This is a genomic window from Streptomyces mayonensis, from assembly GCF_018982965.1.
GTDB lineage: Bacteria > Actinomycetota > Actinomycetes > Streptomycetales > Streptomycetaceae > Streptomyces > Streptomyces mayonensis.
Genome location: NZ_JACBYP010000066.1, coordinates 1 through 44,413, shown reverse-complemented (window position 1 = coordinate 44,413; position 44,413 = coordinate 1). Strand labels below are relative to the sequence as shown.

41 protein-coding genes, 1 tRNA gene and 1 pseudogene are annotated in these 44,413 nt (G+C 73.1%); 29 read left to right on the top strand and 14 right to left on the bottom strand.

The window, feature by feature from the left end; all coding sequences use genetic code 11:
- Window positions 1–76 precede the first annotated feature (76 nt).
- The 10 genes from HZS56_RS23370 to HZS56_RS23325 all read left to right on the top strand — a co-directional run bounded on the left by HZS56_RS23370 (window position 77) and on the right by HZS56_RS23325 (window position 7,797).
- Entirely contained in the window at window positions 77–511 is a 435-nt protein-coding gene (locus HZS56_RS23370) for a roadblock/LC7 domain-containing protein (RefSeq protein WP_216722730.1), read from the top strand.
- A 2-nt stretch (window positions 512–513) separates the two neighbouring features.
- Window positions 514–888 (top strand): DUF742 domain-containing protein, encoded by a 375-nt coding sequence (locus HZS56_RS23365; protein WP_216722729.1) that lies wholly within the window; start codon window positions 514–516, stop codon window positions 886–888.
- The gene (locus tag HZS56_RS23360) at window positions 866–1,492 is read left to right on the top strand and encodes a GTP-binding protein (protein WP_216722728.1); all 627 of its coding nucleotides are present in this window, start codon (window positions 866–868) and stop codon (window positions 1,490–1,492) included. Before HZS56_RS23365 ends, HZS56_RS23360 begins: the two co-directional genes overlap by 23 nt.
- Complete coding sequence (locus HZS56_RS23355; protein ID WP_216722727.1) at window positions 1,489–2,064, top strand: GAF domain-containing protein; 576 nt, start codon at window positions 1,489–1,491, stop codon at window positions 2,062–2,064. Before HZS56_RS23360 ends, HZS56_RS23355 begins: the two co-directional genes overlap by 4 nt.
- Window positions 2,065–2,252: 188 nt before the next feature.
- Entirely contained in the window at window positions 2,253–3,281 is a 1,029-nt protein-coding gene (gene tdh, locus HZS56_RS23350; RefSeq protein ID WP_216722736.1) for an L-threonine 3-dehydrogenase, read from the top strand.
- Window positions 3,282–3,396: 115 nt separating this feature from the next.
- Complete coding sequence (locus HZS56_RS23345) at window positions 3,397–4,590, top strand: glycine C-acetyltransferase (protein WP_216722726.1); 1,194 nt, start codon at window positions 3,397–3,399, stop codon at window positions 4,588–4,590.
- Between the two features lie 31 nt (window positions 4,591–4,621).
- Window positions 4,622–5,524 carry a LysR family transcriptional regulator gene (locus tag HZS56_RS23340; protein WP_216722725.1) on the top strand — a complete coding sequence of 301 codons (903 nt, stop codon included), beginning with the start codon at window positions 4,622–4,624 and terminating at the stop codon, window positions 5,522–5,524.
- A gap of 96 nt (window positions 5,525–5,620) precedes the next feature.
- The gene (locus HZS56_RS23335; protein ID WP_216722724.1) at window positions 5,621–5,980 is read left to right on the top strand and encodes an MmcQ/YjbR family DNA-binding protein; all 360 of its coding nucleotides are present in this window, start codon (window positions 5,621–5,623) and stop codon (window positions 5,978–5,980) included.
- A gap of 213 nt (window positions 5,981–6,193) precedes the next feature.
- Window positions 6,194–7,591: an MFS transporter gene (locus HZS56_RS23330; RefSeq protein WP_216722735.1), complete on the top strand. Its 1,398-nt coding sequence runs from the start codon at window positions 6,194–6,196 to the stop codon at window positions 7,589–7,591.
- Between the two features lie 132 nt (window positions 7,592–7,723).
- Window positions 7,724–7,797: transfer RNA gene (locus HZS56_RS23325), tRNA-Pro, on the top strand.
- A 666-nt stretch (window positions 7,798–8,463) separates the two neighbouring features.
- Here the strand turns inward: HZS56_RS23325 and HZS56_RS23320 are convergent.
- Window positions 8,464–8,583 (bottom strand): annotated as a pseudogene (locus HZS56_RS23320) (IS701 family transposase); the annotation flags it as partial.
- A gap of 163 nt (window positions 8,584–8,746) precedes the next feature.
- Between HZS56_RS23320 and HZS56_RS23315 the strand changes: the two are divergent.
- The 3 genes from HZS56_RS23315 to HZS56_RS23305 all read left to right on the top strand — a co-directional run bounded on the left by HZS56_RS23315 (window position 8,747) and on the right by HZS56_RS23305 (window position 11,065).
- The gene (locus HZS56_RS23315; RefSeq protein WP_216722723.1) at window positions 8,747–9,250 is read left to right on the top strand and encodes an NUDIX hydrolase; all 504 of its coding nucleotides are present in this window, start codon (window positions 8,747–8,749) and stop codon (window positions 9,248–9,250) included.
- Window positions 9,251–9,849: 599 nt separating this feature from the next.
- Window positions 9,850–10,005 carry a hypothetical protein gene (locus HZS56_RS23310; RefSeq protein WP_216722722.1) on the top strand — a complete coding sequence of 52 codons (156 nt, stop codon included), beginning with the start codon at window positions 9,850–9,852 and terminating at the stop codon, window positions 10,003–10,005.
- Window positions 9,992–11,065: a LacI family DNA-binding transcriptional regulator gene (locus HZS56_RS23305; protein WP_216722721.1), complete on the top strand. Its 1,074-nt coding sequence runs from the start codon at window positions 9,992–9,994 to the stop codon at window positions 11,063–11,065. Before HZS56_RS23310 ends, HZS56_RS23305 begins: the two co-directional genes overlap by 14 nt.
- A gap of 252 nt (window positions 11,066–11,317) precedes the next feature.
- On the opposite strand, the gene HZS56_RS23300 is transcribed toward HZS56_RS23305, so the two are convergent.
- On the bottom strand, window positions 11,318–12,526 hold the full coding sequence (locus HZS56_RS23300; protein ID WP_308408139.1) for an HAD-IA family hydrolase: 1,209 nt from the start codon (window positions 12,524–12,526) through the stop codon (window positions 11,318–11,320).
- A gap of 121 nt (window positions 12,527–12,647) precedes the next feature.
- On the opposite strand from HZS56_RS23300, the gene HZS56_RS23295 reads away from it, so the two are divergent.
- The 9 genes from HZS56_RS23295 (at window position 12,648) to mnhG (ending at window position 24,017) form a co-directional block, all read left to right on the top strand.
- Window positions 12,648–13,991, top strand: coding sequence for an FGGY-family carbohydrate kinase (locus HZS56_RS23295; RefSeq protein ID WP_216722720.1), 1,344 nt, complete (start codon window positions 12,648–12,650; stop codon window positions 13,989–13,991).
- 38 nt (window positions 13,992–14,029) lie between these two features.
- The gene (locus HZS56_RS23290) at window positions 14,030–14,914 is read left to right on the top strand and encodes a hypothetical protein (protein WP_216722719.1); all 885 of its coding nucleotides are present in this window, start codon (window positions 14,030–14,032) and stop codon (window positions 14,912–14,914) included.
- Between the two features lie 665 nt (window positions 14,915–15,579).
- Entirely contained in the window at window positions 15,580–17,004 is a 1,425-nt protein-coding gene (locus HZS56_RS23285; RefSeq protein WP_216722718.1) for a sugar porter family MFS transporter, read from the top strand.
- Window positions 17,005–17,356: 352 nt separating this feature from the next.
- Complete coding sequence (locus HZS56_RS23280) at window positions 17,357–20,290, top strand: Na+/H+ antiporter subunit A (RefSeq protein ID WP_216722717.1); 2,934 nt, start codon at window positions 17,357–17,359, stop codon at window positions 20,288–20,290.
- On the top strand, window positions 20,287–21,057 hold the full coding sequence (locus HZS56_RS23275; protein WP_216722716.1) for a Na(+)/H(+) antiporter subunit C: 771 nt from the start codon (window positions 20,287–20,289) through the stop codon (window positions 21,055–21,057). Before HZS56_RS23280 ends, HZS56_RS23275 begins: the two co-directional genes overlap by 4 nt.
- Entirely contained in the window at window positions 21,054–22,739 is a 1,686-nt protein-coding gene (locus HZS56_RS23270) for a Na+/H+ antiporter subunit D (protein ID WP_216722715.1), read from the top strand. The genes HZS56_RS23275 and HZS56_RS23270 overlap by 4 nt, the downstream gene beginning before the upstream one ends.
- Window positions 22,736–23,335 (top strand): Na+/H+ antiporter subunit E, encoded by a 600-nt coding sequence (locus HZS56_RS23265; RefSeq protein WP_216722714.1) that lies wholly within the window; start codon window positions 22,736–22,738, stop codon window positions 23,333–23,335. The genes HZS56_RS23270 and HZS56_RS23265 overlap by 4 nt, the downstream gene beginning before the upstream one ends.
- 26 nt (window positions 23,336–23,361) lie before the next feature.
- Complete coding sequence (locus tag HZS56_RS23260) at window positions 23,362–23,649, top strand: MrpF/PhaF family protein (protein WP_216722733.1); 288 nt, start codon at window positions 23,362–23,364, stop codon at window positions 23,647–23,649.
- On the top strand, window positions 23,646–24,017 hold the full coding sequence (mnhG, locus tag HZS56_RS23255; protein ID WP_216722713.1) for a monovalent cation/H(+) antiporter subunit G: 372 nt from the start codon (window positions 23,646–23,648) through the stop codon (window positions 24,015–24,017). Before HZS56_RS23260 ends, mnhG begins: the two co-directional genes overlap by 4 nt.
- 66 nt (window positions 24,018–24,083) lie before the next feature.
- Here mnhG and HZS56_RS23250 read toward each other — a convergent pair whose 3' ends face one another.
- The 8 genes from HZS56_RS23250 to HZS56_RS23215 all read right to left on the bottom strand — a co-directional run bounded on the left by HZS56_RS23250 (window position 24,084) and on the right by HZS56_RS23215 (window position 30,657).
- Window positions 24,084–24,611 carry an NUDIX hydrolase family protein gene (locus tag HZS56_RS23250; RefSeq protein WP_216722732.1) on the bottom strand — a complete coding sequence of 176 codons (528 nt, stop codon included), beginning with the start codon at window positions 24,609–24,611 and terminating at the stop codon, window positions 24,084–24,086.
- A gap of 80 nt (window positions 24,612–24,691) precedes the next feature.
- The gene (locus HZS56_RS23245; protein ID WP_216722712.1) at window positions 24,692–25,840 is read right to left on the bottom strand and encodes an amidohydrolase family protein; all 1,149 of its coding nucleotides are present in this window, start codon (window positions 25,838–25,840) and stop codon (window positions 24,692–24,694) included.
- Between the two features lies 1 nt (window position 25,841).
- Window positions 25,842–27,242: a type I glutamate--ammonia ligase gene (locus HZS56_RS23240; protein WP_216722711.1), complete on the bottom strand. Its 1,401-nt coding sequence runs from the start codon at window positions 27,240–27,242 to the stop codon at window positions 25,842–25,844.
- Window positions 27,243–27,394: 152 nt separating this feature from the next.
- On the bottom strand, window positions 27,395–28,249 hold the full coding sequence (locus tag HZS56_RS23235) for a hypothetical protein (RefSeq protein WP_216722710.1): 855 nt from the start codon (window positions 28,247–28,249) through the stop codon (window positions 27,395–27,397).
- 227 nt (window positions 28,250–28,476) lie between these two features.
- Window positions 28,477–29,139: an HhH-GDP family DNA glycosylase gene (locus HZS56_RS23230; protein ID WP_216722709.1), complete on the bottom strand. Its 663-nt coding sequence runs from the start codon at window positions 29,137–29,139 to the stop codon at window positions 28,477–28,479.
- A 2-nt stretch (window positions 29,140–29,141) separates the two neighbouring features.
- On the bottom strand, window positions 29,142–29,474 hold the full coding sequence (locus HZS56_RS23225) for a DUF3140 domain-containing protein (protein ID WP_216722708.1): 333 nt from the start codon (window positions 29,472–29,474) through the stop codon (window positions 29,142–29,144).
- Window positions 29,420–29,755, bottom strand: coding sequence for a WhiB family transcriptional regulator (locus HZS56_RS23220; RefSeq protein WP_374201198.1), 336 nt, complete (start codon window positions 29,753–29,755; stop codon window positions 29,420–29,422). Before HZS56_RS23220 ends, HZS56_RS23225 begins: the two co-directional genes overlap by 55 nt.
- 92 nt (window positions 29,756–29,847) lie before the next feature.
- Window positions 29,848–30,657, bottom strand: coding sequence for an alpha/beta hydrolase (locus HZS56_RS23215; protein ID WP_216722707.1), 810 nt, complete (start codon window positions 30,655–30,657; stop codon window positions 29,848–29,850).
- A 225-nt stretch (window positions 30,658–30,882) separates the two neighbouring features.
- Between HZS56_RS23215 and HZS56_RS23210 the strand changes: the two genes are divergently transcribed.
- Window positions 30,883–32,067 (top strand): thiolase family protein, encoded by a 1,185-nt coding sequence (locus HZS56_RS23210; protein WP_216722706.1) that lies wholly within the window; start codon window positions 30,883–30,885, stop codon window positions 32,065–32,067.
- A 148-nt stretch (window positions 32,068–32,215) separates the two neighbouring features.
- Window positions 32,216–32,989 carry a sulfite exporter TauE/SafE family protein gene (locus HZS56_RS23205; RefSeq protein ID WP_216722705.1) on the top strand — a complete coding sequence of 258 codons (774 nt, stop codon included), beginning with the start codon at window positions 32,216–32,218 and terminating at the stop codon, window positions 32,987–32,989.
- Here the strand turns inward: HZS56_RS23205 and HZS56_RS23200 are convergent.
- The 3 genes from HZS56_RS23200 to HZS56_RS23190 form a co-directional block, all read right to left on the bottom strand.
- Window positions 32,916–35,036: an MDR family MFS transporter gene (locus tag HZS56_RS23200; RefSeq protein WP_216722704.1), complete on the bottom strand. Its 2,121-nt coding sequence runs from the start codon at window positions 35,034–35,036 to the stop codon at window positions 32,916–32,918. The two genes, HZS56_RS23205 and HZS56_RS23200, sit on opposite strands and share 74 nt — an antisense overlap.
- 115 nt (window positions 35,037–35,151) lie before the next feature.
- On the bottom strand, window positions 35,152–35,925 hold the full coding sequence (gene cobF, locus HZS56_RS23195) for a precorrin-6A synthase (deacetylating) (protein ID WP_216722703.1): 774 nt from the start codon (window positions 35,923–35,925) through the stop codon (window positions 35,152–35,154).
- A gap of 61 nt (window positions 35,926–35,986) precedes the next feature.
- Window positions 35,987–36,550 (bottom strand): DUF309 domain-containing protein, encoded by a 564-nt coding sequence (locus HZS56_RS23190; RefSeq protein WP_216722702.1) that lies wholly within the window; start codon window positions 36,548–36,550, stop codon window positions 35,987–35,989.
- Between the two features lie 251 nt (window positions 36,551–36,801).
- Here HZS56_RS23190 and HZS56_RS23185 point away from each other — a divergent pair, with 251 nt between their 5' ends.
- On the top strand, window positions 36,802–37,482 hold the full coding sequence (locus HZS56_RS23185; protein ID WP_216722701.1) for a response regulator transcription factor: 681 nt from the start codon (window positions 36,802–36,804) through the stop codon (window positions 37,480–37,482).
- A complete protein-coding gene (locus HZS56_RS23180; protein ID WP_308408137.1) occupies window positions 37,479–38,732 on the top strand; it encodes a sensor histidine kinase in 1,254 nt (417 codons plus the stop codon). The genes HZS56_RS23185 and HZS56_RS23180 overlap by 4 nt, the downstream gene beginning before the upstream one ends.
- Here the strand turns inward: HZS56_RS23180 and HZS56_RS23175 are convergent.
- Complete coding sequence (locus tag HZS56_RS23175; RefSeq protein ID WP_216722700.1) at window positions 38,698–40,263, bottom strand: aromatic amino acid ammonia-lyase; 1,566 nt, start codon at window positions 40,261–40,263, stop codon at window positions 38,698–38,700. The genes HZS56_RS23180 and HZS56_RS23175 overlap by 35 nt on opposite strands.
- 62 nt (window positions 40,264–40,325) lie before the next feature.
- Between HZS56_RS23175 and HZS56_RS23170 the strand changes: the two genes are divergently transcribed.
- The 3 genes from HZS56_RS23170 to HZS56_RS23160 form a co-directional block, all read left to right on the top strand.
- Complete coding sequence (locus tag HZS56_RS23170) at window positions 40,326–41,915, top strand: FAD-dependent oxidoreductase (RefSeq protein ID WP_216722699.1); 1,590 nt, start codon at window positions 40,326–40,328, stop codon at window positions 41,913–41,915.
- Window positions 41,912–42,982 carry an alpha-hydroxy acid oxidase gene (locus tag HZS56_RS23165; RefSeq protein WP_216722698.1) on the top strand — a complete coding sequence of 357 codons (1,071 nt, stop codon included), beginning with the start codon at window positions 41,912–41,914 and terminating at the stop codon, window positions 42,980–42,982. The genes HZS56_RS23170 and HZS56_RS23165 overlap by 4 nt, the downstream gene beginning before the upstream one ends.
- A partial coding sequence (locus HZS56_RS23160; protein WP_216722697.1) for a cytochrome P450 occupies window positions 42,976–44,413 on the top strand: 1,438 nt, incomplete at its 3' end. The genes HZS56_RS23165 and HZS56_RS23160, both read left to right, overlap by 7 nt.

Below are 44,413 nucleotides of genomic sequence, written 5' to 3'. Positions count from 1 at the left end.
TCGACCCCCAGTGCCCCACCCAGCCCCCACGAACAGCGCTCCCGCAGATTCTCGTACCCCAAGGAGTCGATCCACCATGGCGAGCGATGCGCCGACCGGCCAAGTGTCCGACCTCGACTGGCTGATGAGCGGACTCGTCCAGCGCGTGCCGCACACGAGCAGCGCCGTGCTCCTGTCCGCCGACGGACTGGTGAAATCGGTGTACGGCCTCGACGCCGACAGTGCCGACCACATGGCCGCACTGGCCTCCGGCCTCTACTCCCTCGGCCGCAGCGCCGGAGTCCGCTTCGGCGACGGCGGGGACGTACGGCAGGTCGTCGTCGAACTCGACTCGACCCTGCTCTTCGTCACCACTGCCGGATCCGGCACCTGCCTCGCCGTACTGGCCGGCCGCGAGGCCGACGCGGCCGTCCTCGGCTACGAGATGGCGATGCTGGTCAAGAGCGTGCGCCCCTACCTGGTCACCGCGCCCCGACAGCACGCCGTCGAACCACCGGCGATGAGGCCTTGAGGGTGGCCCCGGCCGGCGACGGGCCCTGGCTCGACGACGCCGCCGGACGGCTGGTGCGCCCCTTCACCGTCAGCAACGGCCGCACCCGGCCCACCGTCGCGCTCGACCTGATGTCCCAGGTCATGGCCACCGGGGCGACCCCCCTCGGCTACCTCGGACCCGAGCACACGCAGGTCCTCGACCTGTGCCGGGCGCCTCTCCCGGTCGCCGAACTCGCCGCCCACCTGCGGCTTCCGGTGGCGGTCACCAAGGTGCTGCTCTCGGACCTCGTCGACTGCGGCGCGCTGACCACCAAACCACCCGCCGCGTTCCACCACCACCCCACGGACCGGGCCCTTCTGGAGGCAGTGCTCGATGGACTACGACGACAGCTCTGACCACGCCCACGGCGAAGGCACCGACCCGTTCCCCACCGCCCTGAAGATCCTCGTGGCGGGCGGATTCGGCGTCGGCAAGACCACCTTCGTCGGCGCCGTCAGCGAGATCGCGCCGCTGAGCACGGAGGAACTGCTCACCACGGTCAGCGCCGCGACCGACAACCTCGACGGAATCGAGAACAAGCTGGAAACAACCGTGGCCATGGACTTCGGCCGCCTCACCCTCGACGCCGAGCACGTGCTCTACCTGTTCGGGACCCCCGGTCAGGAACGCTTCTGGTTCATGTGGGACGAGCTGTGCGAAGGCGCGCTCGGGGCGGTGATCCTGGCCGACACCCGCCGTCTGGAGGAGTCCTTCGCCGCCGTCGACTTCTTCGAGGAACGCGGACTCGGGTTCGTCGTCGCGATCAACGAGTTCGACGGCGCCCACCGCTACGACCCCGAGGAGGTGCGCGCGGCCATGGACCTCCACCCGGGGATCCCCGTCGTGCGCTGCGACGCCCGGATCTCCAGCTCCGGCGTCCAGACCCTGCTCACCCTCGTACGCCACCTCATCGCCCACACGCCGGCCCCCACCGGGTCCGGCGCCGGAGTCCGCCCATGAGCTACGACCCGCCGCGCCCGGCAGGACGTCTGCTGCTCACCCCCGAGGACCGGGAGGCCCCCGCCCGACTGGAACGGCTGCGCCGGCTCGGCCTGGCCGAGCGCGCCGACCCGGCCCTGGACACCTTCGCCGCCCACCTCGCGGGCCTCGTCGAGGCGCCCTACGCGATGGTCAACTTCCTGGTCGAGGGCGGCCAGTTCTTCGCCGGCCTGCGCGTGCCCGAGGCCCCGCAGACGACCCGGGGCGACGGCACAGGGCCCGAGTTCGGCCGGGCCCAGCCACGCGACCACGGCTTCTGCCCCCACGTGGCGGCCCGGCGCAAGGCCCTCGTCCTGGAGGACGTGCGCGACTACCCGCGTTTCGCGGGCAACCCGGTCGTCGACGAGTTCGGCATCCGCTCCTACCTCGGCGCCCCGCTCACCGACAGCACGGGCACGGTCCTCGGCACCGTGTGCGCCGCCGACGTCCGGCCCCGCACCTGGGGGACGGAGGGCCTGGCCACGATCAAGGCGGCCGCGGCCGACCTCGTACGGCGCATCGAGCGCAGCGCGGAGGACGGGCTCCCCCTGTGAGCCCGGACGGCCCCTGCCCGGACGGCCCCCGCACGGTGTGAAGGAAACCTGCGACCAGGGTTAAGAAAGGCTCGATGGACCCGGGGCGGTGCCGTACGGCAGATTCCTGTGCGATCACCCTCCCCACCCCGGACGCGGGCCGCTTCGGCATGCCCGTCGCCGGAACCCCACCGTCAGGAGCCGCTCAGTTGAAGGCGCTGGTCAAGGAGAAGGCGGAGCCCGGGCTCCGGCTCGCGGACGTCCCCGAGCCCGCCGTCGGACCCGGCGACGTGCTCATCAAGGTGCTGCGCACCGGAATCTGCGGCACCGACCTGCACATCCGGGCCTGGGACGGGTGGGCCCGGCAGGCCGTCCGCACCCCGCTCGTCGTCGGGCACGAGTTCGTCGGCGAGGTCGTCGGCACCGGCCGCGACGTCACCGACATCACGGCCGGCGACCTGGTCAGCGGCGAGGGCCACCTGGTCTGCGGCAAGTGCCGCAACTGCCTGGCCGGGCGGCGCCACCTGTGCCGCGCCACCGTCGGACTCGGCGTCGGCCGGGACGGGGCGTTCGCCGAGTACGTCGCCCTGCCCGCCACCAACGTCTGGGTGCACCGCGTCCCCGTCGACCTCGACGTCGCCGCGATCTTCGACCCGTTCGGCAACGCCGTGCACACCGCCCTGTCCTTCCCGCTGGTCGGCGAGGACGTCCTCATCACCGGCGCCGGTCCGATCGGCCTGATGGCCGCCGCGGTGGCCCGGCACGCGGGCGCCCGCAACGTCGTGATCACCGACGTGAGCGAGGACCGCCTGGACCTCGCCCGCAAGGTCGGCGTCAGCCTCGCCCTGAACGTCTCGGACGCGACCGTCGCCGACGGCCAGCGCGACCTCGGGCTGCGCGAGGGCTTCGACGTCGGCCTGGAGATGTCCGGCCGCCCCGAGGCCCTGCGCGACATGATCGCCAACATGACGCACGGCGGCCGGATCGCGATGCTCGGCCTGCCGACCGAGGAGTTCCCCGTCGACTGGGCCCGGATCGTCACCTCGATGATCACCGTCAAGGGCATCTACGGCCGCGAGATGTTCGAGACCTGGTACGCCATGTCGGTGCTGCTCGAAGGCGGCCTCGACCTCGCCCCGGTCGTCACCGGCCGCTACTCCCACCGCGACTTCGAGGCCGCCTTCGCCGACGCCGCGAGCGGCCGCGGCGGCAAGGTCGTCCTCGACTGGACCGCGTAAGTCCCTGCTTCCCGAACCTCCTGCTCCCCGCATCCCCTGCTTCGCCACATCCCCTGCTTCGCCAAGTCCCTTGCTGCCAAGTCCCTTGGTCCCCTGCTTCCCAGGAGCTCCTGAGATGTTCGACTCCGTGCGCGACGACCTGCGCGCCACCCTCGACGAGATCCGCGCCGCCGGCCTGCACAAGCCCGAGCGCGTGATCGGCACCCCGCAGTCCGCGACCGTCGCCGTCACCGCCGGCGGCCGCCCCGGCGAGGTCCTCAACTTCTGCGCCAACAACTACCTCGGCCTCGCCGACCACCCGGGCGTCCTCGCCGCCGCCCACGAGGCGCTGGACCGCTGGGGCTACGGCATGGCCTCCGTCCGCTTCATCTGCGGCACGCAGGAGGTGCACAAGGAGCTGGAGGCCCGGCTCTCGTCGTTCCTCGGCCAGGAGGACACGATCCTCTACTCCTCCTGCTTCGACGCCAACGGCGGCGTCTTCGAGACCCTCCTCGGCCCCGAGGACGCGGTGATCTCCGACGCCCTCAACCACGCCTCGATCATCGACGGCATCCGGCTCTCCAAGGCCAGGCGGCTGCGGTACGCCAACCGCGACACGGCCGACCTGGAGGCGCAGCTGAAGGCGGCCGGCGACGCCCGCCGCAAGCTGATCGTCACCGACGGCGTCTTCTCCATGGACGGCTACGTCGCCCCGCTCGCCGACATCTGCGACCTCGCCGACCGCTACGGCGCCATGGTCATGGTCGACGACTCGCACGCCGTCGGCTTCGTCGGCCCCGGCGGACGCGGCACCCCCGAGCTGCACGGCGTCATGGACCGCGTCGACATCGTCACCGGCACCCTCGGCAAGGCGCTCGGCGGTGCCTCCGGCGGCTACGTCGCCGCCCGCGCGGAGATCGTCGCGCTGCTCCGGCAGCGCTCCCGGCCCTACCTCTTCTCCAACACGCTCGCCCCGGTGATCGCCGCCGCCTCGCTCAAGGTGCTCGACCTGCTGGAGTCGGCCGACGACCTGCGCGTGCGGCTCGCCGAGAACACCGCCCTGTTCCGGCGCCGGATGACCGAGGAGGGCTTCGACATCCTCCCCGGCGACCACCCCATCGCGCCCGTCATGATCGGTGACGCGTCGGAGGCGGGCCGCATGGCGGAGCTGCTCCTGGAGCGCGGCGTGTACGTGATCGGCTTCTCCTACCCGGTCGTCCCGCAGGACCGGGCCCGCATCCGCGTGCAGCTGTCCGCCGCCCACTCCACCGACGACGTGCACCGCGCGGTGGACGCCTTCGTGGCGGCGCGGGCGCAGCTCGCCGCCTGAGCGACCCCGCCGACCTGAGAGAATCGGACTCGTGATCGAAGCGCGGCGGCTGCACATCCTCCGGGCGGTGGCGGACCACCGCACCGTGACGGCCGCTGCCGCCGCGCTGTACCTCACCCCCTCGGCGGTCTCCCAGCAGCTCGCCGCCCTGGAACAGGAGACCGGCCACCGCCTGGTCGAGCGCGGCGCCAAGGGCGTACGGCTGACCCCGGCCGGCGAGATCCTGCTCAGCCACACCCACGCCGTCCTGGCCCAGCTGGAGCGGGCCGAGGCCGAACTGGCCGCGTACGACTCGGGCGAGGCCGGCACGGTCACGGTCGCCTCCTTCGCGACCGGCATCAACCTGGTGGTGGCGCCCGCCCTGTCCCGGCTGGCCCTCGCGGCCCCCGGCATCCGCCTGCGCGTCCGCGACGCCGAGGGCGACGCCAGCCTCCCCATGCTCCTCGACCGGCAGGTCGACGTCGCCGTGGCCGTCGAGTACCGCGGCGCGCCGCCCGCCGACGACCCCCGCCTGACCCACCTCCCGCTGTACGCCGAGCCCTTCGACGCCGTCGTCCCGGTCGCCCACCGCCTCGCCGACGCCGACGAGGTGCCGCTCGCGGAACTGGCCAAGGACCCCTGGATCGGGCCCTACCCCGGCAACCCGTGCCACGACGTGGTCGTGCTGGCCTGCGAGAGCGCCGGGTTCCAGCCCCGCCTGGAGCACTCCTCGGACGACTTCCGCGCGGTGGTCTCGCTCGCCGCTGCCGACGCCGGCGTGGCGCTCGTCCCGCGCTCGGCGCTGCACGGCACCGACCTCACCGGTGTGGTGGTCCGCCCGGTCGACGGAGTGGCCCCCACCCGCCGCGTGTTCGCCGCCGTGCGCCGCGGGGCCGAGGCGCACCCGCTGATCCGCCCGGTCCTCGACGCACTCGGCGAGGCGGCCCGCGCGTGAGGCCCGGCGGCCGGGGGCGTCCCGCTGCCCTGCAGGCATCCCGGTGCGCCCCCGGCCGCCGGGTGACTGTCAGTGGCTGCGGCTACCGTGCCTGACATGCCGGACGCAGAAGACGTACGCCGTATCGCCCTGTCCCTGCCGGAGACGGCGGAGAAGACCGCCTGGAGCATGCCCACGTTCCGGGTCGCGGGCAAGATGTTCGCCACCCTGCCCGAGGACGAGACCTCCCTCGCGGTGCGCTGCCCGAAGGAGGAGCGCGACGAACTGGTGCTGGCCGAACCGGAGAAGTTCTGGATCGCCGGGCACGAGGCCCAGTTCGCCTGGGTGCGGGCCCGGCTCGCCGCCCTGGAGGGCGAGGAGGAACTGCGCGACATCCTCGCCGACTCCTGGCGGCAGGCGGCCCCGGCCCGGCTGCTGGAGGCACACCCCCGGCTGGGGCTGCCCGCCGGGGGGTGAAAACCCCTCGGGCGCTGTCAGTGCCGCGTGGCATGATCCGAAGACGTGCGTGACGGCCGGGACCCGGAGAGAGCCCCGCTGTCGGACGTATGGTGCGGCACGGGGCGGCAGAGCACGCTGCGGGCGCGCCGGGGAGGCCGGGGGAGCGGGCCCGGGGAACGGGTGAGCATGACCGGCGGGGAGGCCGGGGCGGCCGGGGAGGGGGAGCACGGGATGGGCGGGACAGGGGCGCGGCCCACGCGGGCGAAGGCGAGGGCCGGACGGACCGTGTGGTCGCGGGACTTCGGGCTGTTCTTCACCGCCCGTGCCGTGGCCCGGCTGGGCGACACGATGCTCCCCGTCGCCCTCGCCGCAGGACTGCTCCAGCACGGGTACGGAGCGGGCGCGGTCGGCCTCGCCATGGCCGCCACGGCCGCCGCCTTCGCCGGCCTGGTCGTCTTCGGGGGAGTCCTCGCCGACCGCTTCAGCACCCGCAGGCTGATGATCGGCGCCGACCTGGCGCGGCTCGGCACCCAGGCCCTGGCCGCCGGGCTGTTCTTCTCCGGTCACGTCGTGCTCTGGCAGATCTGCGCCATCGGGTTCGTCAACGGCGTCGCGGGCGCCGTCTTCCAGCCCGGCGTCGCCAGCACCGTGCCCCGGCTCGCCTCCGACGTCCAGGGCGCCAACGGCGCGATACGCGTCGCCGAGTCCGCCGCCCAGCTCGCCGGTCCCGCAGTCGCCGGTCTCCTGGTGGGCTTCGCCTCGCCCGGCGGGGTCTTCGCCGCCCACGCCACCACCTACGCGATCAGCGCCCTGTGCCTGCTGCTGCTCCGGCTGCCCCCGCCCGTGCCGGGCAGCCGGGCGGTCTCCGGCCGCGGGGGCCGGGCCTTCCGGGCCGACCTGGTCCAGGGGTGGCGGGAGTTCCGCGCGAGGCGGTGGCTGTGGAGTGTCATCGCCGTCTGGTGCGTGTACATGATCGCCGTCTGGGGGCCGACCGTTCCGCTGGTGGCCGCCGAGGTGGTGCAGGAGCACGGCGCCCGCGCCTACGGCCTGGTCAACTCCGCCCTGGGCGCCGGCACCGTCGTCGGAGGCCTCCTCGCGCTGCGGCTGCGGCCGCGCCGGATGCTCCGCGCCGGTGCGATCGCCCTCGTCGGCTTCGCCGCCTTCCCGGCGAGCGTCGGAGCCGGGCTCGACGTGCCCGCCATGGCGGCCGGGGCCGCCGTCGCCGGGGCCGGGATGTCCTTCTGGGGCGTGATGTGGGCCACCAGCGTTCAGACCCAGGTTCCGCCCGACGTCCTCAACCGCATCCACGCCTACGACGTGGCGGGCTCCCTAGCGATGATGCCCGTGGGCCAGGCCCTCGCCGGACCCGCCGCCGCGGCCCTCGGCGCCGACCACGTCCTGCTCGTCGCCGGTGCGACCAGCTTCGCCGTGTGCGCGGCCCTGCTCCTGATACCCGCGGTGCGCGGACTGGTCCGGGTCGACCCGGGAGCGGCACCGACGGCGGGGACTGCGACGACGGCACGGACGGTGCCGGGAACGGAGACGTCGGCTGCGGCAGACACGGCAGACACGGCAGGCCCCGCCCGGCCCGCGGCCGCGCCGGAGCCGTCCCGCACGCGCGAGCGCTGACACCGGCCGAAGGGCACCGGCCGACCGGTACCGGCCGAGCCCCGCCCGGAAAGCGGTGCGCGATCACTGGCCCGAGTGCGGTATGGTTTTCCTGCGCGTTCAACCGGGGGAAACCCCAGGTCAAACGGGCAACGGGACGTGGCGCAGCTTGGTAGCGCACTTGACTGGGGGTCAAGGGGTCGCAGGTTCAAATCCTGTCGTCCCGACTTTACGAAGTCGCAGGTCAGGGGCCGTTTCAGAGGATATCTGAAACGGCCCTTCCGATGCGGTGCTTGTGGTGATGCACGCGGAACGCCCAGTTCGCCACGGCGCCAGGAACGATGAGAGTTGGCACGCCTACGCGTCGCCTGCCTCGAGCGTGGTGGCCAGATCATCACGATGACGGGTCGTCGTGGACGGGACACACCCCTCAGTTCGTTGATCAGGGCGGGGCGGGACTTCGAATGCCCGAGCAGTGAGGCCTTTCGCGGAGCTGAGCGGGCGGTGCTGGCGTAGCATCCGGCGGCCTGACCACCACGCTGTCTGGCAAGCGGAACAAACTCAGGTGGGCTCCGTCATCTCCTCCAGCAGTTCCGGCAGTCTGCGCAGTCTGGACAGTGTCTGGTTGAGGAGTCGTACGGCCGTGTCGGCCTGCTGCCGGCTGATGGGCCGGGCGACGGACTCGGCGCTGCCTGTTCTGCGAGGTGGCTGAGGAGTCCGCTGATCTCAGCGGATCGGTTCTGAGTGGTCGCGGCAACCGTCACGGCGAGCCGATAATCGACGTGCACCCGTCCGACGTGTCTGCGGTGGATGATCAGGACGGTTGATGATGTGGGCGCCCCCGCGTCCGCAGGCGCCTCCTCGTTCTACGGAACCCGTCCCGAGCCCGGCCGAGCCCATTGCGTGATCGTCCAGCAGGTCTTGCGCGGCAAATCCGACAGCAGACCCAGAACCAACCGTCCGGCTCGCAGCCGGGGCTCGCCCCGGGCAAACCGGCTCGCAATCCGGCCCATGGTGACCTCGAAGGCCGCCCGCCACCGACCGCGGTCTGTGCTGTGACCTTCGGCCACCGTCTCTTCGTCAGTCCGCGCAGCAGACGGTGATCAACGGTGGTCGCGCCTCTCTCTGCGGCGGCCCAGCTCACTGGCGATTCGGCCGTCACGTACGGTTTGCGGCATGGCAGTTGCGAATGCGAAGGCTCCCGGGCCTCGGGTGCAGCTGGGCATCGGCATCATCCGTCGAGACGACGAGATCCTGCTCGTGCGAGAGAGTCTCGGCACCGACGGCGAGATGCTTTGGTCGCCGCCCGGTGGCGGGGGCGAGGACGGCGAGCTCCTGCACGAGGCTCTCCGGCGTGAGCTGCGAGAAGAGACCGGGCTGCTGGTCGGCGACCCGGTGCGGTCCGCATTGTTCATGAACATCGACTCCGAGCAACACCCCTCGGCCTTGGCCACTGCCTTCGAGATCGACGAGTGGGCAGGGGAGTTCACACCGCAGGACGACGACATCGAACAAGCCGAGTTCTGCGCCCTGCCCGACGCCCTGATACTGCTTGGTGAACTGGACAGCGCGACACAGCGGGAGCCCATCGTCGGCTACCTGACCGGAGCCATAGCGCCGGGGACCAGCTGGCTGTACCGCGACCGGGACGCAAAGGAGACGCTCATCGCCCGCTGGTGACGCAGGACAGCAGTCACCACATGGAGATCACGATCTACGGCTGGAGTGCCGAAGCCCTGATTCCGGTGGCCATTTGGGTATCACACGGTGTGCACGGCATGCCTGGTGCCGCACGTGGGTGCACTGTGGTTTCCAGTGGTTTGCAGGGTCTTCCTTGCCCTTGAGGGTCAAGCTTGCTCTTGAGGGTCAAGAAGTCGAAGCTCGGGACCCTGTCGTCCCGGCTTGCGGGATCCGCGGGTCAGGAGGCTTCGGAAGGTCCTCAGAACTCGCCCTCGAGCAGGCTTGGGGCTACTTGTGGGGCAGTTCTTGATCCGAGGTCCGGACGCCTGCGTCGACGGACGGGTCAGGCCTGTGTGCCGGAGGTCGCGGCGACACGGACTTCTGACCGACCTACGATCAGGCCGGACCCGCCGCCGGGATCCGCTGCTTCTTCTCCTGCGCCAGCCGTGACCAAGCGGCGCGAGGTCCAAGGGTGTCACCGATGTCATGTTTGTTGGACTTGCCGGTTCCCGACGTCTACAGTAGCGCCGGGCCGCTGACCCTCATGGTCCCGGCAGGCCCTACCGTGCTCGCCGGAGGACAAAGTGCGTGGAGGAGCCGTGATCAGGTGGATCCGGGCCGGTGCGCCGTTCGGCCGCTGCGTCGTCCTCAAGCACATCACGGGCTCGATCGTCCTGTCGGCCGGCGACAGCTTCGGCAGCAACGGTGGGAGGTGCTCGGGCTGCACGGCGGACGGTGGCAATGCTGCCCGATGAGGCACCCTTGCCGGACCATGCGTCCCGGTTGTCGTATCAGTCGCCGTCTCTCTCTTTGGAAGGCCCGCCAGCATCCATGACCACCATGCGAGATGTCGCCGCCCGCGCCGGAGTCAGCGCCAAGACGGTGTCGCGTGTGTTCAACGACGACGTGCACGTTCTCCCCGAGACGCGGATCCGGGTCGAGGCGGCACTGCGTGAGCTCAACTACGTGCCGAACTCGGTTCCGACTACTTTCCGCAAGGGGCGCGCACCGGTGGTCGGGGTCGTGGTGCCCGACCTGCTCGACCCGTTCTTCGCGGCGGTCGCCGAGTCGGTGAACCAGGTGGCGATCGAGAACGGCATGTCCACCGTTGTGACCAGTGTGGGTGACAACGTCCAGCGCGAGCGCGAGGTCGTCGACCGTCTGCTGGGCCAGTCGCTCAGCGGGCTGGTCATCGCGCCGGTGTCCACCGACAACTCGTACCTCAAGCGCTGGTGCGACCGTCTGCCGATCGTGTTCGTCGACCGGGGCCCGACAGGAGTGAGGGCCGACTCCTTCCTGGAGGACGACGAGGGCGGCACGCGGCTGGCAGTGGAGTACCTGATCGATCACGGGCACAGCAGGATCGCGTTCATCGGTGATCGCCCGGACGTGCCGACCAGCCGCAACCGCCTACTCGGCTACCGCGGGACGCTGAGCGACCGCGGTCTGCCCGAACGGGAGGGCTACGTCGTATTCGGCGCCCTGGACCGGGACAGTTCGGCCGACATCGTCGCCGGGCTTGCCGCGCTCGATGAACCGCCGACGGCGGTCGTGTCCTCGAACGCGCGCAGCAGTATGGCGCTGGTCCCCGCCCTGCGGGATCAGCGGTTCGCCGTAGTCGGATTCGGTGATTTCCCGATGGCAGACATGATCACGCCGGCGATGACGGTGATCGACCAGGACCCGACGCTGCTCGGTGAGCACGCCGCACGCCGGGTGTTCGACCGGCTCGCCCACCCGAAGCGCCGGTTCCGCCGCCGGACGGTGCTGCCGGTACGACTGGTCGAGCGCGGCCAGTGCCGCCCGCCGGACTGACTGATACCGGCCACGGCGGTGCACGCCGCGGCCACAGTCGGCGCACCGGGGGACCTCGGGGACCGACGGAGCAGGTTTTCGGTGACTCGGCTGGGCAATCCCTTGCGGGCCGGCTTCCGTGCTTGGGCTTCCCCCGGACTCGGAAGCATGCGCGCACGGGTCGGACCGTGTTCCGACCGGGGTGGAGGCGCGCCTGCCGTGTGGCAGGTCCGACCGGTGCCGGGCTGACCCTGATGGGGACGTGGGGAGAGGTCAGCCTCCCGCTGCCGCCGGCTGGTCGACCGCAGCGAGACGCAGTCCGGCTGGGGTGTGGTCGACCCGCAGCCGGTCCAGGCCGTCCACGAGGAGGTCGGCGCCCGACAAGTCACTTGGTTCGACAGTGCCGAGCACGCCGATGACACCGCATCCTGCCGCCCGGGCCGCCTCGACTCCGGCCGGAGCGTCCTCCACGACCAGGCACCGGGCTGGAGCGACGCCGAGCCGCGCCGCCGCGGAGACATAGGGCTCAGGATCGGGCTTGCCGCACCGTACGTCGTCAGCGCTGACCAGGACGGGCGGCGCGGCGATACCCGCTGCGGCCAGCCGGGCCGTGGCGATGCGTCGAGTTCCGGAGGTGACAACGGCTCGGCGCCCATCGGGCAATCGGGAGATGAAATCCCCTGCCCCGGGGACCGGTTCGATGCTCAAGACGTCGGCGGCTTCGATGTCCTCTATTCGACGCAACCCGTCATCGACCTGATCGGCCGGCAGAAGTCGCTGCACGAGCGGTCGCGCCGGGCGGCCGTGGTTGCTCTCCACCACAGCCGCGGGAAGGCTCATTTCGTCCGCGAACTGGTCCCAGCTGCGCAACACCGACGCCGTCGAGTCGGCCAGGACGCCGTCCAGATCGAAGAGCACGGCGTCGAAGGAGCGAGCGAAAACGGGGGAGTCGAGGTCCAACGGAGTGCGCCTGCCGAGGGCGCGCAGCACTCGGAATCGCTGCTGGCCGGGTGTGAGCCGGGCATTGATCGAGAGATGCGGCACGGCCGGCGAAGCGGCCGGTCCAGTGTCCGCGCGGTGCTGGTCACGGGGTTCGGACCGCTCGGCCCGGCGCCGCGCGAACAGCTTCGCGGAACCACGCAGGTTGACCATGCGCAGCTCCGCCGGAGCAACCGCGTCCAGGAGGTCCGTCCAGGCCCGGCCCCCGGTGAGTTCGGCCGTGAACGGGGCAACGAGCACCGCGCCACCCGCCGTCGCGACGACTTCCGACGCGGTGGCGCGCAGGACCGAGTAGCGAGCGGGGCGGACGGCCGGCGCGTGCGCCGGCGCCAGCCAGTGATCGCCGAAGAGGGTGCCGTGCAGCTGGTCGAGCAGGGGCACGGTCAGCGTGTCGAGATCGAGCAGCGGCAGCCGGAGCTCCTTGGCCAAGGCCCGGCCGAGGGTGGTCTTGCCGCTCCCGGCGACACCCGAAACGGCGATCACGAGCAGTCGGTCTCCTTGACAATCCGTCGTCATGCTGTTGATCCTAGCGGCGCAAGTCACCGGTGTCACGGCTCGCCATGTCACCGAAGTCATCGGGGTAGATCCGGGAGGAGGCGGGCCCATGGGAGGCCGGCTCGTGGCAGGCATCGACCTGGGCAGCACGGCATTCAAGCTGTTGGTTCTCGACGAGGAGGGGACCGAGGTCGCCCTTGAGGAGGTCCCGACGCCGTGGCGGCCCGGCCCCGGCGGTACGACCGACCTCCCGGTGGACCGGCTGGTCAACGCGGTGCACCGGCTGGTGGCCGGTGCCACTGCCCGGACGGCCGCGGTGACCGACCGGCCGATCGAAGCGGTCGCGGTGTCCGGAATGGGCGAGAGCGGTGTGCTGCTGGATCCGGAAGGTGTCGCGGTCGCGCCGGCGTTCGCCTGGTTCGACCCGCGCGGCGAGGAACAGGTCATGGGCTTCGCCGCGGAAATCCGCGAGAACTTCGCCGGACGCACTGGTCTGCCGCTCGGCGCCCAGGTGTCGGCGGCCAAGCTCGCCCACCTGCGCGACGGCGGACTGCGTCTGGCCGGACACCGATGGCTCAACCTGCCGGAGTTCGTCGCCACAGTCCTCGGCGGCCGGCAGACCGCCGAGCTGTCACTGACCTCACGCACCGGACTGCTCGATCAGGACAGCGGCGAGGCGTGGGGCGCGATGCTCGACGAATTGGGCGCGGACCGTGGTCTGCTCGCGCCACTGGAGCCGGCGGGCACCGACCTCGGTGCGGTCGGCGACCGGTTCGGCGACTGCGTGGCCGGCGCCCGGATCACCGTTGCCGGGCATGACCACCTGGTCGCCGCCGAGGCCGACGGGCCGCTCGACGCCGACCACTACCACGTCTCGATGGGCACGGCCGAGGTCCTGCTGCGGGTGATGGACGAACCCCTCGGCTACGCCGCACGGACCCGGCTGGCCGGGAGCCTGATCAACGAGGTGCGCCACGTGGTGCCGGGCAAACACGTGCTCGTGGCCGGCGTCAAGACCGGGCTGCTGCTGCGGAGGGTCCTGCAGACCTGCGGGATCACCGACCGGGCCGGCCGGGACCGGCTCGACGCCGCCGTGCTGGAGCTGCCCTACGAGGGAACGCTGCCCGCGGACGGGCTGACGGTCTCCGGCGCCCGCAACGACGACGGCGTGCTCGGCCTCGCCGTACGGACCGACGGCATCGGTCCCGCCGAGTTGTTCGGTGCGGTGCTGCGCCACAGCAACGACGAGATCAAGCAGCTGATCTCCGCGATGGACCAGGAGCTCCCGAGCGCCCGCTCGGCCACCCTGACGGGCGGCTGGGCCGGCATGGATAGCGTCCGCCGGGCCAGGGCGGTGGTCCTGCCCCGTCTGACGGTCTCGACGCGCACTCAGGAGACCGCCTTCGGAGCCGCGAGGACCGCGGTCCGCCTGCTTCCCACACCGGCCCGCTGAGCCGGCGAAACATCGATCCAGTAGCCAGGAGAAATACTGTGAACACGCTGACCACGCCCGAACGCCGCGGCCTGTCCGCGATCTCCACCCCGGGCGGCCGCATGCTGATCGTCGCCGCCGATCAGCGCAACGGGATGAAGGCAGTCATGGCCGACGCGCCGAACGGCCCGGACGGCATCAGCCGCGCCGAGCTCGCCGAGGCCAAGGCCGACCTGGTCCGACACCTCGCCAATCACGCCGAGGCGATCCTGCTCGATCCAGAGACCGCGCTGCCGGACGTCGTCGACGACGGTGTGCTGGCCCGCGACACCGCACTCGTCGTGGGGATGGACGCCTCCGGCTTCGAGACCCTCGGCGGCCTGCGGCACACCCGCTTCGTTCCCGGCGTGACGCCGCGCCGGGTCCGGGAGCTGGGCGGCGACGTCGCCAAGATGCTGTTCTACACCCGCCCTGACAGGCAGCAGGCGGACTCCGAGGTCGCGAAGCAAATCCGCGATCTCGTGAGGGAGTGCTCGCAGGAGGGCCTCCTTCTCATCGTCGAGCTGCTGACCTACCGGCTCGAGGGCGAGTCCGAGGAGGAGTACGCGGCCGCGTTCCCCACGCTGGTCGCGGACGGGGCCAAACTCGCAGTCGAGTGCGGGGCGAAGGTGCTCAAGCTGCAGTACCCGGGGTCGGCCGATGCCTGCGCGGCGGTGACCGAAGCCGCCGCCGGCGTGCCGTGGGCGGTGCTGTCGGCCGGGGTGGACCACGAGACCTTCGTGGGCCAGGTGGGCACCGCCGTTGCCAATGGGGCGAGCGGCGCGATGGCGGGCCGGTCGCTGTGGAAGGACAGCCTCTCGATCACCGCCGGCGCGCGGGAAAAGCTGCTGACCAACCGTGCGCTTCCGCGACTGCGCGAGCTCAAGGCGGTGCTCGACGGCTGACCCCCGGTAGAGCGGGCCGTGCTCGATCGTCGGCCGCTGGTGAGAGCGGGGACAGCCCGGCACCGTACGGTCCGATCCGCTCTCTCGTCAAGTGTTGACGTCACCGGTGTCATGAACTCAGGATGACACCGGAGTCACGCTCTCTCCGCTTCTGACCGCACCATTCCTCACCGTGGAGGACTCCTGTGTGTGCCCCGGATCTCCCCTCCCGTCTCCCGCGCCGCGCCGTGGGCCCGGACGCCCCCGGCCGGGGCGGAACTGAGCGGACGCCGGCGAGACGCCCGCACGGGAGTCACGGACGGCCGTGTCGCCCCCCGGCGCCCGGGCGCCGCTTGAAGCGCGGTGCACCGCGCCCCGGGCCGGTCACGGCCGCCGCCCCACGCGCACCGGCGACCCGCGAGCGCCGGACCGTACGCCTGTGAGGGTCTCCCGGGCACGGCTCACGGTGCAGCCGCGTCAGGGAGCCGGAGGCTCGATCGACCGAACACAGGAGTCCATGAGGATGGCTGGTCCGTGTTCGGTGTGTGTTTCTCGCTGAGGACTCAGCAGCCGGCTTTCCCGCCGGCGCACCAGATCATCCACCCCAGCGCACGCCGCAGTCACTGTCGACCGACGCCGTGGTCAGGCACGGCTCGTGCCGGCGTGCTGGATCGGAGACAGACCACATGGCACGTTCCACGCATCCGCACCCGACGGGCACACGGCCCGCGCGTTCGCCCGCGGTCGGCCCCACGCTCGTCGCCGCCCTGGGCGGCCTGCTCTTCGGCTACGACACCGGCATCATCTCCGCCGCGCTGCTCTACATCAGTCCCCAGTTCGACCTCGGCGACCAGGCGCAGCAGATCGTCGTCGCCTCCCTGCTGGTCGGCGCGATCGTCGGAGTCGCCGCGGGCGGCAGCCTGATGGACCGCATCGGCCGCAAACGGACACTGATCACCACTGCTGCCGTCTTCATCGTCGGCGCCGCCGTCTCGGCCGTCTCGATCTCCGTGATCGAGCTGGTCGGTGCCCGGGTGCTGCTGGGTCTGGCCATCGGCTGTTCCTCTGTCGCGGTCCCGGCCTACATCGCCGAGATCGCCCCGGCCCGGCTGCGCGGGCGGCTGGTGTCCGTCAACCAGCTGATGATCAGTACCGGCATCCTCAGCTCGTACTTCGTCGGCTACCTACTCTCCGACTCCGGTGCCTGGCGCTGGATGCTCGCCATCGCCACCGTGCCCGCCATCGGTATGCTCATCGGGCTGGTCCGGCTGGGGGAGAGCCCGCGCTGGCTGCTCACGCGGGGGCGGACCGACGAGGCGCGCCGCCTCCTCGCCCGGCACCACACACCGGCGGAGGTCGAGAGGGAACTGGCCGAGATCGCCGAGTCGATGGCCGAGGAACAGCGCTTCTCCTACCGGGACGTCCTCGGTAAACGGTTCCGCCCGGGCATCGTCCTCGGTGTCGGCGTGGCGGCGATCAACCAGTTGGTCGGCGTGAACGCCGTCACCTACTACACGCCCACCCTCCTGACCCGGGCCGGCTTCGGCGATTCCGCCGCCATCCTCTCCTCCGTCGGCATCGGCGTGGCCAACGTCTCCTTCACCTTCCTCGGGTACCTGCTGGTCGACCGGGTCGGCCGTCGTCCCCTGCTGCTGACCGGGACGGGCGTCACCGTCGCCGCCCTGGTCGCCATCGGCACCCTGTACGCCGCCACCGACCTCACCGGCGTCAGCAGGATCCTGCTCGTACTGGCGCTGATGGCCTACGAAGCCGCCTTCTCCGCCAGCCTGGGCATCGCGATGTGGCTGGTGAACAGCGAAGTCTTTCCCACGGCGGTGCGGGGCAAGGCCGGATCCTTCGGGCTTGCCACGCACTGGGTGCTCAATCTGCTGATCTCGGTCACGGTACTGACGACGATCCAGGCCATCACCCCGAGCGGCCTGTTCTTCGCCTACGCCGTCCTCGGCGCACTCGGATTCGTCTTTCTCGCCCGCCGCATGCCCGAGACCCGGGGCAAGCGGTTGGAGGAGATCGAGGCCGACCTCCAGCGTGGAACGGCTTCCCCCGTGTCCGGCCCCCAGCCGGAGGCCGACATGACCCGCACCCCCTGAGCCCGCGGTCCGGCGCCGGCCGATTCGGTGCCGGAACCGACGCGAACCGAGAGCCGGAGCCGACGGATCCCGAGGGCGCTCGGGACGGCTGCGGGCTCACGCCCTGTCGTCCCGACCGGGCCGTCCCGACTCGACAGCTGCGGGGCGAGGGGCGGTTCCGGCGTGTGAGACATGGAACCGCCCCTCGGTCCGTCCGTCGCGGCGTCCCCGGGACGTCCCGGGGCCGGTCCGGTGGCGTCGTGGGTGGTGCGGCGTGCCTCGGCGCCCAGGCGGGATGCCCGATATATCACTGTCGGGTGTCCTGTCCTCCCGCCTGCCGAGCCCTTTCCCGAGCGTCCGCCCGCGGACCCGCATGACCGCGCTCATCCTCTGCCACTTCGCACTCGCGCCGTTCGCCGCGCCGCTGGTGCGACGGTGGGGGACCCGCGCCTTCCTCGTGCTGGCCCTGCCGCCCGCCGCGGCGGCCGTCTGGGCCGGCACCCGGTGGAGCACGACGGCCGCGGGCGGCGCGGACACCACCGAGTGGCGCTGGCTGCCCGCCTACCACGTGGACTGGGCCCTGAGACTGGACGCCCTCGCCGAACTCATGGTGCTGCTCGCGGCGGGCGTCGGCACCCTCGTCCTGGTCTACTGCGCCTCCTACTTCGACGACCGCTCGCGGCAGCTCGGCCGGTTCGCCGGCAACCTCCTCGCCTTCGCCGGGGCCATGCTCGGGCTCGTCCTCGCCGACGACCTCGTCCTGCTCTACATCTTCTGGGAACTGACGACCGTCTTCTCCTACCTGCTGATCGGCCAGACCAGCGACCACAAGCGGAACCGGCGCAGCGCCCTGCAGGCCCTCACGGTCACCGCGCTCGGCGGACTGACCATGCTCGTCGGCTTCCTGCTCCTGGGCCACGAGGCGGGCACGTACCGCATCTCGGCGATCCTCGCCGACCCGCCGCCCCCGTCGGCGGCGCTGTCCACGGCCGTCGTGCTGATCCTCGTCGGCGCCCTCTCCAAGTCCGCGATCTGGCCCTTCAGCCTCTGGCTGCCCAACGCCATGGCAGCCCCCACCCCCGTCAGCGCCTATCTGCACGCCGCCGCGATGGTCAAGGCCGGCGTCTACCTCGTGGCCCGGCTCGCCCCCGCCTTCGCCGAGATCACGCCCTGGCGCCCGCTCCTGCTCGTGCTCGGCTCGGTGACGATGCTGCTGGGCGGCTGGCGGGCGCTCAGGATGAACGACCTGAAACTCGTCCTCGCCTACGGCACCGTCAGCCAGCTCGGCTTCCTCACCGTCCTCGCGGGCGCGGGCGGCCACGACACCGGCCTCGCCGCGACCGCCATGATCCTCGGGCACGCCCTGTTCAAGGCACCGCTCTTCCTGGTCACCGGCATCGTCGACCACGCCACCGGCACCCGCGACCTGCGCAAGCTCTCCGGGCTCGGACGCAGGCTGCCCGCCGTGTGCGCCGTCGCGGTGCTCGCCGGCGCGTCCATGGCCGCGGTACCGCCGCTGCTCGGCTTCGCCGCCAAGGAGGCCGCCTTCCAGGCGCTCCTGGACGGAGGCACCGCCGACCGGTGGGCGCTGGCCGCGACCGTCGTCGGCTCGGCGCTGACCACCGCCTACACCCTGCGCCACCTGTGGGGCGCCTTCGCCCGCAAACCCGGCGTCCCCGACACCGACGCGCACCACGTGCCGGCGGCCTTCCTCGCGCCGCCCGCCGTGCTGGCCCTGGCCTGCCTCGTCCTCGGCCCCGGTGTGCCGTGGCTCCAGGGACTCCTGGGCACCTACGCCGCGCAGTTCCCCGAGCCCGCCCACCCGTACCACCTCGCGCTGTGGCACGGGGCGGGGCTCGCCCTCGGCCTGTCCGCCGCGGCCTGGGCGGGCGGCATCCTGCTGTTCCTCGCCTCGGGCCCCGTCCTGCGGGCCGGCCACGCGCTCGCCTGGCGCTCCGCCGACCGGGTCTTCGGCGGGATGCTGCTCGCCCTGGAGCGCACCGCCCTGCAGTGCACCGGACTCGTCCAGCGCGGCTCGCTGCCCGCGTACCTCGTGACGACGATGAGCGTGGTCCTCGCCGGGCAGATCGCCGTACTCGTCGCCGACGAACCCTGGACCGACGTCCCCGCCCCCCGGCTGTGGGACCACCCGGCCCAGGCCGGTGTCGCCCTGCTGACCTGTGCCGTGGCCCTGCTGTGCCTCGGCGTGCGGCGCCGGATGAAGGCCGTCGTCCTCGCCGGCCTCACCGGCTACGGCACCGCGCTGCTCTTCGTCGCGCAGGGGGCCCCCGACCTCGCGCTGACCCAGTTCTGCGTGGAGACCGTCTCGATGATCGTCTACGTCCTGGTGCTGCGCCGCATGCCGGTGTACTTCGAGGAGAACTTCAGCCGGTGGCGGCGCCTCATGCGGATGCCGGTGGCGCTCGCGGGCGGCGCCGCCGTCGCCGTGGTCCTGTGGATCATGGCGGGGCACCGCCGGGCCGACAGCGCGGGAGCCGCGATGGTCGAGGAGACCGCCGACCACGGGCTGAAGGACGTCGTCGCCACCATCCTCGTCGACCTGCGGGCCTGGGACACCATGGGTGAGTCGGCGGTGCTCGCCGCCGCCGCGATCGGCGTCACCAGCCTCATCTACCTGCACCGCCGCACCGACGCCGCCGAACAGCCCGTACTGCCGCTGCCCGGCGACCACCCGTACGCCGGGCTGCGCACCGGCGACCACCCGCCCGCCGGAGCGCGCACCGCCTGGCGGGCGAGCCGCTACGAGTCGGCGGGGCTGCCCAGCGGCGACGAGGGCGCGCCGGAGCGGACCTGGCTCGCCGCCAGCGCCACCCTCGCCCCCGAACGCCGCTCCCTCGTCCTGGAAGTGGTCGCCCGCCTCATCTTCCACCCCGTCCTCGTCCTCTCCGTCTACCTGCTGCTGTGCGCGGAGAACCTGCCGGGCGGCGGATTCGTCGCGGGCCTGACCGCCGGAGTCGCCTTCATCGCCCGCTACCTCGCCGGCGGGCGGCACGAACTCGCCGACGCCGTCCGCTTCAAGGCGGGCCTGTTCACCGGCCTCGGCCTCTTCCTGTCCACCGGGACGGCGCTCGGCGGCCTCGCCGAGGGCACCGTGCTGCACGGCTGGACCTGGCACGGCCACCTGCCTCTGTGGGGCGACGCCCACCTGTCCACCGCCGTCCTCTTCGACTGCGGGGTCTACCTCCTCGTCCTCGGTGTGGTCCTGGACATCGTGCGGGCCCTCGGCGCCCGTATCGACCGCCAGATCGAACGGGCCGCCCCGCGCCCGGAGGAGGGCCGCGCATGACCGTGAGCCTCTCCCTGCTGGTGACCGCCGCCGTCCTGAACGCCGTCGGTGCCGTCCTGCTGCTGACCCGGTCCCTGACCCGGATCCTGCTCGGCGCCGTCGTCCTCGGCAACGGCGTCAACCTGCTGGTCCTCGCCGCCACCGGCAGCGCGGGCGACGCCCCGCTGCTCTACTCGCACATCATCCGCAACCGCGTCACCGACCCGCTGCCCCAGGCCATCGCCCTGACCGCGATCGTCATCACCCTCGCCACCACCGCGTTCCTGCTCGCCATGGCCTACCGCAGCCACCAGGTCACCGGCTCCGACGAGATCAGCGACGACACCGAGGACCGGCTGGTCGCCCTGCGCGCCGAGTTCCTCGACCGGCGCGGTGAACTCCGCGACCGCTACCGCGAGGCCCGCGAGGACGGCGGCGCCGACCCGGAGCAGCGCGCCCGCTACCGCGCCGCACGCAAACGGCTGCGCAGGCGGGTCCGTGAGGAGCGCGCCTACCAGGCCCGCGCCAACGACGTCTCCGGCAACCTCTGGAACGACATCCTCGGCGCCGACCCCGAGGACTACCGGGAAGGCAGGGAGCTGGGCTCCACCGACGCCGCAGGACGCCCCGGCCCCGCCCCCGCCCGCATCGCCGGGCCCTCCAACGACCCCGAGGAGACCGGCCGCGAGCCCGACTCCCGCCCCGGCGAGGACACCGGCCACGCGCCGCCCGACCAGCCCGACCAGCCCGACGACCCGGGCGGCGCCGGCACGGAAGGAACCAGGTGAACGCGCTCGTCCCGCTCCCCGTCCTGCTGCCCCTGTGCGTCACGGGCCTGAAGCTGGCCATCGGCCCCCGGCTGCACCGGCTCCAGCGCTTCATCAGCCTCGCCGTGCTCGGCGCGGTCCTGGTGCTCTCCGTCCTCCTCATGGTCGCCGCCGACCGCCACGGCCCGCTCAGCGTGCACCTCGGCGACTTCGCACCGCCGGTCGGCATCACCCTCGTCGCCGACCGGCTCGCCGGCCTGATGCTCACCGTCTCCAGCGCCGTCACCCTGCTCGTCCTCGTGTACTCACTGGGGCAGGGCATGGCCGACCGCGACGACCAGGCACCGGTCGGCGTCTTCCACCCCGCCTACCTCATCCTTGTGGCCGGCGTCTCCTGCACCTTCCTGGCCGGAGACCTCGTCAACCTCTACGTCGGCTTCGAGATCATGCTCGTCGCCAGCTTCGTCCTGCTCACCATCGGCGGCACCGCCACCCGGATCCGCGCCGGTTCGACGTACGTGATCATCTCGCTGTTCTCCTCCGTGCTCTTCCTGGTCGCCATCGCCATGACCTACGCGGTCGCGGGCACGGTGAACTTCGCCCAGCTCGCCGAGCGGCTGCAGGAGGTGCCGATCGGGGTGCGCACGCTGCTGGAGGCGATGCTGCTGACGGTCTTCGCGATCAAGGCGGCGGTGTTCCCGCTCGCGGCCTGGCTGCCCGACTCCTACCCGACCGCGCCCGCCCCGGTCACCGCGGTCTTCGCCGGTCTGCTGACCAAGGTCGGCGTGTACTCGATGCTGCGCACCCAGACCCTGCTGTTTCCCGGCCACCGCCTCGGCGACCTCCTGATGCTCGCCGCGCTCGCCTCCATGACCGTCGGCATCCTCGGTGCCGTCGCCCAGACCGACCTCAAGCGGGTGCTGTCCTTCACCCTCATCAGCCACATCGGCTACATGGTCTTCGGCATCGCCCTCGCCGGCGGGGGCGGGATCAGCGGCGCGATCGTGTACGTGGCCCACCACATCACCGTCCAGACCACCCTGTTCCTGGTCGCCGGGCTCATCGAACGGCGCGACGGCACCACGGAACTCACCCGCCTCGGCGGCCTGGCGAAGACGGCTCCGCTGCTCGCGGTGCTGTTCTTCGTGCCCGCCATGAACCTCGCGGGCATCCCGCCGCTGTCCGGTTTCATCGGCAAGCTCGGCCTGATGCGGGCGGGCGTCGACGCCGGCGGCGGCTGGGCCTGGGCGCTCGTCGCCGGATCCGCCGCCACCAGCCTGCTCACCCTCTACGTCATGGCGAAGGTCTGGAACCTCGCGTTCTGGCGCGACGCGCCCCCGGGGAGCGAGGCGGAGGGCGTGGTGCTGGAGTCCGCGGAGGACGACGAGCCGGACGACGAGGAGGAGCCCGGCGTGCCCGGCTCCGAGAAGGCGGCGCCCGGCGTGCCCGGCTCCCGGAAGACGACCGGCTCCGGCAGCGGGCTGCCCGTGCCCGCGGGCGCCGTGGTCTCCGCGGGCTTCCTGGGGCAGTCCATCACGACCACCAAGCGGCTGCCCTGGCCCATGCCGGTGGCCACCGGCGTCGCCGTCGCCCTCGGCCTGTCGTACACCGTGTTCGGCGGCCCCCTCACCACCTTCACCCAGGCCGCCGCCACCGAACTCCTCGCCCGCACCCCCTACATCGAGGCGGTGCTCGGCCGGTGAGCAACCTCTTCCGCGACCGCTCTCCCTACAGCTGGTCCTTCCGCGTGGGCCGCGGCCGGCGCATCCTCGACCTGCCGCTCGTCGGCTGGCTCACCGTCATCTGGATCCTGCTGTGGGGCACCCCGTCCTGGGCCAACCTCGTCAACGGGGTGCTCGTCGCGGTCTGCCTGTGCCTGGCCTTCCCGCTGCCCGCCGTCGACATCGGCCTGCGCCTGCGCCCGCTGGGCATCCTGCGCCTCGGGGCCTACCTGCTGTACGACATGTTCTCCTCCAGCGTCGAGGTCACCCGGCAGATCTTCGCCCGGGGCCCCTACCACGCGGCGGTCGTGGCCGTCCCGCTGCGGGTGCGCAGCGACCTCGTGCTCACCGCCACCGCCGTCGCCGTCTCCAACGTCCCCGGGGGCTCCGTGATCGAGCTGCGCCGGGCGACGGCCACCCTGTTCCTGCACGTCCTCGACGCGGCCGAACCCGGCGAGATCGAGGGCGCCCGGCAGCGGGTGTGGCGCATGGAGGAACTCGTCGCCCGCGCCTTCGGCACCGCCGAGGACATCGCCGACGCCGCCCGTCCCGTACCGGAAGGGGAACCCCCGCCGTGACCACCCTGCACGCCGTCGAAGAGGCCATGCTGACCGCCGCGCTCGTGATGATCCTCGTCGCCGGCGCACTGCTGCTGTACCGCATCTGGTACGGCCCCTCGATGCTGGACCGCGCCGTCTGCCTGGACGTGACCGCGGCGCTCATCATCGCCGGAATCGGCGTCAAGGCCGCCCACGACCGCGACTCCTTCTACTTCCCCGTGATGCTGGTGCTCGCCTTCCTCGGCTTCACCGGCTCGGTGGGCATCGCCCGCTTCATCGCGGTCCGCGACCGGCCCGCCGTGCGGCCCGGCGGCGGACAGGACCACCGGTGAACGCCCTGGCCCGGGCCGCGGACCTGGCCGGGACGATCCTTCTGCTCCTCGGCTGCCTGCAGTGCCTGCTCGGGGTGATCGGGATGCTCCGCTTCCCCGACGTGCTCTCCCGCAGCCACGCCGCCACCAAACCGCAGACCCTCGGCATGCTCCTCGTCCTCGTCGGCGTCGGGCTGAGACTGCGGCACGGCACCGACGTGGGCACCCTCGCGCTCATCGTCTTCTTCCAGTTCCTCACCAGCCCGGTCGCCTCCCACCTGGTGGCCCGTTCCGCCTACCGCACCGGACAGACGGGGTCCCGGGGCCTGCTCCGGGACGACCTGGACCCTCAGCTGAGCGACGGGGACGGGACCGGCGGGCAACCGTAGTCCCGCAGGCCCCGCCCCGGCGGCCGGTGGCCGGGCCACCCAGCGCACGTGTGTGCGGGCCGGTGGTCAGACCACGCAGCCCACGTGCGCCAGCGCCTGCTTCAGCAGCGCCCCGTGCCCGCCGGGCATCTCGCTGCGCACCGCCTCGGACAGGGCCTCCCGCGGATCGAACCAGACCAGGTCGAGCGCGTCCTGCCGCGGCCGGCAGTCACCCGTGACCGGCACGACGTAGGCGAGTGAGACCGCGTGCTGCCGGGGGTCGTGGTACGGCGTGACGCCGTGCGTGGGGAAGTACTCGGCCACCGTGAACGGCTGGAGCGAGGGCGGCACCCGCGGCAGCGCCACCGGACCGAGGTCCTTCTCCAGGTGGCGCAGCAGCGCGTCCCGTACCCGCTCGTGGTGCAGCACCCGGCCGGAGACCAGCGTCCGGCTGACCGTCCCGTCGGGCCCGATGCGCAGGAGCAGGCCGACGCTGGTGACTTCGCCACTGTCGTCGACGCGCACGGGCACCGCCTCGACGTACAGGATCGGCATGCGGGCGCGTGCCATCTCCAGCTCGTCGGTCGACAGCCAGCCCGGCGTGGTTTCGGTCATGTCAGACATCGCTTGATCATACTTTCAGCCGTACGTGCATCCCGGGCGGCGCTCCGGGACTGTGACCCGTCCCACGCCGCTCAGCCGTCGTCCAGCAGCCCGCCGGGCAGCCGGTAGACCCGGCGTGCGTTGTCCCGCCCGGCCCACCGCGCCAGGCGCAGCGCGTCCGGCAGGGACAGCTCGCCGGCGTCCAGCCGCTCCTGCAACAGCCCGGCCAGCCCCTGCCGGAAGGCCAGCGCCCCCAGGTGGTAGAACTCGGCCACACCGTAGGCGTCGGAGCTGTACAGCAGTTTGCGGAACGGGGTGATCTCCAGCGCCTCCGCGAGGACCGCTCCCGCACGCGCCGGACCCACGTGGTGCAGGGTGAGTCCCACGTCCAGGTACACCCGCTCGAAGACGGCCGACAGATAGGCCGCCTGGCGCTGGTAGGGCCAGCAGTGCAGCAGCAGGACCGGGATCGTGCCGGCGATCAGGCGCAGCCAGTCGGTGAGCAGGGTGGGGTCCGTCCGGTGCAGGCGGATGTCGCTGTCGCCGAACCCCGTGTGCAGTTGCAGGGGCCGTCCGAGGTCCACCGCGGTCCACAGCAGGTGCCGCACGAGCACCGGGTCGTCGAGCCGGCCGCCGCCGCGCGCCAGCCAGCACCGGGCGGCCTCGGTCACCTCGGCGGGCGAGGGGCGCGCCGGATCCAGGTCGAAGCCGGTGCGGTAGGCCGCCACGGACTTGACCCCCACCACACCCGGCTGCCGCACCGCCTCCCAGGCGGCCGAGCGGAACGCCCGCGCGTACCCGTCCGGTTCGACGCCGCCCGCCGCCACCGCCTCCGCGACCGACTCCAGCCGCACCACCTCGTACGCCGTCGCGTCCGCCGCCCGCGCCAGCTCGGCCGGGCCGGTCGCGCGGTGCGGGGCGTACCCCGTGTCCACGCAGAACACGCCGGTGCCCGCGGCCCGCAGGAACCTCCGGTTCACCTCTGCGGCACCCAGCTCGGCACGCCGGGCCAGGTACACCGTGGCGGGCGCGTGGCGCGGCAGGTTCAGCAGGGGAGCGCAGTGCCGGCGCACGGCGACGCCGACGGGGCTGTCGAAGGGGGACATGCCGGGCCACACCTCGCCCTCGGTCAGCAGCGACTCGAAGCCCGCGCGGTCCAGGTCGTCGGTGGCGGCGCCGTGGCAGTGGTGGTCCACCAGCTCCAGCGCGGCGAGCCGCTCGTGGACGGGTCCGGCCGCCACGTCAGTACTTCCAGCGGTAGGCGGCCGCCACCGCGTCGTCGTCCAGCCCCTCGGCCGCCCCGGCCTCCCCGAGCCGTACCGCGACCACCGCGTCGGCCAGCACCGGCCCCAGCGCCCTGCGCAGCACGGCGTCCGCGCGGAACGCCTCGACCGACTCCGCGAGCGTGCGGGGCAGCCGCCGCACACCCCGGGCCGCGGCCCCCGCGGCGTCGAGCCGGGCCGGGTCGCCGGTGATCTCCTCGGGCAGCGGCGCGGACCGGGCCAGCCCGTCGAGACCGGCGGCGATCACCGAGGCCAGGGCGAGATAGGGGTTGGCGGCGAGATCGACCGGTTTGACCTCCAGGTTCGCCGCTCGGTCGCGGATGCCGGTGGTGCCGGTGACGACCCGCAGCGCGGCCTCGCGGGTCTCACGCCCCCAGGCCGTGAACACCCCGGCCCACTGCGAGGGCCGCAGCCGCAGCGCGCTGGCCGGGCTCGGCGCGGTCAGCGCCGTGAGCGCCGGGAGCCGCGCCAGCACCCCCGCCACGAAGGACTCGGCCTCGGCGGTCATGCCGTACCGGCCCGCGCCGCCCGCGTGCAGGTTCACGCCGTCGCGCCAGGCGGAGAGATGCAGGTGCCCGCCGTTGCCGACGCCCTGCCCGAGGACCGCGGGTGCGAAGGAGACCCGCAGCCCGTGCCGCTGCGCCACGGCCCGGATCGTCTGCCGCACCAGCACACTGCGGTCGGCCGCCGCCACCGGGTCCAGCGCACCCACGGAGACCTCGAACTGCCCCGCCGCGTACTCGGGATGCAGCTGTTCCACGTCCACGCCCTGCGCCGCGAGCGCCGCCAGCAGATCGGCGGCGCAGTCGCTCAGCTCCACCTGCCGGACGGCCCCGTACGCGGGCCCCGACACGGCCGGGACGAAGGCGTCGCCGTCCGCGTCGCCACGGCCCACGGCCCACTCGATCTCGACCGCGGCCCGGAAGGACACCCCGTACCGCTCGGCGGCCTCCGCCACCGTCCGGCGCAGCACCGTCCGCCCGCACGCGGGATGGGGCTCGCCCTCCTGCGTGAGCCGGTCCACCGGTGCCCACGCCCAGCCGGGCTGCGCCGCCAGTACGGTCAGCCGGTCCAGGTCCGGGTAGAGACGCAGGTCGCCGTCGGGGGAGCCGAGGACGTCCGTGGTCACGGTCGCGTCGTTCGCGAGGAAGGTGTCGAACACCGGTGACATGCCGACGCCCCAGGCGGCGGCCCGGGCGAGCTTCGCGGCCGGGACGGTCTTCACCCGGGCGATGCCGGCGGTGTCGACGTACGCCAGTACGACGCCGTGCACGCCCCGTCCCGACAGTTCACCGCCGAGTGCGGTGGCCCGCTCGACCTCACCGGCGCGCCCACCGGGCACGGGGTCGCTCTCACTCACGTACCGGCTCCTTCACGCGTGCGCGGCCGTCCGACGCGCACCATTGTGCCGTCCGTTGATCACGCTGTCCGGGTTTCGCCGGATGTGCGCACGACGCGGTGAAGGCGGGCGGGGAATGCTCCTACGGACGGCAGCCGGACGGCAGCGGGATGTCAGTCGACGTCGCCGGGGAGCGGAGAGGGGGTTCCACCGTCCAGGACCGTCTTCAGACGGTCGGTGCCCTGGCGCACCGCCTGTTCCACGGTGGCGGTCTGTCCGCCGTCCAGGCCGCCGCCGGTCACGGTGAGCGCCGAGGTGCCGACGCGCACGGCCGCCACGTCCAGGGTGAGCGTGGCCGGCGTGCTGTCGGACGTTCCCTGCACGGTCACGTGCAGGCCCTCGCGGGCGTCGCCCACGTCGGGCACCGAGGCCTCGGTCACCTGGACGGTGCGCTTCTCGCCGCCGGAGTCGGTCGCGGTGAACCCGTCGCAGGTGTCCGGCAGGGTCCGCAGCCACTTCATGCGCGCGTCCAGGCCGCCGCGGTCGTAGCCGGCGACCTGTTCGAGGAGCCGGGAGTCGCCCTGCTCGAAGCCGGTGAGGGCCGACGGTCCGGAGGGATCACCCAGCAGGTCGTCGCCGTAGAGGGCGTCGAGCAGCGCCTGGCAGTCCGTCGCGTCGGACTTGGCGGTCAGGAAGTCGGAGACGTCGACCTCGCCGACGAGCAGCCGGTCGCGCCACTTGTCCGCGTCCTCGACCTGGTTCCAGTCGCCCTCCAGGTCCGCCTCGGTGAGCAGGGCGGTCTTCGCGCCGGACTCGGTGAGGGCGGACGGGGAAGCGGTGGGGGAGCCGGTGGGGGAGCCGCTCGGCGTCCGTGCGGCCTCGTTCTGCTCGGCCACCCCGGCCTGCCGGGCGGCGCTCCCCGGCCCGTCGCCCCCGTCGTCCTCCGAGCAGGCCGCGGTGGCCAGCAGCGTGCCCGCCGCGACGGCGCAGGCCACGAGACGGGCGGGGCGGGACGGTCGACGGCTCATGGCGGGATGCCTCCTGGGACGGTGAACGCTCACCCCAGGGACGGTGAACGCTCACCCCAGCGCACCACCGCGCCCGCGGGCCCACCAGCGGACGGGCCTGTTCGGGTGAGCGGGCGGTCGGCGCCCCGTCTGTCGGCGGCCCCGACGGTCGGCAGCCCCGACGGGCCGCAGCCGTCCGGCCGGTCGGGAGAGGATCCCCCGGCCGGTCAGGAGGATCCCCAGGCCCGTCAGGAGGGGGCCCGGCCCGCGCGTTCGAGGGTGTCCTCGCGGACCTCCTTGTCCACCGCCGCGCGTACCAGCGCGGCCGCCAGGACGGCCGGTTCGGTCTTCCCGGCGAGGTCCAGGAGCCGGTCCGGGTCCCCCGGCAGCCCGAGGCGTTCGGCGCCCTCGAGGGCCTTGCCGTCCACGTAGGGTGCCACCTCGGGCCAGACGAGCTGGGCCTCGCGCAGGAAGATGTCCGCGCCGGTCGGCCCCACTCCGTTGAACTCCTGGAGCAGCCGCCGCACTTCGGGCACCTCGCCGTCCGCCTCCTCGCGGAGCCGCCGCAGGTCGCCGCCCCATCTGTCCGTCAGCAGTTCCGCCTCCTCGCCCAGCTGGGTGGCGGTGCGCTCGTCGTAGCGCCGGTAGCCGCCCCGGCCGAGCGCGTCCACGCGCTCCTGCCAGCCGGCGTCCGCCATGCGCCGCGGGTCGCGCAGCCCCGCCTCGCCGAGGGCACGGGCGGTGGCCACCGCCACGGACCCGCTGATACGGGCGCTGAGCAGATGGGCGAGGACGAGCAGCCGGTACAGCGGCTGCGGGGTGTCCTTCAGGCGGATGCCCGCCTCCTCGGCGTACGTCTGCCCGTGCGCGGCGACGAGTTCGCGCACGACCCTGCGCTGGTCGCGGCCCACGGCTACGGCTTCAGCGGGTCGTGACCGACCGTCATGAGCCGGTGCCTGAGTCCGGCGTCGTCCGACCGGGGCTCGTTCTCCAGGTCGGTCTGCGCCGTGACCGTGTCCACGACCTTGCGCATGGCGCGCAGGTCGTCCTCCGTGAGGTCGGTGCGCCGTTTCTGCAGGATCGCCAGGACGTGCTGCCCGAGCGGCGGGCCCGCGTCGTCGGGCAGCGGCTCGGTCAGTTCGCCGGAGTCGCGCACCCGGAGCCAGTCGGCGAGTTCCGCGGAGGTCATGTTCACCACGCGGTGGAAGTCCTCCCACAGCGCGTCGAGTTCGAGGGCGTCGGCCATGAGGTGCCCCTCATTTCGTCGTGCGTGATGTCGTCGTGCGTACGTGCGTGCCGAGTGCTCAGCCGGAGCAGCGCGACACGCTCCGCCTCGTCGGTGCCGCCCCACACGCCGGACGCCTGCCCGGACTCCAGGGCGAAAGCCAGACACGGGGTGCGCACCGGACACCGGGCACAGACCCGTTTGGCCGCCGCGGTGTCCCGCAGGGCCGGTCCGGCGGTGCCCACCGGGAAGAAGAGCTCGGGGTCCTCATCCACGCAGGCGGCGCGGCGCAACCACTCCATGGGGCCGCGGGTGCCCATGGGGCGCAAGGGCAAACGCCGGGCGGCACCCTCCGCGGGACGGCCGGGCGGGGGCGCCCGTCCGCGTCCGTCCGTCAGCGGGCGAGCACTCCGTCCACGAATCCGGTGACGTCCGCGAACACCTCCGCGCGGTTGGTCTCGTTGAAGACCTCGTGCCGGGCACCCGGGTAGATGCGTACGGTCAGGTCGCCGCCGCTCAGCTGCTCGACGCCCGGGCGGCTGCCGGACAGCGGCACCAGCCGGTCGTCGTCGCCGTGCACCCACAGCACGGGGAGGCCGCCCACGTCGCCGCCCTTCGCGACGGCGTCCAGCGTCCGGACGAACGCCTCCAGCGTCGGCCGCTTCATCGGCCCGTGCCACACCAGCGGGTCCGCCGCGTACGCCGCGCCGACCGCCGGGTCCCGGGAGAGCGAGGCCGGGCTGATCGGGGTGTCGGGGATCTCCTCCAGGGCGAGCAGCCGGCGCGGCAGCTCCCAGTCGCCGATGACCGGGCCGGAGAGCACCAGCGCGGTCAGTCCCTCGGGGTGGCGCTGTGCGTGGCGGGCGGCGATCAGGCCGCCCATCGAGTGGCCGACCAGGACGAACGGCAGGCCCGGGTGGGCGGCACGGGCCCGCTCGGCCACGCCGTGCAGATCGGTGACGACGTCCTCGAAGTCCTCGATCAGCACCCGCTCGCCGTCGGAGCGCCCGTGCCCGGTGTGGTCGACGCCGTGGACGGCCGCGCCGTGGGCGGTCAGGACGGCGGCCACCTCTTCGTACCGGCCGATGTGCTCGCCGTACCCGTGCACGAGCAGGGCCACGTACCGGGGCCGCTCGGCGGGCCACGCGCGGGCGGTGATCCGTCCGCGTGTGCCGGGCAGGTCGTGCTCGCGGGCCTCGCTCATGCTTCCTCCGGCTGCGTCGGTGAAGGTCGCCCCCACGGATCTTCCCAGGGAGCGGCCCGGCGGTCTACAGTCCTTAACTAGCAGCGCTAATCAATGTTCGGTTCACTGCTCAATGTTCGGTTCACTGCTCGATTCGATGTCCGGTGCCGAACGCCCGGCGGTACCGGCGGTCCGGCGACGGCGTGCCGCCCGGCGGACCGGGCGACGGCGGTCAGGAGCCCCCTCGTGCGTCCCGTCCACTTCGCGGCCGCCCGCCGCACCCCCATCGGCAGGCTGCGCGGCGCCCTGTCGTCCGTACGGCCCGACGACCTCGCCGCCGCCGTGATCCGGGGACTGGTCGCCGACGTGCCGGCCCTCGACCCCGCCCGCGTCGACGACGTGTACTGGGGCGCCGCCAACCAGGCCGGCGAGGACAACCGCAACGTCGCCCGGATGGCCGCCCTGCTCGCCGGCCTGCCGGAGACGGTGCCGGGCGCCACGGTGAACCGGCTGTGCGCCTCCGGTCTTGAGGCCGTCACCGCCGCCGCCCGCACCGTCGCCGCGGGCGAGGCCGACATCGTGCTCGCCGGCGGCTCCGAGTCCATGAGCCGCGCCCCCTTCGTGCTGCCCCGCCCCGACGAGGCGCTGCCGCACCGCATCGAGACCGCCGACACCCGGCTCGGCTGGCGCCTGGTCAACCCGGCGATGAAGGACCTGCACGGCCTGCTGTCCATGGGGGAGACCGCCGAGGAGGTCGCCGAGCGGTACGGTGTCCCGCGCGAACGCCAGGACGAGTTCGCCCTGCGCAGCCACCGCCTCGCCGCGGAAGCCCGCAGGAAGGGACTTTTCGACGACGAGATCCTCCCGGTGGAGCGCCCCGACGGCGTGGTCGTCGACACCGACGAGTGTGTCCGTGAGGACACCTCCCTGGAGAAGCTGGCCCGGCTGAAGCCGGTCTTCCGCCCCGGTGGCACGGTCACCGCGGGCAACGCCTCCCCGATGAACGACGGCGCCGCCGGTCTCCTGCTGGTCAGCGAGGAGGCCCTGGACGGCCTGGGGCTCGAGTCCCTGGGCCGGTACGTCGCCGGCGGCTCGGCCGGCGTCCACCCGGACGTCATGGGCATCGGCCCGGTCCCCGCCACCCGCAAGGTGCTCGCCCGGGCCGGCTGGAGCGTCGGCGACCTCGCGGAGGCCGAGTTCAACGAGGCGTTCGCCGCCCAGGCCCTCGCCTGCGTCGACCGGCTCGGCATCGACCCCGGCCTGGTCAACCCCACCGGCGGCGCCATCGCGCTGGGCCACCCGCTCGGCTGCTCGGGCGCCCGCATCCTCACCACCCTGCTCCACCGCATGCGCCGCACGGGAGCGGCCCGCGGGCTGGCCACGATGTGCGTCGGCGTGGGGCAGGGCAGCGCGGTCCTCGTCGAACGGTAGGCCGAACGTCTGGGGTGCCGTCCGGACCGTCGGGCTCCACCCGGCGGGCGGGCCGTACAGGCCACCCGGCGCCGGCCGGTCGCTAAGGATCAATGGGCGAGACGGTGCTTACGGCGTCGGCCGGGTGCGCATAGCATCGGTGGCCGCAATGGACACCATGACGCTCTGGCACCTCACCGGCTGGCAATTCGCCGCACTCGCCTTCGCGGCGCTGCTCGTCGGCTTCTCCAAGACCGCGGTGAGCGGGGCCAACACGGTCAGCCTCGCGATCTTCGCGGCGGTCCTGCCCGCCCGCGCCTCCACGGGCATCCTGCTGCCGGTGCTGATCGCCGGGGACGTCCTGGCCGTCCTCACCTACCGGCGCCACGCGCACTGGCCCACGCTGTGGCGGCTGTTCCCGGCCGTCGCGGTGGGCGTGGTCGTCGGCACGCTGTTCCTGGTGTGGGCCGACGACGCGGTCGTCCGCACGTCGATCGGCGTGATCCTGCTGTTCATGGCGGGGGTGACGGTGTGGCGCCGGAGGCGGACCGGGGCGGGGGAGCAGCCGGACGGAGCCGCTTCCCGCGCCGGCCGGGTGAAGGCCCGCTCGTACGGCGTCCTCGGCGGGTTCACCACCATGGTCGCCAACGCGGGCGGCCCGGTGATGTCGATGTACCTGCTCTCCGCCGGCTTCCGGAAACTCGGCTTCCTGGGGACGTCGGCGTTCTTCTTCCTGATCGTCAACGTCTCCAAGCTGCCCTTCAGCGCGGGCCTCGGCCTGATCGACGGCCGCTCGCTGCTCCTGGACGCCGTACTGGTGGTCTTCGTGGTGCCCGGTGCACTGCTCGGCAAGTGGGCCGTGGACCGGATCAACCAACGTCTGTTCGAACGTCTGGTGATCGCGGCGACGGTGGTGGGCGGTCTGCAGCTCCTGCTCGCCTGACGCGCTGCGGAAGACCGGTGCTGAGGTCCTCCACCAGCAGGCGCTTGGCGATGGAGTCGAGGGCGGCGCGCAGTTCCGCGTCCGTGGGGCGGCCGATGTCCTGCGCCACCCGGTCCTCCAGCCATGTCGCCCACGCCCGGCCGATGACCAGGGCCTCGCGGGCACCCGCCGCGGTGTGGGAGAGCAGGGAGCCGTCGCGGGTCAGGAACCCCTCCTCCACCATCCGGTCGAAGACCGGCAGCAGCACCTCCGGCGGCATCCGGCGCCGGGCCGCGATCAGCCCGAGGCTGGCGTGCCCGACCAGCCGCGTGAACAGCTCGACCTGCATGACGGCCCAGGCGCCCGCGACATCGAGCCGGGTGTCGCTGCCGGCGATGATCCGGCGTGCCGTGTCCAGCTCCGTACTGCCGATGACCTTGCCCACGGACGCCTCCAGGGTCCGCCTGCTGCTGGCGTCGTGCGGCGAGGCGAAGCCCTCGCCCATGTCCGTGGAGCCCGCGCGGGCGCTGTCGCGCAGCTGGACCTGCTTGAGGAACAGAGCGACGACGAAGCCCAGGACGGCGACCGGCACGGTCCACAGGAACACGGTCTGGATGGTCTCCGCGTACGCGCCGACGATCGGCGCCGACGCCTCGGACGGCAGCCCGTGCACCCCTTCCGGGCTGGTCGACGCCCTCGCGATCACCGACGGATCGGCGGCGCCCGTGCCGGCGGCCGCCGCGACGCCGTCCCGCAGGTTGGGCCCGAGCGAGTTGGCGTAGATCGTGCCGAACACGGCGGTCCCGAAGGAACTGCCGAGCGTGCGGAAGAAGGTGACGCCGGAGGTCGCCGTGCCCAGGTCGGCGTAGTCCACGGTGTTCTGCACGGCGATGACCAGCACCTGCATCGACAGCCCGATGCCGGTGCCGAGCACGAACATGTACAGCGACTCCAGCCCCGCGCCGGTGGCCGGACCCATCAGCGACATCAGATACAGGCCGGCGCCCATCACCAGCGAGCCCGCGATGGGGAACAGCCGGTAGCGCCCCGTCTTGCTGACCACGTTGCCGCTGAACACCGAGGCGATCAGCAGCCCCGCCACCATCGGCAGCGTCCGCACGCCCGAGACGGTGGCCGAGTCGCCGTCGACGTACTGCAGATACGTCGGCAGATACGTCAGCGCGCCCAGCATCGCGAAGCCGACGACGAAGCTCAGGACGGAGCAGACCGTGAACACCGGGTTGGAGAACAGCCGCATCGGCAGCATCGGTTCGGCCGCCCGGGTCTCCGCCCGGCAGAACAGGCCGAGCGCGAGCAGGCCGCCCGCGAACAGGCCGACGATCACCGGCGAGCCCCACGCGTACTCGTTGCCGCCCCAGCTCGTCGCCAGGATCAGCGCGCTCGCGCCGACCGCCACCAGCGCGATGCCCAGATAGTCGATGACGGGACGCCTCGCCGACTTCACCACCGGGATGGTGCGGGCCGCGGCGATCACCACGACGACCGCGATGGGAACGTTCACGTAGAACGCCCAGCGCCAGGACAGGTGGTCGGTGAACAGCCCGCCCAGCAGCGGGCCGACGACCGTCGACACCCCGAACACCGCGCCGATGGCGCCCTGGTACTTGCCGCGCTCCCGCAGCGGGATGACGTCCGCGATCAGTGCCATCGCCGTCACCATCAGGCCGCCCGCGCCGATGCCCTGCATCGCCCGCCAGGCGATCAGCAGCGGCATGTTCGTGGCCAGCCCGCACAGGAACGAGCCCGTGATGAAAACGACCGCCGAGACCTGGAAGACCACCTTGCGCCCGAACAGGTCGCCGAACTTGCCGACCAGCACCGTCGCCACGGTCTCCGCGAGCAGGTACGAGGTCACCACCCACGACATGTGCGCGGCGCCGCCCAGGTCCGACACGATCGTGGGCAGCGCGGTGCCGACGATCGTCTGGTCCAGGGCCGCGAGGAGCATGCCCAGCATGATCGTGACGAAGACGACGTTCCGGCGGCGCCGGTCCAGTACGGGAGGCTGCGCGGCTGCGGCACGGGGCGTTTCCTCGGCGACTGTCACACGGTCACGATCACACCGGTGCACGGGCCACGCATGCGGGGACGGTCCGCCCGGGTCCGCCCGGGTCGGGACCGCCCGGGACCGCCCGGTTCGGGATCCGGGGCCCGGGGGCGGGTCAGCGGTCGCCGGGGTTGCGCCGCAGCAGATAGGTGTCCATGATCCAGCCCTTGCGCTCCCGCGCCTCGGCGCGCAGCCGCTCGATGCGGGGCGCCGCCTCGGCGATCGGGCCGGAGTCGAGGATCTCGTCCGGGGTGCCCAGATAGGCACCCCAGTAGATGTCGATGTCCTGGTCCGCGTACTGCCGGAAGGCCTGGTGGGCGTCCAGCATCACGACGACGTCGTCCGCGTCCGCGGGGAAGCCCTCGGCGAGCCGCCGCCCCGTGGTGATCTGCACCGGCCGCGCCACCCGGTTCAGGCCGGTCCGGTGCCGGGCGACCAGCGAGGAGACGCTGCTGATGCCGGGCACGACGTCGTACGTGAACGTCACCGTGCCGCTCTCCAGTACCTCCTCGAGGATCCCGAGCGTGCTGTCGTACAGCGCGGGGTCGCCCCACACCAGGAACGCGCCGCTCTCGTCCTCGCCCAGTTCCTCGGCGATCAGCCGCTCGTAGATCCCGGCCCGGGCACTGCGCCAGTCGCCGACGGCGGGGGAGTAGGCGGCGCCGCCCGCGCTCCGGTCCCGCTCGGGGTCGCGCGCCTCGACGATCCGGTACGTCCCCTCCGGCACGTGCGTCTCCAGCATGTCCCGGCGCAGCCGCACCAGGTCGGCCTTGGCCCCGCCCTTGTCCAGCACGAAGAACACGTCCGTGCTCCGCAGCGCCCGTACCGCCTGCAGCGTCAGCTGGTCCGGGTCGCCCGCGCCGATACCGATCACATGAATTGTCCGCACGCCACGAGTCTGCCGTACGCCACCTGCCGCGCCGCGACCGGGCGGCCCCCGGGGCCGGACCTCAGCCCCGCAGCCGGGGTGCCCGCGCCCCGGCGTCCACGCTCCCGCCGGCCTCCACCTCACCGGCCAGTTCCCGCGCCCATCCGGCGAGCGCGCCGAGATCCATTCCGTACGGCCGCGCCCGCCCGGCCCCCGACGCCGCCCACTGGGTCACGGCCCCCGCCCCGCGCCGCAGCAGCCGCGCCCCGCCGGTGGCGTTGCCGCGGGCGGCGTGCGTGAGCCCCACGGCCAGCTGGGCCAGCCCCCGCCACAGCTCGCGCTCGCCGTCGGGCCCCGACTTCCAGGCGTCCTCGAAGACCTCGTGCGCGTGGAACGGCTTCCCCTCCGACAGCAGCCGCTGCGCCTCAACCACGGTCTCGTCCGGGGCCCGCACGACGCCCTCGGGCTGCCGGGGGACGCCCTCGTCGCCGTACGGCAACGGGCGCCCGAGCCCGTCCCGGGGCCGGGCGTTGCGCGCCCGCCCCTCGTCGTCGCGGTCGCGCCCGCCCGCCGGGCGGTCGGTGCCGTCGCTGTCCGGGGTGCCGTCCCCGGCGTTCTGCACGCTGCTGTCGGCAGGGATGTCCATGGCACCGATTGTCCCTCACCGATTGTCACTCGCCCGGTCCGCTGTCTCTCGCCCGGTCCGCCGCGTCGCGGCCGCCGGGCCCGCCGGGTCCCGGTCCGGGAGACGAAACGGCACGACACGGACGGTAAGGGACCGAGTACGGAACCGAGTTGGCGCAGCCCGGCCCGTTCGTCCCGGCCGCGCGCTAGCGTGATCACGCCGATCGAATCGTCGTTCGGTCAACAGGCGACGGGGGTGAGCGGAGTGGGACGGTGGCGCAGGAGCACACGCACAATCCTTGGCGGCTGCTGCTCGTCGAGGACGACCCGGAACTCGTCACCATGCTCTCCGGGGTGCTGCGGGACGAGGGCTACGCGGTCGACGTCGCGACCGACGGGCAGCGGGGCCTGCACCTCGGCCTCACCCGGCAGTACGACGTGCTCGTCGTCGACCGGCGCCTGCCCGTGCTGGACGGCCTCGACGTGCTGGCCCGGCTGCGCTCCCGCGCGGTCCGTACGCCGGTCATGCTGCTGACCGCGATGGGCACGGTGCACGACCGGGTCGACGGTCTCGACGCCGGCGCCGACGACTACCTCGTCAAGCCCTTCGAACTCGACGAACTCAGCGCCCGGTTACGAGCGTTGTGCCGGCGTGCGCTCGACCGGGCCGACGTGCTCAGGATCGGCTCGGGGCAGCTCCACGTCGGCCGCCGGGAGGTCGAGCTGGCCGACGGCGAGCGGATCGCCCTCGCGGCACGCGAGTTCGCGCTGCTGTGGGTCCTGGCCTCCCGCCCCGGCACCGTGTACTCACGGGCGGAACTGCGCCGGGCGGTCTTCCAGGAGGCGCCCGCGTCGTCCATCGTCGACACCTACGTCTACTACCTGCGCCGCAAGCTCGGCCGGCAGGTGGTGTCCACGGTGCGTGGTCTCGGCTACCGGCTGGGGGAGCTGTGAGGTCGTCGGCGCACGCGGAACTCGCGGCGGTGCGCCGGGCACGGCTGCGGATCTCCGTGATCACCGGCGCCATCATCACGCTGCTGGTCGCCGTCGTCGGCGGCATCGCCCACACGGTGATGACCCACGCGCAGGACGAACAGGTGTGGCGGGAACTGCGCTACGGCGCGGAGCGCGGCGACCTGTCCAGCCCTCCGGGGTGCACCTGGCTGTACGGCCCCGGTGCGCCCCGGCTCGCCAACGCCCCGGCCGGCTTCCCGGTGCGCGCCGACCTGGACCGGGTGCGCGCCACCGGCGAGGCGGTGGAACGCACCGTGCGGCGCGACCACACGGTCTACCTGGTGCGCAGCCAGCTCAGAGCCGACGGGGAGATGGTGCAGGCGGTGTTCGACATGCGCTTCCAACTCGCCGACCGCAGCTACCTGTTGAGAGCGCTGGGTGCCGCCGAAGCCGTGGGGCTGGTCGCTGCGGCCGTCACCGGCGTGGTGCTCGGCCGCCGGGCGGTCGCCCCGCTGGCCGAGGCGCTCGCCCGGCAGCGCCGCTTCGTCACGGACGCCAGCCACGAACTGCGCACGCCCGTCACCCAGGTGTACACCCGGGCGCAGGTGCTGTCGCGGCAGGCGAGCGCCGAGGACCTGCCGGCCCGGCACCGCGACGAACTGGCCCGGCTGGTCGGCTCGGCGGGCCGGCTCGGGGAGGTGCTCGACGACCTGCTGCTGTCCGCGAGCCTCGCGGCCGGGCCCGCCCGGCGGCCCGAACGCCGGCCGGTCGACCTGGCGGAGCTGGCCCGGTCCGTGGTCGCCGAGGAGTCGGACCGGGCGCGGGAGGGGAACCTCACGATCACGGTGGACGCCCCGCACCCGCTGTTCGTCGACGGCATCGAGTCCGCGCTGCGCCGCGCCGTCGCCGAACTGCTGACCAACGCGATCGGCCACACCCCGGCCGGCGGACGGATCACGGTCGCGCTCGGGCGCGTACGGGGCGCGGTGGAACTGACCGTCACGGACACCGGCGCCGGGTTCGACCCGACCGAGACGGAGCGGCTGTTCGAACGTTTCCACCGCAGCGGCAGGCACGGCCGGTACGGCCTGGGGCTCGCGCTGCTGCGGGAGGTCGTGATCCACCACGGCGGCACGCTCGCCGCGAGCAGCCGGCCCGGCAGGGGAGCCCGCTTCATCATCCGCCTCCCGGAGGGTGCCGGCCGCCCCGCCCCCGCTACGGCGCATCCGGTCGGATCAGGTCGCCCGTGACCAGCAGGCGCGCCGCGGCGCGGACGTCCGCGTCCAGCGGCCGGTCCGGCTCCACCGGGTCGATCAGGCCGGCCAGGGCGTCGAGCAGCTCACCGCACCCGGGAGCCGTCGGGCGGCGGGCGCCGACGTGCACGGCCTGGCGCAGCCCGAGCGCCAGCGACCCGCACAGCAGGCCCAGCAACTCGGCCATGTCGTAGGAGCGCAGGGCCGCCTGGGTGCCGAACGGGACGACGTCCTGGTTGTGCAGGTTCGTCGGCAGGCTCTGCATACCGGCCGGTGTCGCGGCGCGGCGGATCTCCGCGACGAACGCGGTGGTGGCCAGCTGCACGCCCTGGAGCCCGTGCTGGGCACCCGGCTCGACGGCCAGCATCGGCGGGAGTCCGCCGTTGCGCGCCGGGTCCACCAGCAGGTCGAGCTGACGCTCGGCGAGATTGCCCAGCTGGGCCGTGACGGACGCCAGCAGGTCGGCCGCGAAGGCGGCGGGCTGGCCGAAGAAGTTGCCGCCGTGCACCACCTTGCCCGTGCCCGTGCCGCCCGTGCCCGTGCCGCCCGTGCCGCCCGTGCCCGTGCCACCGGGGAAGAACAGCGGGTTGTCACTGACGCCGCCCAGGTCGGCGGCGACCACACCGTCGACGTAGCCCAGGGCGTCCTCGGCGGCGCCGAGCAGTTGCGGGGCACAGCGGATGCTGTACGGCTCCTGCAGCGGCCGGGTGCCGGAGGGCACCGTGCCGTCGAGCGTGTGCCGCATGCGGGCGCCGACGGCGACCGCGCCGGGATGGCCGTAGGCACGCAGCAGGTCCTCGTCGAGGAATGCGGGATCGCAGCCGAGGAGGTCGGCCAGCAGGCAGGTCAGAGCCGTCAGCGCACGGTGCGCACCGCGGACGGAGTCGAGAGCCAGGGCGGTGGCCGCGGTGGTGACGGAGGTGCCGTTGACGAGCGCGAGGGCGTCGCGGCCGTCCAGCGCCAGGGGGCGCAGCCCGGCGGCGGCCAGCGCGTCGGCGGCCGCCGTGCGCCGTCCGTCCACGTAGGCGTGCCCGCGGCCGCGCAGCGCCTGGGTGGCGTAGGCCAGCGGGATCAGGTCGCCGCTCGCGCCGACGGAGCCGTAGCGCGGGACGGCGGGGACGAAGGTCGTGGCGAACATCGCGGCGATCCGCTCCACGACCTCGGCGGACACGCCGGAGAACCCCTGGGCGAGCGACCGGGCACGCAGCAGCAGGGCCCCGCGCGCGATCTCGTGCGGCAGGTCCGGACCCTGGCCCGCCCCGAGGTGCGCCAGGGTGTTGTCGCACTGGTCCGCCTCGTCGGCACGGCCGGCGTAGCCGACCAGCGCGCCGAAACCCGTGGTGGCGCCGTAGATGTGCCGTTCCCCGCCGCCGTCGCCGTGGCGCAGCCCGTGGAAGAGTTCCCGGCCGCGGTCGATGCGCGCCCGGGCGGCGTCGTCCACGGTGACGGTGAGCGGCGTCGCCGCGCGGCGCAGGTCGGCGCGGTCCAGCGGGCCGGTCAGCGAGACGGTGTCCTTGGTGGTGAGCACGCCGGAGAACATAGGCCGTGAATCTCAGAACGCTCTGAAATCCGGTGGATAGCGTCCGGCCCATGGCGCACGACTACCTGATCATCGGAGCGGGGCCCGCGGGACTGCAACTCGCCGCCTCCCTGGAGCGTGACGGTGCGGACTACGTCGTTCTGGAACGCGGCAGCGTTCCGGGCGCGTTCTTCACGCGCTTCCCCCGGCACCGCCAACTCATATCCACCAACAAGGTGCACACCGGATACGACGATCCGGAACTGCGGATGCGGATGGACTGGAACTCGCTCCTCAGCGACGATCCCGAGCTGCTGTTCACCCGGTACAGCCGGCGCTACTTCCCGCCGGCCGACGACTTCGTCCGCTACCTCGCGGACTTCGCGGCCCGCACCGGGGTGCGGGTGCGGTACGACACCACCGTGGAGAAGGTCTCCCGCGACGCCGACGGATTCACCGTCACCGACCACGCCGGCACGACCTGGCGCGCCCGGCGCCTGGTGGTGGCCACCGGAGTGTCGCAGCCGAACCTGCCCGACGTCCCGGGCATCGAACTGGCCGAACGCTACGACACCTTCGACACCGACCCGGAGTCCTTCACCGACCAGCGGGTGCTGATCGTCGGCCGGGGCAACTCCGCCTTCGAGACGGCCGACAGCCTGATGGAGACCGCCGCGGTCATCCACGTCGTCGGCTCCGGCTCGCTGCGGCTGGCATGGCAGTCCCACTACGTCGGGCACCTGCGCGCGGTGAACAACAACTTCCTCGACAGCTACCAGCTGAAGTCGCAGAACGCGCTGCTCGACGGCCGCATCCTGGAGATCCGCCGGGACGCGGACGGCTTCAGCGTGCCGGTCTCCTTCGAGCGGGTCGACGAGGTGGTCAAGGACCTCCACTACGACCGGGTGATCGTCGCCACCGGGTTCCGGATCGACACCTCGTTCTTCGACGACACCTGCACACCGGACCTGATCGTCGACGACCGCTTCCCCGCCCTCACCCCCGTCGGCGAGTCGGCCAACGTGCCCGGCCTGTACTTCGCCGGGACCCTGATGCAGGGGCCCGACTTCAAGAAGTCCACCACCGGCTTCATCCACGGCTTCCGCTACTCGGTCCGTGCCCTGCACCGCGCACTGCGCCGGCGTCACCACGGCGAGCCGTGGCCGGTGACCGAGCTGGGCGACGACCCGGAGCGCTCCGTCGACGCGGTCGTCACCCGCGTCAACCGGTCCTCCGGGCTGTGGCAGCAGTTCGCCGTCCTCGGCGACCTGCTGCTCGTCGGACCGGACGGGACGGTGCGCTACGCCGAGGAGGTCCCCGTGCGCCACGTCCCGGACGCCGTGCGCGCCGGTGACTTCGGCGAGACGGCCGCCCACGCGGTGATCACCCTGGAGTACGGCGCGGACCACGACCGGGTCGACCCCTTCGACGTGGCCGCCTCCCGCAAGTCGCAGCAGGACGTGGGCGGCCTCGACGGCCGCTACCTGCACCCGGTCGTCCGCTGGTACCGGGCCGGTGAGTTCGTCGCCGAGCACCACATCACGGAGAACCTGGAGAACGAGTGGGACAGCGAGGAGTTCCACCGCGCCCCGCTGCGCGCGTTCCTCACCGGACACCTCGGCTCCTCGCTCCCCGGCTCCCCGGCCCCGGTGGCACCGTGACGCTGCGCGCGCTGCACGACGCGGCCCGCGAGACGCTCGACCCCGTCCACTACGACTACGTGGCGGGCGGGGCCGGCGAGGAACGCGTCCTCGCCGCCAACGAGCGGGCCTTCGAGTCGTACCGGCTGCTGCCGCGGGTGCTGCGCGGCAGTGAGGACCGGGACACCGCGGTCGACCTGCCGGGTGCCCCGCGGGCCGCGCCGGTGGTCGTCGCGCCGACCGCGTTCCACCGGCTGATGCACCCGGACGGCGAGCGGGCCACCGCCCGCGCGGCCGCCGCCGAGGGCGCGGTCCTGGTGACCGGCACGGCCGCCACCACGGCGGTCGACGCCGTCGTCGCGGCGGCCCGCGAGGCGGCCCCCGACCCCGCCGTGTGGTTCCAGCTGTACCCGCATCCGCGCCGGGAGGTCACCGAGGCGCTCGTGCGGCGCGCCGAGAAGGCGGGCTGCACGGCGCTGGTGGTCACCGTCGACTCGCCGGTCTTCGGCCGGCACACCAGGGACCTGCGCAACGGGTTCGCCGACCTGCCGCCCGGATACGCCGCGGAGAACATGCGCGACCTGCCGGGCGCCCCGCCCGGGGCCCTCACCGACATCCCGATGTCCCCGGCGCTCTCCTGGCAGGACTTCGCCGGAATACCGCGCATGACCCCACTGCCGGTGCTGGTCAAGGGAGTTCTCCATCCCGAGGACGCCCGGCTGGCCGTCGGGCACGGCGCGTCCGGGGTGATCGTCTCCAACCACGGGGGCCGCCAGTGCGACGCCGTCCCGTCCGCGGTGGACTGCCTGCCCGCGGTCGTCGGCGCCGTCGCGGACCGGGTGCCGGTCCTGCTGGACGGCGGGGTGCGCCGGGGCAGCGACGTCGCCGTGGCCCTGGCGCTGGGAGCGGCGGCCGTCGGCGTGGGACGCCCGGTGGTCTGGGGCCTGGCCGCGGAGGGCGAGACCGGCGTCCGGACCGTCCTGGCGACGCTGCGCGACGAGTACGACCACACGCTCGCCCTGTGCGGGGGGCGCCGCAACACGGATCTGACGCAGGACATGGTCGTCCGGAAGGGGGAGACGTGGTGAACAGCCGGACGAAGCCGGCCGCGCCGGACACGTGGTGGCTGCCCCGCAAGGTGGTGGCACTGCGCGTGCGCATCTTCGAGAAGGTCAACGGCGACCAGACGCTCACCCTGCCCAACGCCACGCACGGGCCCGAGGTGTTCGAACGGGTCTACGCCCACCCCGCGGTGGACGGCCGCAGCGCCGGGGCCGGCCTGTCCGACCTGTTCTGGTACTGGCTCTCGCCGGGGCCCGAGGTGCACCAGGAGCACCTGGAGCCCGGCGAGCGCTACGAGGACGTGGCCGCCACCACCCGGCGCATGCTCGTCGGCAGCTCCGCCGACCTCGCGGAGGCGGCCACCAGGGCCTTCGCCCGCGTACTCGACACGGTGCCGGACAACCGCGTCAGCCTGGTGAGACTGCGCGACCTGGTGATGCCCGCGTGGGCGGAGTTCTGCTACGAACTGGTCTTCAAGGAGCCGTGCCCGCCGCGCGCCCGGGACCTGATCACCGCCCATGCCGAGGACGTGATCAGCGCGCTGAAGTGCACCGGACTGCGCCACCCGCGGCGCCGGGCGCGGCTGACGGCGTACCTGCGCGAGCGCGTCGCGGCCGGTGACGTGCCGCACCCGCTGCCGGCCACGCTGTCCCCGTCGGAGCAGGTGCACTACCTGCAGGGGACGATGTTCAACACGGCCGTCGTGCAGCTGTCCGAGGCGACCGCGCACGTCCTGCTCGCCCTGGCCCGCCACCCCGACGTCCAGCGGCGCGCGGCGGAGGACCCCGAGGACGACCGCTACCTGACCCACGTGCTCGACGAAACGATGCGCCTGTACCCGCTGTTCGGCATCGCGCACCGCATCACCACGGGCGACGTCCCGCTCGACGAGGACACCGTGCTGCCGGCCGGGTCCGTGGTGTGCTTCAGCTACCCCGGCTACCACGCCACCGGCTACGACCGGCCCGACGCGTTCGACCCGGACCGCTGGGCCACCCTGTCCGCGAAGGACGCCCACCACATCCCCTTCGGCGTGGCCGACAACCGGCCCTGCCCGGCCTGGCGGCTGTCCCCGCTGGTCATGCGGGCGGCGGTACGGGAGTTCCTGCGCCGGTTCCGGCTGGACTCGACGGCCTCGCACACCCGGTCCATCCCGCACCGCGCACCCTGTCTGCTCGTCCCGCGCGGTCTGCCGGCCGAGCCGCGCGGGCTCGATGCGCTGCGGAGCTTCGTCCGGGTGCGGGACGGGGTGGAGGACGTCACGCGGGGCGTACGGCAGTTGGTGCTGGGCACCGCCATGGTCCTGCACGCGCGCCACAAGCGGCTCGCGGTGCGCTACTTCGAGGAGCACGCGGCCAACGGCTGCCCGGTCGCGCACCAGCCGGCCGCGCACCAGGGGGACGTCCACCCGGAAGGCGCCCACCCGGAGGGCGGGCAGCAGGGAGGCGCCCATCTGG

Coding starts and splice junctions, on each gene's coding strand:
- HZS56_RS23370 (WP_216722730.1), top strand. CDS start 77: ATGGCGAGCGATGCGCCGACCGGCCAAGTGTCCGACCTCGACTGGCTG.
- HZS56_RS23360 (WP_216722728.1), top strand. CDS start 866: ATGGACTACGACGACAGCTCTGACCACGCCCACGGCGAAGGCACCGAC.
- HZS56_RS23355 (WP_216722727.1), top strand. CDS start 1,489: ATGAGCTACGACCCGCCGCGCCCGGCAGGACGTCTGCTGCTCACCCCC.
- HZS56_RS23345 (WP_216722726.1), top strand. CDS start 3,397: ATGTTCGACTCCGTGCGCGACGACCTGCGCGCCACCCTCGACGAGATC.
- HZS56_RS23335 (WP_216722724.1), top strand. CDS start 5,621: ATGCCGGACGCAGAAGACGTACGCCGTATCGCCCTGTCCCTGCCGGAG.
- HZS56_RS23330 (WP_216722735.1), top strand. CDS start 6,194: ATGGGCGGGACAGGGGCGCGGCCCACGCGGGCGAAGGCGAGGGCCGGA.
- HZS56_RS23315 (WP_216722723.1), top strand. CDS start 8,747: ATGGCAGTTGCGAATGCGAAGGCTCCCGGGCCTCGGGTGCAGCTGGGC.
- HZS56_RS23305 (WP_216722721.1), top strand. CDS start 9,992: ATGCTGCCCGATGAGGCACCCTTGCCGGACCATGCGTCCCGGTTGTCG.
- HZS56_RS23295 (WP_216722720.1), top strand. CDS start 12,648: ATGGGAGGCCGGCTCGTGGCAGGCATCGACCTGGGCAGCACGGCATTC.
- HZS56_RS23285 (WP_216722718.1), top strand. CDS start 15,580: ATGGCACGTTCCACGCATCCGCACCCGACGGGCACACGGCCCGCGCGT.
- HZS56_RS23280 (WP_216722717.1), top strand. CDS start 17,357: ATGACCGCGCTCATCCTCTGCCACTTCGCACTCGCGCCGTTCGCCGCG.
- HZS56_RS23275 (WP_216722716.1), top strand. CDS start 20,287: ATGACCGTGAGCCTCTCCCTGCTGGTGACCGCCGCCGTCCTGAACGCC.
- HZS56_RS23260 (WP_216722733.1), top strand. CDS start 23,362: ATGCTGACCGCCGCGCTCGTGATGATCCTCGTCGCCGGCGCACTGCTG.
- HZS56_RS23250 (WP_216722732.1), bottom strand. CDS start 24,611: ATGACCGAAACCACGCCGGGCTGGCTGTCGACCGACGAGCTGGAGATG.
- HZS56_RS23235 (WP_216722710.1), bottom strand. CDS start 28,249: ATGAGCCGTCGACCGTCCCGCCCCGCCCGTCTCGTGGCCTGCGCCGTC.
- HZS56_RS23225 (WP_216722708.1), bottom strand. CDS start 29,474: ATGGCCGACGCCCTCGAACTCGACGCGCTGTGGGAGGACTTCCACCGC.
- HZS56_RS23220 (WP_374201198.1), bottom strand. CDS start 29,755: ATGGAGTGGTTGCGCCGCGCCGCCTGCGTGGATGAGGACCCCGAGCTC.
- HZS56_RS23215 (WP_216722707.1), bottom strand. CDS start 30,657: ATGAGCGAGGCCCGCGAGCACGACCTGCCCGGCACACGCGGACGGATC.
- HZS56_RS23205 (WP_216722705.1), top strand. CDS start 32,216: ATGGACACCATGACGCTCTGGCACCTCACCGGCTGGCAATTCGCCGCA.
- HZS56_RS23190 (WP_216722702.1), bottom strand. CDS start 36,550: ATGGACATCCCTGCCGACAGCAGCGTGCAGAACGCCGGGGACGGCACC.
- HZS56_RS23170 (WP_216722699.1), top strand. CDS start 40,326: ATGGCGCACGACTACCTGATCATCGGAGCGGGGCCCGCGGGACTGCAA.